This window comes from Mesorhizobium sp. M3A.F.Ca.ET.175.01.1.1, assembly GCF_004791945.1.
GTDB lineage: Bacteria > Pseudomonadota > Alphaproteobacteria > Rhizobiales > Rhizobiaceae > Mesorhizobium.
Map to the genome: position 1 here is coordinate 230686 of NZ_SRTP01000007.1, position 56552 is coordinate 287237.

A 56552-nucleotide genomic window follows, 5' to 3' on the forward strand; every position below is an offset into this window, starting at 1 on the left:
CGCTGGACAAAGTCCTGGACAAGCTGATCGGCAGCGGTGAGGGAGGTCACCCATGAGCGGCGGGATGCAGTCGGCAGCCGATCCGATCCTGAGCGTGCGCGGGCTCTTTAAGCATTTCGGCGGCATCAAGGCCGCCAACGGCGTCGAACTGGCGGTCGGGCGGCACGAGATTGCCGGGCTCATCGGCCCCAATGGCTGCGGAAAATCGACCCTGTTCAGCCTCGTTTCCGGCACGATCATGCCGGACAAGGGCGAGATCTGCTTCGACGGCCATGCCGTCGCCGGAATGAGCGCGCACAGAGTCGCCCGGCTCGGCCTGGCCCGTACCTTCCAGATCCCGGCCCTTTTCGACAATATGACGGTGACCGAGAACCTTCTTGCGGCGGCGGCGGAAGGTCACTGGCAGGGCGCACACGAGCGCGCGGCCGAGACACTTACCCTCCTCAAGCTCGAGCATGTCGCCGACAACCGCGCCTCGGACCTGTCCGGCGGTCAGCAGAAGCTGCTGGAATTTGGTCGCGCCGTCATGCGGCAAGCATCGCTGATCCTGCTCGACGAGGTAACGGCAGGCGTCCACCCCAACATCCGGAAGATCATCCTGGAAGCGATTGCCCGGCTGCGCAAACAGGGCGTGTCCTTCCTCGTCATCGAACATGACATGGAGATGGTTCGCAACGTCTGCGATCGAATCATCGTCATGGATTCGGGACGGGTGGTAACCAGCGGCGCCTTCGAGGACATCGTGCGCAATTCTGAAGTCATGCAGACCTACCTGGGACGCCCGCAATGAGCACGCTGGCCTCCGAGAACATCGTCACCGGCTACGGCAAACAGGAGATCGTTCATGGTATCTCGTTAACGGCCGAGCTCGGAAAAATCACTTGCATCTTCGGGCCGAACGGCTGCGGCAAATCCACCTTGCTGAAGGCCATCGCCGGAGCGCTGCCGGTGTGGAACGGCGCCGCCCGCCTTGGCGAGACCGTGCTGTCCAATCTGCCCGTGCACGAGGTGGTACGGCAGGGGCTGGTGCTGATGCCGCAGGGCGGTGGCGTGTTCCCGCGCCTGACGGTGATGGAGAACCTGCGCATGGGCGGTTACGCTATCGCCGACAAGCGGCTGGTGGAAAGGCGCATTGAGACATTGATCGACCAGTATCCGTCGCTGGCCAGGCGGCGCAAAACGGCGGCGGGCGCGTTGTCGGGCGGCGAGCAGGCGATGCTGTCGCTGGCCCGCGCACTGGTTTCGGAGCCACGCTTTATCCTGCTCGACGAGCCTTCCGCCGGCCTATCACCGGCCATGGTGATCGAGACGCTGGAGCGCATCACGACGCTGACGAAGCAAGGCATCGGCATATTGATGGTCGAGCAGAACATCCGTGAAGCCATGCCGATCGCAGATAAGCTCTACATCTTGGCCGCCGGCTCGAAACGCTTCGAGGGCAGCCCGCAAGACGTCCGCGACGACCGTCAGATCATGGACATTTACATGGGTGGAGTCTGAAGCCTCTAAGCTGACGCCTTCTTGCCAGTCGTCTACGAATGCTGCCGGCTTGCCCGAGCAACACGCACAAGGTCTGTCCGCCCTCGTATTGACCGGCCCCACGCCGCCTCTTGCCTCGTCCGTATTACAGTTCAGATTCTTCCTGTAGGCCGGGACGGGGCGAGGGCAAGGTTGAAGTCGTCGGCAGATGCGGATGGGTGTTGCAGGTCGAGGCAGTCGTATTCTGATCGGCTGGCAAGATCACGACCATTCGCGCGTGGCGCCTCGGGAAGAGCGGCCTTCCGGCTACCAAGAAGATGAGGGCGAGACCGCATATCACCAAGATTGCGGCGAACGTGTTTGCAATTATCTCGCCAAATTGCATTCGCGATCTCTCTCGCTATCGATCCTTGCCGTTCGGGTGAATCCCGGCTCCTTATGATACCCTTGAGCAAGGGACTCTATTCCGCAGTCCTTTGCCGATGAGGCCTGCCCGCCCTCCAAAAAAAGAATTTCGCTGTCGTCTGGAATAGTTTCCGACCGGCCTTGGTAAATGGTGCAAGGAGGGTGAGCCCGACGTGGAAGCGTTTCGAGGCCATGTCGGAACCAGGGAGCGGCGCAAGCAACTGACGATGCATGGCTCTCAGTTCTTGCAGCCGGGAGGAGTACGCTCCCATCCGGCCCAGCGGTTGCCTGTCCCTGTCCTTGACCGCTGGGCCGCGCGCTTTGGCGCGAGCGGGTTGGCTAGGGTGGCCCAAGGAGTAGAAACAGCTCTGGTGATATGAAAACGAAGTTGGACGTCATACCGTACCTGGAGGATCTTTGGCGTTACGGTCGCGTCCTGACCGGCAACGACTCTGAGGCGGATGATTTGGTTCAGGAGGCGCTTGTCCGCGCCCTGTCAATGGCCACCAGCTATGACAGTTCTCGCCCATTGCTGCCCTGGCTCGTTACGATCGTTCGCAACACGTTTCTCACACATGCTAGCCGGGCCCATGCCGAACGGCAGCGCCTAGCAACATTCGCGGATGTGTCCGAGTCAGCATTGCCGCCTGCGCAAGAGCATTCTGCGGAACTCTCCAATGTAAGAAAGGCTCTGGCGCGAATTCCGGCCGATCAAGCCGAGATACTGCATCTGGTCGGGGTACTCGGCTTCACCTATGCGGAAGCGGCCGAGCTGCTGGGCGTGCCGTCAGGAACGGTGATGTCCCGCCTGAGCCGCGCTCGCGCGGCGTTGAAGCAAAACCTGGAAAATACGGACGGCGGGTCTTCCCGTCATTTCAAGATCGTGGGAGGGCGCGATGTGGCCCACTGATAAGATTTCCGAAGAGGATATCGGCCGCCTGCTGGACGGTGAGCTTTCGCAGTCGCAGAGATCCGACCTGCAAGCCCGGCTTGCACGAGAGCCGGAACTGGCGGCGGAGGTCTTTGCTCACGCACAGGCTATGGAGGCGTTGCGCGACTCCCAGCCGCGGCGGCTGTTCCCGCCCAGCGCGAGCGTGGAGAAGGCGAAGCGACTGGAAGGAGCGTTTCGCCGCAGGAAGGTGCTTAGCCTGCTCCGGCTTCAAGTCGCCGCGGTCGCGTTGGTGGCGATCGGCTGGTCGGCCAACTCGTTGACCGTGCCGCTTCGCCAGGGAGGCAAGACGGCTGACGAAACCTTCATCCTGGCCGCGAGGGACGCCTTGCGCGTCGCGCAGCTCAATGCAGGCCCGGAGAAAGGTGCCGAGCCGAAGCAGGACAAGATCGAACGGCTGGTTGGCGCCGTCAACGTCAGCATGCCGGCTCTTCCGTCTGTTTGGGTGGTCAAAGATGTCCAGGTGCAGCCCTGGAATGGTCAACAAAGCCTGGTTGTGACGGCTGACACACCAAGCGTCGGGCGCATCACCCTCGTCGCCGCCCCAATGAACGGCGAAGACGCAGTCCCGCCGACTCCGGCCACTGACGGCCGCGTCCCAACGGTCTACTGGCAATCGGGGGGTACGGCCTACGCCTTGATGGGCTCGGCCGCTCCGGACAGGCTCGAAGTGGAAGCAAAGCAGATCGAAGTCGCTACGCGGAGGAATGTTTCTCACAAGATAAGAGGTTGATCACCGCCCAGGATTGATAGCCGCATTCCGTCCGCGATCCGCCAGAGCCGCCCACCGTTCCGGTCTAGCCGCTTCGCCTTCGGAGAGGATTCTAGAGAGACCTTACGATGAACATTTTGCCTTTTGAGAGGAGATATTTTCCCTCCTCATGCCCGGTCTGCGCTGGAACGGCTTTGGAGGCCGAAATCACGTTCCGCAAGGTAGAGTTTCAGTGTGCTTCTTGCGGTGCCTTTGAAATCACCTCGGCGGCGCGAGCCGCCATGAAGGGACTCTCCCAGGAGAGTCGCGGGGTGTGGCTGGCGCAGGCGCGCCAACACGGTTCAGCGATACCGCTCGTAGCTTGCGCAAACGAGACCTTGTCGCATGGGGCCGCGTTTTGACCCCGCGTCATAACGATCAGGAAGTGCGACCGCGCGGGCGCTTCCTCACGGCCCGGCGTCAGGCTGGGGTGATGCCGGGCCGTTACACCGTGATGCTTGCCGACTTCTTCAACCAAGGAGAGGTAACTTGTTTTGAATAAAACCAACGCGATGCGCAGACTGAACGACTACGAGGAAGTTGGTTTGATTGGGTATCCCTGCGATGGGGAGTACATCGCGGTGGTGGGCACCAACAAACCTCAAGGTTGGCTGCTTGGGGGAGAGTTGTGTGGGCTGAATGGAGCGATCCTCGCCGATCAGGCCGCGGCATTGCCGAGATATTATCCGCAAGGCTGCCGCCTGGTCCTGGCCACGGTAAGGGACGATTGGGTCGTCGCTATCCGGGATTATATCCCGCAGGCGAAGGATCGGCCCGAGTTCCCGTCGTGACGGCCAGATCGGACGACCGAGACATAAGGCTTGCCGATATCCGCGCCGCGACGATGCTGCTAGCGTCGGAAGTGCCATAGCGGGCTATCTTGCGGAGCGGCCGATCTCGGCCACAGGCAAAGATTCAGCAGGCACTTGTTACCGCTACGTCGGGCTTGCGGCACGGCTGCCCGACGGACATTACGATGTTCAATCGCTCTCTCCTGGTGAATGGATCAAATCGGAAGACGCGATTGATGTCCGCCTCGATCCCAGTGCGCAAGCGAGGCGCTTGTTCGATCAGAATCGGCCGGAACCCGGCGGCTGCGAGCCAAAAGGCAAGTGTAGGTCCCGCAATGCCTCCGCCGGAAATCAATACGGTTCGGTCGGTCATATATGGCACCGTTCAAAGCACTTCGCCGGGATATGCGCCCCACAAGTCGGTTTGTCTGACGAAGCCGGTCGTCATCCCTAGGGCAACAGCGCACCATTTCCCGTCACACCCTGTCAGTCTGACCCCGACGCGAGGCTCGAGCCAGGCCGTGATAGGACCATCGATTGTCGGTTTCTTGCGCAGCGCTACTTCATTGTTCGCCCAGGGAGCGACAATACCGGTTCTGCGCCCTGACAACAGCGGACTGTAGATCCATCCGGTGGTCCCCTCCCAATCCCTTACACGGCGCCAATTGTCATACTCTTGGTAGATTTCCAGGGGGATGCCCGGTCGTGTCATGACCCATTCAATGTCGTAGCCTGTGCCCGGCCCGACGCGCAGATTGGCGGGTGAAGCTTTCAGTGAGACGAAGCGGGGCAGCGGAAGAGTCCGGACCTCAGCCCGCAGCCCTGTCGTCGTTGCGGGTATCGAGACCAACGCAGTTGTAAGAATGAGAAGGACGAATACGAAGTGTAACCGTCGTTTGACCTGCCGGCGGACTGTCAAGAAACCGACACCGGAATGCATGGTCGTTCACCTGCGAATGCGAAAGGGATCGATCATCATCGTCAGCCGTGGGAGACGCCGCCCGATGGCGCACTCCGGACGAAAAGTGGCGATCAACCTTTGCTGTTGTCCTGAGCCACGTTGCTGGTCGGGATCGTGTCCATTGCCGCCAATTTTTCCGCGCACAGGTCCGCGGCTCCCGGGGCGTCTTTCTTCATTCCGGCCAGTTTCACCCACCCGCCGTCGCTGATGAAGCTGTCTCTCTGGTAGGAAGACGTTCCCTTGAGCTTGGCCAGGTTATCGCCGGCGTTCGACGCTGTGATAAACTTTTGGACGCAGAGATTGGCGACGAGTTCGGCCCTGGCCTTCATTGCCGAGGTCTTCGCCATTTCAGACGCCGTTCCGGCCGTGGTCCAACCGCCGGCCGTGAAGCCGACGATCATTGTCAGCACCACGGCGCCCGCGACCGACCAAAACCAGAGTGTCTTAGAGGGCTGGTATTCTTCGAAGCGCTGCGAAATCGTTTGATTGCTTGCCATGTGTTCCTCCCGTTCGAAATGCGTTCTTGTTTCGGATTGATTTCCGCCGCCGGGCTATCGGTCGACTTGGCGTTTCTCCGCAGGGGCGACCCAGCTTGGAAGATGGGGCAGGGGGACGCCCGGTCCGATTGGCAGAATCTTCGGTCGTGAGCAGGTCGGCGCAGATACTCGCACACGCGTGCTCATCTCCCGCATTCGGGCGCCTGAGATGCTGTGCTTGAGCACCCGGAAATTTTCAAGAATGGTGAGTGCGGACAAACTTCACCTCGATGCTTCATATACCAAGCTTGCCCGGAAACTATTCCGAGCCAGTCGCAAACATTGTCGTCATTTCGCCGGCTGTACCCAAGGACAAGCTCTCAAGAGCATGTCTTGCCGCGTTGCCTCCGAGCATGGACGAATCCTGGGGCAGGCACTGGCGACACGAGGCCATAGCTGGGCGAAGCAAGTCTGAAGGAGAGATATGGGACGCGGTGATCCGCTCCGTGCCGCTTGGCTCGGCGAACCCTGTTGAGCTATGTGAGGTTCGCTGGACTGAGCGCATACGAGCCCGGCGCTCGAGCATCCGCGATGCGCCTTACGTCAACAACCTGTCTACATGCACAGTTTGCAGAGACTCGAGTGCTTCTTGCAAATGTGTTGAACGTATACTACGTTATGTTCAACGCAGGAGGTTGGCATGGGTGCTCAAATCCATACTGCTGCAGACAGCGAAGCAAAGGTCGCGCTGACCCGTAACAAGCTGGTCCTTGAGCAGGCGAGGGCCGTTGGTCTGCTCGGCTCTGCTAAGAACACGCGTTTGTCGGGGCGTGTATCGTCGGACCTGCTCGCCGCGGCCAAGAAGCGCGCCCACGTCACTTCGGACACCGAGTTGTTGGAGCTTGCGCTGTCGCGCCTGGCGCTGGAGGACGATTTCGGGGCTCGTCTCGTCAAGCGCAAAGGCAGCATCCCCTCGGATATCGACCTTGGGATTTGATCTTTCCGAAACCCTCCGAGCACTCAAGCCCCAGAAACGCCAGGGAACACTCGCGCGCCGGGCCGATGACGATCTGCCATGGAGCGACGACGAACCGATTATCGGCGGTCCATTGTTTCTGGACACCACCGTCTATCTGGATGTTCTGCAGGGTCGATCGCCGGCAGGGGTGGATACGCTCTTAACGTATCGGCTGTGCCACCATTCGGCGGTGAGCCTTTCCGAACTGACACACATGTTCGGCCGACTGGATCCGAAGCATACATCTACGAAGGCTGTTCTGGAAACGATCCAAGCCACGATCGCGGACATACCGCAGCACAGAATTCATGCCCCCGATATTGCAATCTGGGGGCAAGCCGGCATCCTCGCTGGCCTGCTCTTCCGAACGAGCAATTTGCCAAAGGGCGAAGGTTACGAACGCAAGTTCCTCAACGACGCTCTGGTTTTCCTTCAGGCGCGGCAACTGGGTGCAAGCGTGCTCACGGGGAACGTCCGGGACTTCGACTTTCTTTCCCAACTCGTTCCGACAGGGCGCATTGTTCTGTACCGCACGCCAGAAGCGTCGCGATCTGTATGAATTGGGAATGGTTCAGATCGTTCTTGATGACACCAGTACGGCGCATTGCTGCTCAAGTCGAGACCGAGCCAGACGAAAGAGATCTGCGGCGTTGATGACGAAAGCCGCAAACGCGGTCAATTGCCTCCGTACATGACCTTCGGCAGCCAGAGGACGATCGAGGGAAACACGATGCACAGTGCCACTCCGACCGCCTGCAGGCACAGGAAGGGGACCGCGGATCGGAAGATCGTCGCCATCGATATCTCCGGCGGGGCAACACTCTTCAGATAGAACAGCGAATAGCCGAACGGTGGGCTCAGGAACGCCATCTGCATGTTGACCATGAAAATGACGCCGTACCACAGCGGCACGTCTTCAGGAGCCACACCGGCCAGGCCGAACGTGCCGCCGAATTCGAGCGACTTAAGGATGGGCAGAAATATCGGCACGGTGAGAAGGAGAATGCCCACCCAGTCCAGAAACATGCCAAGGACGAACAGGATGATCATCATCAGAACAAGGACGCCGTAAGGCGCCAAGCCTGTTCCGAGTATGGATTCGGCGACGAAGTTCTGCCCGCCCTTGAGGATGAAGAAGCCGACGAACATGGTGGCGCCGAAGAATATCCACATGACCATCGCCGTGGCCTTGAGCGTCGCGACACTGGCTTCCCGGATCGTGTCCCAGGTTAGGCGCCGGTGTGCGGCGCAGACGATGAAAGCACCGAACGTGCCGATGCCGGCGGCCTCGACGGGCGTGGCAATGCCCATGAAGATGACCCCGAGCACAAGCAGGATCAGCAGTATCGGCATGAACGTGCGGCGCAAAAGCTTGAGTTTTTGGGCGAAGGCGATGCGTTCGTTCGGCGGCAACGCTGGGCCGAGCTTGGGGTTGATGTAACAGCGCGCCGTCACGTAAACGACGTACATCCCGGACAGCAGCAGCCCAGGAAACACCGACCCGATCAAGAGTTCGCCCAGCGACTGCTGCGCGACGACGGCATAGACGATCGCCATGACGGAAGGCGGTATGAGAATGCCGAGGGTCCCGCCAGCAAGAAGCGAGCCGCAAGCGAGCTTGGCGTCGTAGTTGCGGCGCAGCATGGCAGGCAGCGCGATCATGCCCATCGTCACTTCCGTCGCCCCGACCACGCCGACCATCGCGGCCAGCAGCGTGCAGGAGATCACCGTGGCCGAAGCGAGCCCGCCCTTCAGTCCGCCCAGCCATTTGTAGACGACATCGAACAACTCCTCGATGATGCCCGCCTTCTCGAGGATCGCGGCCATGAAGATGAAAAGCGGCACCGCCGAGAGCTGATAATCCGTCATGAACGGGAAGACTCGAGACGGCAGCATGTTCAGCATGGCCGAATTGCCGAACAGAAAGAGGAAAAGCACGGCAAGGCTGCCGGTGCAAAAGGCCATCGGCAATCCGAGCAGCAAAAGCACGCCCAGACCACCGAACATCAATATGCTGAGCCAAAGGATCGGAAGCTCGAGACCCATCGCTCAGCTGGTCCTTCCGAATGCAGTGGCGATATCGCGCATCAGCCGGGACAGACCCTGAAGCAACAGGAGCGCCGCCCCGATGGGGATCGCGAGCTTCACCGGCCAGTATTGAATGCCCCATTCCGTGAACGAGCGTTCGCCAACCGCCATGGCGTCACTGGCAAAACGCCAGCCTGTAACCAGCATGGTCCCCGTGAACAGGAAGAAGAAGGCCGAGGTGATAATGTCGCAGATGGCCCGACCGCGCTCGGAGAGGTGGCTGTAGACGATGTCTACCCTGACATGGGTCTCGTCGCGATAGGCATAGGCTCCTGCCAGCATGTACTGGATGCCAAACATAAGAAACATGCTCTCATGCACCCAGTTCGTCGGCGAATTGAAAACGTAACGGGCCACGACCTCGTAATAGTAGGCGATGACCGCGAGGACCGACCAGTAGGCGACCAACTCGCCCGTCACTTTGACCAGCCGGTCGACCGGACGGAAGACGGCGAGCGGAGCTTTGATCGGCGTGGCAGGCACGTCGGTCACCAAAGGATGGGTGCCGGTCGGGGCCACTTGAATCTCGCGTTCGCGAGCGCGGCGAACCAGGCCCGGCATCAGAAAGATGTCGCCTGCGAGAACGATGCCGAGGAGAATTCCGGCAATTCGGGCAACGGTGTTCGAGCGGGCGAGCTCAGCGAGGGCGGCAGCGTTATTGGTACGCGTGGTTGCCGCATCCGCCTCGGCCTTGGGGAGGCGACCGGCAGCACCGCTCTTGCCGGACGTGATGTCGGCTCTGGTTTGCGCCAGGGCTCTTTCGGCGTGTTCGGCCTGGGAGCGGGTCAGAGACAATGTTTCGCGCCCATCCCGCACCTGGGCACTGGTCCAGAGAACAGCGACGAAGAACGGGATGAACAAGAACCCCCAGCGGCTCTTCAGGTAGAAACGGTGCATGCCTAGAAAACCGGCTGTGACCAGGAAGAAATAGGCGAGGAACAGGTTGGCTCGGCCGGCATCGGGTCGAGCACGCTCGCGATAGACGAAGAAGACCGCGGCAATCGGAAAAAGCACGAGGCTCGACCAGTAGAGCCAGTGCGGCAGCACAAATGTGAGTGAGGGCATCGGCGACTGCCTCTTGAAGGAGAGTGCGCCCGCCCGGGCAGGGGCCGGGCGCGGAGAGCCTCAGAGGTTGATCGATAGTCCCTGATACATTTCCGGCGTTACGTAGCCGACAGTCGGATTCTCCATCACCTCAAGCTGCAGCTTGAAAATGCGCGCCGCGTCCTTGTCCTTGTTGGCCCACTCGAACCAGATCGGCACCGCGATTTCCTGGAACTTCTGGAGGTCCTCCGGTCCAAGCCGATTGATTTCAATGCCCGCGTCGGTGAATTTGTGCCAGGCCTCCATGTCGGCCTTCTGGATCGCCCCGAAATGGGTGTTCGAATAGACCTGGATCTCGTCTTCCACGAACTTCTTGAGCTTATCGGGGAGTTGGTTCCAGACATTCATGTTGACGGCGAAATCCATCAGGTCGACGGGCTGATACACCGACATCAGTCCGGGCGGTCCCATGGAAATGTATTTGGTCACCTGCTGGAAGCCGAGCGCCCAGTTTACCGCCGGTCCCGTGTAGTCGGCCGCATCGATCGTGCCTTTCTCCAGCGCTGAGAACACCTCGCCGCCCGGCAGCAGCGTGGTCTTGGCGCCGGCTTTCGCGAATGTCTCTGCGATCATCCCGCCCGGTACACGCAGCTTCAGATCCCTGAAATCCTCGATCGAGCGGATCGGTGTCTTTGAGTGGATGATGTTCGGGCCGTGATGAATGCGGTTGACGTAGTAAAGACCTTGTTTGGCATAAAGGTCGCGCGCGGCCTGCAGGCCGCCTTTCGAATAGAAAAAGATGTCCCATTCGTGCGGATAGCGTAGCCCCATCGTGTAAGAGGACAGGAACGCCGTAGCGGGAAGCTTACCGGCCCAGTACAGTGAAAACGAGTTCATCGCTTCGAGGACGCCGTTCTTCACCCCATCGAGGAGTTCAAAGTCGCCGACGATGTCCTTCGCCTTGAACGGCTGAAATTCGAGCTGGCCGCCGGTCTTTTCCTTGATGGTCCCGCACCAGTTCTGGAAAGTTTCAAGCCCGACACCGGCAGGCCATGAGGTTTGAATTTTCCATGTGATCGTGTCGGCGGCTCCGGCCCTTTGAACCCAAGGAGACGTAACCGCCGTCGCCGTTAGCCCAGCGACAAGTCCACTCGCCTTCAGAAAGCTTCGCCTTGATTTGGAATGCGTTTCCCGATCCATCGTCTTTCCTCCCTGCGCTGCAACGGACATACGATTGAGCCGCTGCCGACCTCAAATGATAGATAATCTCACAAGAGACACCCTTTGCTGGCCAACCTGCCTTCTCGCAATCGTTTCCAGCCGAGCTGCAAGCGCCGTCAAAGATGCGGAAGAAACCCCACAGCCTATAAGGTAACATAGTACGGTGCAGACTTTTTCAAGCACCGCGCGCCAGTAGACATTTCAGACGGCATTTTTGGCGTTGATCTTTCCGGCTGCTCGGCGGATCGGCAACGTTGCCGCGAACCTGTAACGATTGGCCGTGGCGGCACGAATAACGAACTGTGATCTCATGCCCGCGTGTCGGGCCTGTCCGCAACGCCATGGAGTAGGAAAAATGCTCGACCGCCGCAGGTTTCTCATAGCATTGAGCGTCTTATCAAGCCTGGCTTGCGCCCAAACGGCCAAGGCCGGCGATCGCATGGCCTATACACCGCAGGCGTTCGAGGACGCACAGAAAGCGGGCAAGCCGATCCTGGTCGACATCAGCGCCTCGTGGTGTCCAATCTGCAAGGCGCAGAAGCAGGTCCTGGCCAAGCTACTGCCGTCGGCCGCATACGCGGACATAGCCGTCTTCGAGGTCGATTTCGATGCGCAGAAGGATGTCGTCCGCGCCTTTGGTGCCCGGATGCAGAGCACGCTGATCACCTTCAAGGGCAAAAAGGAGGTCGGCCGGCTCGTCGGCGTCACCAAGGCGGACGCCATCAAGCGGTTGCTCGACAGCACAAGCTGACCAACGGGCGATGCCGTTCGGTTTCGGTCTTTCGTTCTTGGCAGGGCTGTTGTCGACGCTGTCGCCCTGCGTGCTGCCGCTTATCCCGGTCGTGCTGGGCGCTGCTGTCGCCCAGCATCGCTACGGGCCCGCCGCGCTGACGGCCGGATTGGCGATATCCTTTTCAGCGATCGGACTTTTCGTCGCCACGATCGGGTTTTCCATAGGAATAGATAGCGGAGTCTTTCGCAGAGCCGCCGCGGTGCTGATGTTTGTTCTCGGCGCGGCGCTGGTCTTGCCGGGATTGCAGGCGCGGGTCGCACTGGCCGCCGGTCCCGCCGGCAACTGGATCGAGCAGCGTTTCGGCAGTTTTTCGGCCACAGGCCCCTGGGGCCAGTTCGGCGTCGGCCTGCTGCTTGGCGCCGTGTGGAGCCCCTGCGTCGGCCCGACGCTCGGCGCGGCTTCCGTTCTAGCCGCTCAGGGCCGGAACCTCGGCCAGGTTGCCGCAACCATGGTTCTGTTCGGGATTGGTGCCGCCCTGCCTCTGTTGATCCTCGGCAAGCTGTCGCGCGAAACCTTGCTGCGCTGGCGTGGCCGCATTGCCGGTGCCGGCGGCGGCCTGAAGGTCGCGCTGGGCGCCGTGCTGATCCTGACTGCCATGGCGATCCTTTCTGGTTATGAGAAGAGGCTGGAGACCGTGCTGGTCGATATCTCTCCCGAATGGCTGACGGCGCTGACAACGCAGCTCTGAATCGCCTAAAGGCTTCCGGCGGCGGCATGCCCCGTCCGTTTTCCTTGCTGGAACACGAATACACGTTCTCGCGATCGCGGGCCGAGCCCATGTGCCCGGCGCAAACTCACGCCGACATGCGCAGCGTAAGAAAACTGTTTGAGTATTGCAAACTCACGTAGTGGAGGTCTCGGCAGCACCTGCTGGCCGTACCCGAAACGCGAGTGCGAGCCAGATCAACGGCGAGATCGCACGGAACTGCGTCAGGAGTATTCCCGCCACCGCGCCTTGCTCCAGGGCGGCGTTGTCCTACCAAAAGGAGTCGCTTTCAAGCCAGCAAAGTAGAGCGTTCACTCTACCGTTGGACGCATGAGCACGACAAAACAGAAGATCGCGAGCGACCTCGACCGGCAGTTTGCCGAACAAGGTTTTGCCGAGCAAGGCGTGGAAGCACTGCGGGCGGGAGCCGACGTGTCCCTGAGGACGCTCTACAAGTATTTTCCAAGCCGGGAAGCCATGGTGGTGGGCGCGCTGGAGCATCGTGACAAGACCTATTTCGATTGGCTTGCGGGTGGCCCTGAAACTGGGATCGATCATGTCCTTTATCCAATCATCCGCCTCGGAGACTGGTTGAATGAAGTGGCCAACACTGGTTGTCTCTTTCTGAATGCCTTGGCCGAGCATCCCGAGAGCGCCGCAATCCGAGAGATCGTCACGGATCACAAGGCTCGGCTCGCCGATGAGTTTCGCATACGTCTACAAACCATCGCGCCCGACAGAGATATCGAGCAAGTCGCCGAAACGCTCTTCCTTCTTCACGAAGGCATGACACAGACAGCCCGCCTGCAGGGGCGGAATCGGGCGACGGCTGCGGCCCTTCGAGCGGCGAAGGCAGCCCTTGCGGCCGAAGGTATCGCATGAATTCCTTTCCACCAGTTCTGAGCGCTTGGGAGCCTGACACATGAAGATCAAGCAAATCGATGTCTATAGTCACGATCTGCCGGTAAAGAACGGCCCCTATACGATGGCGAATGCAAAGGTGTGGTCGTTGAGGACGACACTTGTCCGCCTCGTCGGGGAAGATGGAACCGAGGGATGGGGTGAAACCTGCCCCGTTGGCCCGACTTATGCCGAATCCCATGCCAGTGGTGCGCTCGCCGCGCTCACGGAAATGGCTCCGGGGCTCGTAGGCTCGGAAGTCTGGCCGCTCTCTCTCCAGCGCCAGATGGACAGCCTGCTGAACGGGCACAATTACGCTAAGGCAGCCATCGACATGGCGGCGCACGATCTTATCGGCAAGAAGCTCGGTTTGAGCGTTGCCCAGCTTTTGGGTGGCGCGGCAACCGACAAGGTGCCCTCCTATTACGCGACCGGTGTCGGCACTCCCGATGACATTGCCCGTATCGCCCGCGAGAAGATGGAAGAAGGCTATCCGCGCCTGCAGGTCAAGGTGGGCGGTCGCCCGGTTGAGGTTGACATCGAAGTCGTCCGCAAGGTGTGGGAAGTGATCAAGGGATCGGGCATGCGCCTGGCGGTCGATGCCAATCGCGGCTGGACCACGCGTGACGCGCTTCGGGCAAGCCGTGAATGCCTCGATGTTCCGTTCATCATGGAGCAGCCGTGCAACACGATTGAGGACCTCCAGAAGATCCGGCCGCAGGTGCACCACGGCATCTACATGGACGAAAACAGCGTCAACCTCAGCACCGTGATCACCGCAGTCGGCACCGGCCTCGTCGACGGGTTCGGCATGAAGGTGACCCGCATTGGCGGTCTGCACAACTTCGCGACCTTCCGCGACATCTGCGCCGCGCGCAATCTTCCGCACACCTGCGACGACGCCTGGGGTGGCGATATTCTCGCTGCCGCCTGCGCGCAGGCAGGTGCAACCATTGGCCCCAAGCTGTGCGAGGGTGTGTGGATCGCGGAGCCGTATATCGAGGGCAATTACGACAGCAGGAACGGTGTCCGCATCGAAGGCGGTCACATCGCACTTCCGAAGGGCCCGGGTCTCGGCGTGACGCCTGACGCAGGCATCTTCGGTAGCCCCGTCGCAAGCTTCTGAACCTTGGACAGTAGTATGAGATTTTCTGGAAAACTCGCGCTTGTAACCGGGGCTGCCGGTGGCATCGGCGCCGTCATCGCGAGGCAGCTTCGAGCCGAGGGAGCCCGCGTAGCGGTTGCTGACCGCGACGTGTCCGGTGTCGAGGCCGATGCCCGTTTGCCCGGCAACCTGCTGGAAGCATCCTATGCCGACGGCTTGCCCCAGGCGGCCTTCGAAGCGCTCGGCGGCCTCGACATCGTCATCAACAATGCCGGTGTGATCACGCGCGGCAAGGTGACCGAAACGACCGATGCCGACTGGGATCTGTCGGTGGGCGTCAACGTCCAGGCTCCATTCCGGATCAGCCGCGCCGCAATCCCGCTGCTTGCCGCGCGCGGCGGCGGCGCAATCGTCAACACCGCTTCGTGCTGGGGCCTTCGTCCCGGCCCGAACCATGCGGTCTATTGCATGACCAAGGCGGCGATCGCCTCGCTGACCCAGTGCATGGGCATAGACCACGCGCACCAGAACATTCGCATCAATGCCGTCTGCCCGAATGAGGTCAATACGCCTATGCTGCGCACCGGCTTCATCAAGCGCGGCTTTGATCCGGACACGGCGGTTGCCGAACTCGGAAAAACCGTGCCGCTCGGCCGCATCGCCGAGCCGGAAGATATCGCCGATGTCGTGCTTTTCCTTGCTTCGGATGCGGCGCGCTACATGTGCGGCTCGCTGGTCGAGGTCAACGGCGGAAAGGCGGTGGCGTGATGCGGTTCGAAGGCAAGGCGGCGCTGGTCACGGGCGGCCGGTCCGGCATTGGCCGGGCGATCGCCCTGAGGCTCCGGAACGAGGGTGCACGCGTGTTCACTGCCCAGCGCGGGCAGGACGTGGAATTCGAGGGCATTGCGGCGGATTTCACCGATCCAGGTTCTGCTGGAAAGACCGTGGAGGCTGTAGTGGCCAAGGCCGGCCGGCTTGATGTCCTCGTCAACAATGCGGGCATGATGCAGGAAGCGCTGGTCGAGGACATGTCGCTTGCCGACTGGGAGCGGAATGTTGCCGTCAACCTCACCACTCCGTTCATGCTGATCAAGGCCGCGATGCCGCATCTGAAGGCGTCGAAAGGCGCCATCGTCAATATCGGCTCCATCGAAGGGCTGGGATCGAACCCGAAGCATGCGGCCTATTGTGCGTCGAAGTCGGGCTTGCATGGGTTGACCCGCGCTGTTGCCGTCGATCACGGGACTGAGGGTGTCCGCTGCAATGCGGTTGCGCCGGGCTGGATCGACACGGACCTGAACCAAGATTTCATCGAGAGTATGCCGGACCCAGCTGCCTTCCGCCACGAGATCGGCCGCATCCATCCGGTCGGACGTACCGGCAAGCCGGAAGAGGTCGCCGCGCTTGTCGCCTGGCTCGCCTCGCCGGAAGCAGGCTTCGTCACCGGCCAGGTCTGGACCATCGATGGCGGCCGCATGGCAAAGCTCAGCCTGCCCTGAACGGCTTGGATGACAGCGAAAGCCGCCTTGCAGGAACACCAACCAAGGGTATTGGTGAAATGAACAGGCCTGGCAAAGAGGGTGCCGTCAGCAGCAAAGCCGAAATTCCGACCACCATGATGGGCGTGGTTCTGGTTGGCCATGGCGGATTTGACAAACTGGAATTTCGCACCGACCTCCCGGTTCCGACGCCTGCCGCTGGCGAAGTGCTGATCCGAGTTTCGGCCGCAAGCGTCAACAATACGGACATCAACACGCGGATCGGCTGGTATTCGAAGGCGGTCACGAGCGGCACTGATTCCGGTGCAAGGCAGGGCTTTGCTTCGGCCCAGGATGATGACACAAGCTGGTCTGGCGTTCCGCTTGCGTTTCCGCGTATCCAGGGTGCCGATTGCTGCGGACATATCGCCGCCGTCGGCGAGGGCGTGAGCCGTGACCGCATCGGAGAGCGTGTCATCGTCCGAAATCTTCTCCGCACCTATGTCAATTACCGGCCCTTCGAGTGCTGGACATTCGGCTCGGAATGCGATGGCGGTTTCGCCCAGTACACCAAGGCTCCCTCTCGTGAAACGTTCAAGGTCGATTGCGACTGGAGCGACAATGAACTCGCGGCCATGCCTTGCGCCTATTCCACGGCTGAAGGGATGCTGCATCGGGCCAGCGTAGAGGCTGGAGAGCATGTCGTTATCACCGGCGCTTCCGGCGGTGTCGGCTCCGCGGCCGTTCAACTGGCCAAGCGGCGCGGCGCCTATGTGACTGCAATAGCAGGACGGCAAAAAGCACAGTTGTTGCTGGACCTCGGCGCGGATCAGGTCGTTGCGCGCGGCGAAAACCTGGTCGCCAGGCTTGGCAAGGAGGCGGTGGATGTTGCGATCGATGTTGCGGCTGGCCCCGGTTTTCCGGCTTTGCTGGATGTTCTCAAGAAGGGTGGCCGCTACGCCGTTGCTGGCGCGATTGCCGGCCCACTTGTCGAACTCGACATTCGCACTCTTTATCTGAAGGATCTGACCTTCTTCGGCTGCACCTTCCAGGAAGACATCGTCTTCGACAATCTCGTCTCCTACATCGAGCGTGGAGAGATCCGTCCTGTCGTGGCCAAGACCTATCGGCTGGAGGAGATTGCCAAGGCCCAGCAAGACTTTCTGTCAAAATCCATCGTCGGCAAAATCGTGCTTGAAATCCCTGCTTGATGATTGATTTCGGGCTCGCCGTTCGCGGTGGCATGCCACTGCCGCCGGCCAAAGGCGCTGGAATGACGGGTTCTCAAACGCTATCGGCGTACCAAAGCGCCCATCTCTTGGGATGGCGGTTCACTGCGCCCCATTGGTCTCAGCCCGGACAAGTACCTGTTGCAGGGTCTGCAGGCAGGAAGAAGCTTCGCCGCTCGCAAGGGGTGAGTCGGCGAGGGACGGCACGCCGGGCGAAGTCAATGAGGTCCTTGGGGGTCCGGAAGAGGCGGACGATGCGGACAATTTCTTCGCCGGAAACAATCGCGACCTGGGTGCCGTCGGAGCTGAAAGCTGCACGTGTAAAGCCCGGTCGAACGGCTGCTTCGTCCGGGCCGCCGAGGACGGCAATCTGGCGCGCCGATTGCGTCGACCACAGGCGGACCGTGTGATCTTTCGAGGACGCGGTCACGACGTACAAACCACTGGGGCTGAACCGGGCGCTGTCCACGGCGCCGCTGTGGCCCCTCAGAACGGCCCTTTCCGGTCCTCCTGGGACGCCCCAGATCCGGACGGTTCCATCGCGTGAGCCAGTCAACAGCGACTGACCGTCGGGGCTGAAGGCGACCACCGTGACCGCCCCGGTGTGTCCCTCTAGAATTCCGACGTTTGCTCCGTCCGCGGTCGACCAAATGCGGGCCGTGTGGTCGAGGGAGCCGGTGGCGACCAGTCGGCCATCCGGGTTGAAGGCCGCTGCCGTAATGCGATCCTGATGCCCCACAAGCGCCTTGAGTTCAGTCCCGCCCGTCTTAAGGATGTGGCCGGCATTGTCTTCCCTGGCCGCGAGGATCAGACGTCCGTCGGGGCTAAGGATGGCCTGCGGCAGATTGCTGCTCGTATTGATGGCGGCCAGCTCGGTGCCGGTCGCCGCGTCCCACAGCTGCGCGGTACCGTTGATCGATGCGGTAAGCAGCGATTTGCCATCGCGGCCAAACTGGATCTGGATCAGGCCGCCATGGGACCGGAACTGGGCGGTCTCGGATCCGCTCGCCACATCCCAAATTCGGACCTCGCCCCCAAGGGATGCCGTCGCGACGCGCCTTCCGTCGGGACTGAACGCCGCGTTTTGAACGATCTCATGGGTATCGAGCCGGATTGTCTCGCGCCCGCTGACGACGTTCCACAGATGCGCCGCGCTGTCGCCGCCACCGGTCAGCAGGTGGACATTGTCGGGGCTGAAGACCGCGAAAGTCGGCCGATATTCATGAGAAAGCGTTGTCGTCAGGGCACCGTCGACATCCCACAGCCGGGCGGTGCCATCGTGTGAAGCCGTGAGAAGAATGTTGCCGTCAACCGGACTGAACTCCAGATGCTCAACCAAAGATTCATGACCGGCGATCGTCGTGACCAACGAGGCGCGTTCAACGTCCCAGATGCGGATCGGCCCATTGACCGAGGCGGTCGCCAGGAAGCGGTCGTCCGGGGTGAAAGCACCGTTCATCTCCTGATCGCGTTCATCGGTGTCGGTGTCTGCCTTCAGCCCGGAAACCTCCTGGCCGAGCACATCATCCAGCGTTCCCAACGCTCCGTCCCAAATCCGGGCAGTGCCATCGAGGGATACCGTAGCGATTCGCTGGCCCCCATGACTGAAAATCACGCCGTTCAATTGCGTGTCGCTCTTGCTGCCGGCCAACTTTGCGATCTCCGTTCCTTTCGACAAATCGAAAAGGCTGGAAGTGTCGCGGTGTGAATGCCAACCCCACGGGCCGGCCAGCATTCGGCTTCCGTCCGGGCTGAACGCCAGGGTGTAGGGCCAGTTCCCTGGGATTGACCGCGTCAGTACGCCATCTGCGGTATTCCAGATCGAAACAAGATGCTTGCGTGCCGCCGCGAAGCTGCGGCCGTCTGAACTGAAAGCAGCGCGCGCATATCCGTCGCTGTCTACACTCAGGAGTTTCTTTCCGGTCCGAGCGTCCCAGAGCGTTACATCGCTGTCCTCCCCCGCCGTCAGCACCCGGGTGCCATCCGGGCTAAAGATTGCCGTTGGATAGTTGCCTACCGGCCGCAGGATGAAGAGCTGTTCTCCCGAGACGGCGTCCCAGAGACGTGCAGTGCCGTCCCTCGCGGCCGTCAGGATCCGGCTCCCGTCTGGGCTGAACTCGGCCCTCTCCAAGGCCTCTTCATGACCTTTTAGAACTGCAGTTTCGGCGCCGCTGGAGATGTCCCAGACGGCTGCAGTTTTATCGTAGGATGCGGTGACGATGCGATCGCCGGTCGGATTGAATGCCGCATCCGCCACACCGGCGCCAGGTCGAAGGATTTTGATCTGGTGGTGCGCCAGCAGAGCCTTGTAGAGGGCTGCCTCCGCCTCGAAGAGATATGGCCGCTCGGATTGGTCTTTCGAGGGCAGTGCTTCAAGCGCCAACAGGATCGCAGCCTCGGTGTTGCCTGCCGCGGTGGACTGCTCCGAAAGGAACGAGAGCGAAAGGAACTGATTGCGGATCGCCTGGTCGCGTTGGCCCCTTGCTTCCTCCCGCGCTTTGAAGGCGACCAGTGCGCCTGCGCCCGCCATGAGAGCGAGCGTCAGCGCCACAATCGCGGCATTGCGCGTCCGCCGGGCAAGCCGGTTTGCTGCGGTGGCCGCGAGGCTCCGGCGCTCGGCCTCGCGCTCCAGGCGCTCGCGTTTTGCCTCTTCGGCGGCCTCGATCAGCGCCAGCTCTGCGTGCCGGTCCTCCTCCTCCTTCTGCCGATGGGCACGCAAGGACGCCTCGATGTATTCAAGGACGGCATCGTCGACCTCCTCGCGTCTTGACAGCATCAGTTCCTCGCCCTCCGCCAGGCGTTTGCCGGACGGAAGGAGAAGCTCTCGATTCCTGCTCTCCAGGTGCCAGCGGTGGGCGTCGGCCCTGAGGCGCTCGCGCGTCGCGAGAAAGTTCCGGTTTGCATTCACAATGTCACGGGCGCGCGGCCAACGGCTCAACAGTGCTTCATGCGCAATGCGAACGAAGACGTGCCCTTCGGCGTCCTCATCGCTGACGAGGAGCCGTGCGTCGATCAGGGCGCTGACAAGGGCCGATCGCGTCGAAGTGCTTGCAATTTCGGTGAACAGGGCCGGACGTGCCGTGACCGTTTCATCGCCCAGACTTGCCGTGGTGAGGGCGCGCAGCACCGCGGGCAAGGCCTCCTGGATCTCGGGCGCCAGCAAGTCCACGACTTCGTCGGCGCGGCTCGCGATTGCGCCCTCGAGCCCGCCAAGCGCACGATAATGCGCAAAGGTGAGAACGCGGCGCTCGCGGCCGGCCTCGTACAACGCGTCGAGGACAAACTCGAGCAGCGGCAATGATCCGGGATCGGCAGCTGCCGCCGCCTGCAGCACGTCATCGAGCCGCCCCAACTCGGCACTCTCCTCGAAGCGGAGACCGGCCACGACCGCTGGTTCGCGGATGATCTGCGCGATCTCCGGGCCAGTCGGCGGCAGCAGTTCATAGCTGGCCAAGCCGTCCTTGAGCGCCGAGAAACCCGGGACCTCGCCGCAGCGGTGAAAGAAGTCCGAACGGATCACCGCCACCACCCAGACCAGTCCGCTGGCGGCCAGCACCGCCATGAACCGCACAAGGGCTTCGCGAGTCGCCGGCTGCCTCTCCGTGGTGAACAGCTCCTCCAGCTGATCGATGGCCACCAGCAATCTGATTTGCGGGCGGGCCGGGCCGGCGGCTTTGCGAAGCGCCTGTCGGACCATCGCCAGCGCTTGATCCGGCGCGCTCCTGCAGAGCCGAGCAAACTCTGCGGCTGTTGCTTCGCAGGCGAGTTCCGGCACGGCAGCTTCGTGAAGCAGGGCCGCAGCCAGCACAGCGAATACATCCGGTCCCTCGGAGAGGCGGATCAGGCAGCGGCGCCACAAGGATATGCCTGCCACGGCTCCAGGCCGCGTCAATGACGGCAGCAGGCCAGCGCGCAGGAGGGAAGACTTGCCGCAACCGCTCATCCCGTAGATGAGCAGGAATGCCGTACCGCTTGCTGCCTGCTGCTCCAGCCTGGCAGTGCAGGCAGCAATCGCCCGCGCGCGGCCGAAGAAGAGATCGGCATCTTCGAATTCGAAGGCATCGAGACCACGAAACGGCGACCTGACCGGCTCCTCCGCAGCAAGCGGTACGCGGTAGATGCGCAACGGATGCGCGAGGTCCTTCAGCGTGTGCTCGCCGAGATCGACAAATCCCAGCGGGAGTCGATCGTGAGCCTGGGCGTGGACCGCTTCCGTGACGCAAATTCCGCCCGGTCGGGACAGGCTTTGCAGTTGAGCCGCGACCTCCACGGCCTCGCCCGCGAGGCGGTCGCCATCAGCGATGACATAACCCAGGTGAACGCCGATGCGGAAGCGCAGGCGCTTTGCCTCGGGAACTTCGCAGTTCCGCCTGTCGACCTCATGCTGGATTTCACTCGCACAACGCAACGCCTCGACAGGGCCCGTGAACTCCGCGACGACGCTTTCGTCGGCGCTCGCGAACACACGGCCCGCATGTTGCACCAGCAGGCGATCGAGGATCTGCCTGTGCGCTCGGATAGGTGCCGCAGCGCCCCGCTCCTCCTTGTCTGCCGGGCGGCCCTCAGCGGCCAGTTCTGCTGCCAGGATGGTGGTCATTCTCGGTCCGGCATTTGAGGGAAGGACCAACCTGTAGCCGCGCCTCGGCACTGTCTGCACGATGGCCTGGCAACCGTCGTTGAGCGCCGCACGGATCTCGTGAATGCATTGCACCAAGCTGTCATCGGTGACGGCGATCCCGTTCCAGACCGCCCTCATCAGGTCATCCTTGGTGACGACGCGATCAGCGTTCTCCAAAAGGTGACGAAGCACCGCGAAGGTCTGGTGGCGAAGTGCGATTGTCCTGTTGGACTTGTCGCGCAAGGTCTCGCTGCTCACGTCGGCGGTAATGCCGTTGAGTTCGAACGTCGTGGGCAGCGGGCTGTTCAAGCCGGTTCCCTCAAGCACGAAGCCGCAGTCCAATGCTTCGATCCTAGCACGGTTTGGCGGTTCGGAGAGGCATCATCATCCAAACCGGGTTGGGGAGCGCCGATTTCGGCGAATGATCGGAAGCCGTTCGTGACGTGGGAGACGCCTCGGACCGACAATTCCATTGTCAGCGAGAGGGGTTCGCCATGAACTACTTAGCGTGGATTGCTGGAAGTATGGGTGCAGGACCGTTGCTGCGGCTCACAGGCATCTGCCTGTTCACACTGTTCTTCGCGGTAGCGCCACAGGCTCACTCGACGAACCGTCCTGCGGGCGGCTTGGCCGAAGTCGATCTGCAACTGATCCTTGCCGTGGACGTCTCGCCCTCGATGAGCCGAGTCGAGCAAAGGGTGCAGCGCGATGGCTACGTCGGTGCCCTCCGCCACGCGGACATCGCGAGGGCGATCAAGTCGGGAGAGCGAGGCAGAATCGCAGTGCTCTACCTGGAATGGGCAGGGCCAAGCCAGCAAACCGTCATTGTGCCGTGGACAATTGTCGAAAGCCGCCAGGACGCTCTCACTTTGGCAGACAGGCTCGCGGTTCTGTCGTTGACTGAAGGCCGCGGAACTTCGATCTCCGGCGCATTGTCGGCCGCGAAAGATCTGTTCGCGAAGAGTGGCTTGCGCAGCCCGCGCAGGGTTATCGACGTGTCCGGAGACGGACCCAACAATGCCGGAGCACTCGTTGACCCCATCCGGCAGGTCCTTCTCGCGGAAGGTGTGACCATCAACGGGCTCCCTATCGCACTGCCCCGGATTGGCGGGGCGGACGGGTTTGCAAGGTATGACCCTTCCAACCTGCAATCCTATTTCGAGCGCTGCGTCATCGGCGGACCAGACGCATTTTCAATCGGCGTCACCGAGGCCGCCATGTTCGCCACCGCAGTGCGTCGAAAGCTGGTGCGTGAAATCTCCATGAACATGGGCGAGGTGATCCATGCCAGCTACGCCGCGCGTTCAGACCGTACCGTTGATTGCAACATGATCGCTCAGTCGCCGGGCCGATGACGACAGGCGATGGGGTGGAACGGCGCGGAGGCTACATGCCCCAGCGCAGCGCCGCCGTGTGCACCGGGGCGTCCCACAGTGCCGTCATCTCCTCGTCAAGCATGGTCAGGGTGATCGAGCATCCGGCCATGTCGAGCGAGGTGACATAGGTGCCGACCAGCGAGCGGGTCACGGTGACGCCGGACTTCTCGAAGATTTTGCGGGCGCTGTTGTACATCAGGTAAAGCTCCATCGCCGGCGTGCCGCCGAAGCCGTTGACGAACAGCAGCGCCGGTCCTTTGGCGTGTTCTGCGAGATCGCCGACGATTGCGGCACAAACCTCCTCGGCAATCGCGTCAGCGCTTTTCAGCGCGTCGCGCCGCCGGCCGGGCTCGCCATGGATGCCGACGCCGAACTCCATCTCGCCGTCGCCGATCTCGAAGGTCGGCCTGCCCGCCGCCGGCACAGTGCAACTGGTCAGCGCCACCCCCATCGAGCGCGTCGCGGCGTTGACGCGATCGCCCAGCGCCTTGAGCTCGGGCAGGGCCATGCCTTGCTCGGCGGCGGCGCCGACGATCTTTTCCACCACCAGCGTGCCGGCCACGCCACGCCGTCCGGTCGTATAGGATGAGTTCTCGACCGCGACGTCGTCATTGGTCACCACCTGCAGCACGCCTTCCGACATTTCGGCCGCCATGTCGAAGTTCATCACGTCGCCTTCATAGTTCTTGACGATGAACAGGCAGCCGGCGCCGGTGTCGACGGCCTGTAGGGCTGCCAGCATCTGGTCCGGCGTCGGCGATGTGAACACCTGGCCGGGGCAGGCGGCGTCCAGCATGCCGTGGCCGACCAGCCCGCCATGCAGCGGCTCGTGCCCGGAGCCGCCGCCCGAGATCAGCGCCACCTTGCCTGGCTTGAGCGCTCTGCGGCGGACAAATTTGTGCCCCTCGCCGAGCGCGAGAATGTCGGCATGGGCGGCGACGAAGCCATCGAGGCTTTCGGTGAGCACCGTGTCCACCGAATTGAGAAATTTTTTCACGGCAGTCCTCCCAAGTAATTCCCCGCTCAGCCGCTGCCCTTGCTGGCGATGCTGGTGATCTTCTGGATGAACTCGTTGATCGCCCGATCCAGCGCGGCATTCTGCTTGTCGTCGCCGAAATCCGGCACGATGAGCGAGACGTGGCGTGTCTTGCGCGGACCGGAGGCTGCCGGCAGCTTGCCGGGATGGGCCTGATGATAGGCGGCCAGAAACTGGTCGCGCTCGGCCGGGCTGAAATGGCAGACGGAAAAGATGGAAGGCAAATGCTTTGACGGAATGGGGATCGAATAGGCAGGGCTCGAGATCTGGGTGACGAAGCTGCGATGTTTGCCGAGCGCATCGGCGAGGCGTTGGCGCATGCCTGACGGCCGCTGGTCGATGACCTGCGACAGGATCGTCTTATAGGCGCGGATCGCCTCTTCAGAGCCTGCTTCGGGTGTCTTGTCCATCTCTACCGTGCCGCGCCTAGACCGGGACCTCAGCGATGGCCGCCTTGGCCATCGCAAGTTGCGCGGGCGCGACCGAAAGATCGCGCAGTCCGGCGTCGAGCAGCGCCGGAATGGCGGTCGGGTCGCCGCCCGCGTCGCCGCACAGACTGACGGGAATTGCTCTTGCTTGTCCGAAGGCTGCAACCGAAGCGATCAGCCGCAGCACCGCCGTGTGGCGGACCGAGTTGAGGTTTGCGACGGCGGCATTGTCGCGGGCCGCCGCCATGACATACTGCGTCAGGTCGTTCGAGCCGATCGAGAAAAAGGCGACGTCGGCGAAGGCCTCCGGCGCGATCGCCACCGACGGCACCTCCACCATGATGCCGAGCGGCGGCATCTTCTGCGCTATGCCGAGCGCGGACAGTTCTTGCTGCTCTTCGGCGAACAGCGCGGCAGCCCTCTCATATTCGTCAGCCGTGGCGATCATCGGAAACATGACCTTCAGATTGCCGTGCACGGCGGCGCGCAGCAATGCCCGGATTTGCACCCGGAAGATGTCGAGCCTTGCCAGCGACAGCCTGATCCCGCGCAGGCCGAGAAATGGATTGGCCTCCTCGATGGTGAAGCCGGGCACCGGCTTGTCGCCGCCGGCATCGATAGTGCGGATGGTGACCGGCTTGTTGCCCGCCCATTCCAGCACCTTGCGATAGGCATGATATTGCGTCTCCTCGTCCGGCAGCGTCTTGCCGAACAGGAACTCGGTCCGCATCAGGCCGACGCCATCGCAGGCCGCGATATCGATGCAGTCGACGTCGGAAGGATAGGCGATGTTGACCTGGACGCGCACGGGGGTGCCGGCTTTGGTCACCGCCGGTTGCGTCAGAAAGGTCCGAGCCGTGTCTTGACGGGCCGCGAAGGAGGAGGACGACCGCCGAAAGACTTCGATCTCCCCCGGCGAGGGCGAGAATACGACGCCGCCATGCTCGGCGTCCAGAAGCGCCAACCCCGTGGGCTTGTCCGCCGTAGCACCAAGCCCCACCACCATCGGCACGCCACGCGAGCGCGCCAGCATGGCGACGTGGCTGGCCGTGCTGCCGGCCTTGAGCGCAATGCCGCCGCCTTTGCTCCAATCGGTCTCGATGAAACGTGTCGGCGCGATGTCGACGCCATAGAGAATGGCGCCGGACGGCGCGGTCTTCTCACCGTCCTCGCTCAGTGCCCGCAGCACCTGATCGCGGATGTCCCGCAAATCGGCGGCGCGGGCGCGAAAATAGTCCTGCTCGGATGCTTCGTATCCGGCGATCTCGGCGTCAAGCGCTTGGTTCCAGGCGGCGTCGGCCAACTGTCCTGCACCGATCGATGCGAAGGCTGGATCACTGAGCGAATGGTCCTCGAGCATGGCGACGTGGAATTCAAGAATGCCGGCGGCGTCGCCATCGGCGGTTTCGAGCATCGCGGCAAGCTGGCTCACTGCCTTGGCGATGGCAGCCTCCAACGCGGCCTTCTCCTCGGCCGCGTTCGCCTTGCCTCGATAGGCCGCTGGCGGCCTGTCGAGATCGAATAGCAGTCCTTCGGCGTAGCCGGCCGAGGCAGGAATACCGTCAATCCGCATGGCTCGCGTTCCTAGAGCAATTCCAGGAAACGTGCATAGCGGTTTTCCGTCCGGAATTGCGCAAAAAACAGAGCTTGCAGCACTGTTGCACCGGGTAGCCCGTTTCAAGCGGAGCGGGCATGGTCCGCATCCTCGTCGAAGTCGCGCTGCACCAGAGCGACCAGCGCTTCGACCGCTTTGCCTGCGCCGTCGCCCCTGGCGCGGATGTGCAGCATCGTTCCCTTCGGCGCCTTGGCTGCCATCACCTTGACGATGCTCTTGGCGTCGAACCAGGGACCGTTCGCCGCCACCGCCACTTCCACCTCGGCCGCGAACGACTTGGCGAGCTTGGTGAACTTAACCGAAGGACGTGCGTGCAGGCCAACGGCATGGGTGATGAGAACGGTGGCTTCGGCAGATGCGGACATCGTCAGTTCCCGTTCATCACGACGGCGACAATTCATGCGCCGTCGCCACGACTTCCTTGAGCGAGGCGCCGCCGGAGGCTTCCGTCGCGGCCATCACCGCGCCCTCGACGATCGGAGCGTTGCAGACAACGATTTTGTGCGCGCGCGGTTCGCCGATCATCTCGACTGCCATCTCGCTGTTGGTTTCGGCGCCGCCAAGATCGACCAGGATCGCGACGCCCGCATCCGACCAGGCCTTGTCGATCGCGCTTATGATCGCCTCGACGCTGGTGCCAAGCCCGCCATGACCATTTCCGCCGCACCAGGCAAGCGGCACTTCGTCGCCCACCATCTGGCGCACCATGTCGGCCGTGCCTTCGGCGACCAGCGGCGAATGCGATACGATGACGATGCCGACATTGCTCATCAAGAACCCTCGATCACTTCAGCGACTGCCCGCACCAGCAGCGCGGTCGAGCGCGCTCCGGCGTCCATATGCCCGATCGAGCGCTCTCCCAGGAAGGAAGCCCGCCCGCGCAGGGCCTTCATCGGCACGGTGGCGTTCGCCGCCTGGTCGGCGGCGTCGGCGATTTCCGTAGCCGTCTTGCCCTGCGCCAGCGCCTCATACACCGGTTGCAGCACATCGAGCATGGTTTTTTGTCCAGGCTGCGATTTGCCGCGCGCCGCGACTGCCTCGATCGCCTTGTTCAGCCCGGCGCTCAGCGCGGCGCGGTCGGGGGCGGCGGGCAGTTCCTTGCCGAGCGTCATGAACAGCGTGCCGAACAGCGGGCCGGAGGCGCCGCCCACCGTCATGACCAGCTTGGTGCCGATTGCTTTCAGCGCGTCGGGCAGGGGCTTGGCAGCCAATGCGTCCGCTTCGGCGCGCACCGCCTCGAAGCCGCGCTTCATGTTCAGCCCATGATCGCCGTCGCCGATCGCCTGGTCGAGCGCGGTCAATTCATCGGCATGCGCCGTGATGGTATTCGCCGCCGACGCGATCAATCTGGAGAAATCGGATGCGGCCATACCGGCTGTGCTCCTGGTTGCCCTTCTTGCGCGCTATGGGACGATTCCCGGAGAGGCAATTGGAACATAGCTATCCGCCTTAGGCCGTCGCGTGCAACTCCGCCAGGGCGGCGAAGACCTCGGCAACGGCGAAAGCGCCAGGGTCGACTACGCCATCGAGATGACCGCCAATATAGGCGGACCGGCCGGCTTTCGCTCTGTGCATCGCGGCGGTGGCCTCGGCTCCTCGCCGCGCTTGCTTTGCGGCCTCTTCCAAGCTGCCGGCGTCGAGCGCCTTCAGGGCAGGCTCCAGGGCGTCGATCATCGTGCGGTCGCCGACCCTGGCTCCGCCATAGAAAGACATCCGGCCGAGGCCGGCCAGCAACGCCTTGGGCAGAGTCGCGCCAAAACCCAGAGTCTGTGCGGCAGCGGTGAAAAAGATCGACAGCAGCACGCCGCTGGACCCGCCCATTGCCGAACTCAGAGTGTCGCCAACAGCAGCAAGAGTGGAGGCGCGATCGGCAAGCGGCAGCGTCGGGAGACGGCCAAGCACGCTGCGCGCGCCGGCCGCGACCGTTGACCCGGTGTCGCCGTCGCCGGTTCTGGCATCCAGTCCGTTCAACCTATCTTCCAACGAGGTCAACCGCTCGCAGATCACGGCTATGATCCGCTCGGCGCGTGCGTCGCGGCTGGCTGTCGGCGCGACGCCCGGGTCGGAAGTTTCGGCCAACGGCACGATGGTTGCCGGACCAACGGGTCTTGCCGGCAGCCAGGCATGCGGGCCGACCGGCGCAAGCAGCGCTGCCTCGCGAGCCGCATCCAGCCTGATCAGCGACAGGGAGAAGCCGTTCATGTTGAGCGCTGTCATCAGATGCCCGGGCCCGATCGTCAAGGTCACTGCCTGTGCCAGCGGCGAGGTCAGCACCGCATTGGCGATCAGCGACATTTCGAGCGGCGGCACCGATCCGAGATTGTTGATCAGCAAGGCATAACGGCTTGCAGTGTCGACTCGCGCGGCGAGACGCTCGGCCATGATGGCGACCAGCTTGCCGGCGCTCTGCAGCGCGATGCGTTCGACGCCCGGCTCACCATGGATGCCGAGGCCAAGCTCGCCGTCCTCGGCACCGAAGCGGTCTTCGTGGGCCTGACCGGGGATCGAGCAGGAGGAAAGCGAGATGCCGAGCGAAACGATGTCCTTTGCGGCCGCGCGCGCCGCAGCCGCCACCGACGCCAGATCATGGCCGGTTTCGGCAAGATGCCCGGCGATCTTATGCACGAACAGCGTGCCGGCGACACCGCGCGGTTGCGCGATGTCGGGCAGTGCGATGTCGTCGGCGACGATCACCATTTCGACGGAGAAACCCTCGACGCGCGCCTTCTCGGCGGCGAGACCGAAATTGAGGCGGTCGCCAGTGTAGTTCTTCACGATCAGCAGACACCCTGCCGCGCCGGTCGTCGCCCGGATCGCCTGCAGCACCGCCTCGACGCTGGGCGAAGCGAAGATCTCGCCCGAGACCGCGGCGGTCAGCATGCCGGCGCCGACAAAGCCCGCATGCGAGGGCTCGTGCCCGGCACCGCCGCCCGAAACGACGCTGACCTTCGTCTTGTCCCAGTCGGGGCGGAGCACGACCTTGACCTCCGGATATCCGTCGAGCCGCGCCAGAGTGCCCGAGCCTGCGGTGGCGAGAAAGCCGTCGAGCGCTTCGGTTACGATCGAGTCCTTGCGGTTGAAAAAGTGCTTCATGGATTTCGTCCAGTCCGTATCTGCGGTCGTCAATCGGTGTGCGGGATGGGAGTGCGGATCGGCTACATCAGTCTTTGCCCGTCAGACCCGAAATAAAGCGGCGAGCGATAGCGGATCGTCACCCTGTCACCCTTTGCCAGCGGCGTGTCGGGATCGGTGAGCGTCACCAGTTTCTTTGCTCCGATCATCACATGCAGATGGTTCTGATCGCCGAGATGCTCGATCCAGTCGACGATGCCGTCAGCATGGCCGTTCGCTGCCTTCTCGATCGACAGATGCTCGGTGCGGGCGCCCACCGTCGTTGTTCCGGAGGGCGCGCCGCCGTCCGGAAGCAGCCCGGCCGGCAACAGGTTGATCGCAGGCTGACCGAGGCGGGCCGCGACGTGAAGATTTGCCGGTTCAGAATAGATCGCTCGCGGCGTGCCGATCTGCACCAGAACGCCGTCGGAGAGGATGCCGATGCGGTCGGCCATGGTCATCGCCTCGATCTGGTCGTGCGTGACATAGAGCATGGTGGCGCCGAGCTCGGACTGGATGCGCTTCAGCTCGAGCCTGAGGTCAGCGCGCAGCTTGGCGTCCAGCGACGACAGCGGCTCGTCCATCAGGTAGATAGCAGGCTTGCGCACCAGCGCACGGCCGATGGCGACGCGCTGCATTTCGCCGCCGGACAGTTTTGTCGAGCGATTTTCGAGCTTGTGGTCGATGCGCACCAGCCGCGCGACTTCCTGGACGCGGCGACGGATCGCTTCCTCAGGGAAGCGCCGCGCCGGCGAGCGCAGCGGGAAGGCGAGGTTGTCGTACACCGACAGATGCGGGTAAAGCGAATATTGCTGGAAGACGAAAGCCGTGTCCCGCTCGGCCGGCGACAGCGCGGTCGCATCGCGACCGCCGATGCGGATCGCGCCGCTGTCCGGCCTGTCCAGCCCGGCGACCAGCCGCAACGTCGTCGTCTTGCCGGCGCCCGTGGGGCCGAGCAGCACCACGAACTCGCCGTCCTTGATCTGCAGATCGAGGTCGCGGATGGCGACAGTGTCACCGAAACTCTTGGTCACACCCTGCATATGGACGTCAGCCATGGCGTGCCTCCGCTGTCTTGTCATGTATGGCGGTCTTCACCGCGCGGCCGGAGCCTTTGTCGAACAGCGACAATCGTGCGCTGCTCAGCGCCAGCCCGACCGGTGAGCCAGGGCTTAGCCGGATTTCGGCCGGCACCCGCGCCTTGATAATGCCCTCCGCGGTCTCCACCGCGACGATCTGCGTGGTGCCGAGATACTCGGTGCCGTAGATCGCGCCGCGCAGCTTCGAAGCATCGTCGAACCGGATGTGCTCGGGACGGACCCCGAGCGCCATGTCGGTAGGTGCTACGTCTTCGCGCACCTCCGGTACCGCCACCTTGGCGCCCTGGACGACGATTTCCTTCGCGCCCTTGGCGAGCCCGCCGCCGAAGCCCAAGAAATTCATCGGCGGCGAGCCTATGAACTCGGCGACGAACATGGTCGCCGGACGATCGTAAATTTCGCGCGGCGTGCCGAATTGCTCGATGACGCCGTGGTTCATCACGGCGATCTTGTCGGCCATCGACATCGCTTCCATCTGGTCATGCGTGACATAGACCGTGGTGGCGCGGATGCGGGTGTGCAACTCGCGCAGCTCGTGCACCATCAGATCCCGGAACTCGGTGTCCAAGGTGCCGAGCGGCTCGTCCATCAGGAAGCATTTTGGACGCCGCACGATGGCGCGGCCGAGCGCCACGCGCTGGCGATCGCCGCCGGCAAGGCCGGAAACCGACTTGTCGAGCAGATGATCGATGCGCAGCAGCTTCGCCGTTTCCTCCACCCGCCGACGAATCTCTGCCGAGGCGATGCCTTGCGCCAGCAGGGGGAAGCCGACGTTCTTGCGCACGTTCATATGCGGATAGAGCGCGAAGAGCTGGAACACGAAGGCGATGTCGCGCTCGCGGGCGCGGCGCATGGTGACGTCCTCGCCGCCGAGCAGGATCTTGCCGCCGGTCGGCAGTTCGAGGCCGGCGATCATTCGAAGCGTCGTCGTCTTGCCGCAGCCCGAAGGCCCGAGCATGACGAAGAACTCGCCGTCCTCGACGACGAAGTTGGAATCCTGCACGGCGACAAAGGCGCCGAAGGCTTTCCTCAGGTTTTGAACACGGATCTCGGCCATGACTATTCCGGGAACTTCGAGACAACGATGAACATCACGGTGCCGGTGAGCATGGTGATGAAGGAGTAGCTGTAAAGCGACAGCGCGAAGGGCTGGAACAGCATCAGGAAACCGATGGCGATCAGCGCCGTGGCGATGTTTTCCATCAGGCCGCGCCTTGCCCAGACGGGCCAGCGCGATTTGCGTTTTACAGGCTGGATCGTGCTCATTTGCGCACCGCTCCGAAGGTGATGCCGCGCAAGAGCTGCTTGCGGAGCAGGATGGTGAAGACGAGGATCGGCACCAGGAAGATCGTCGTGCCGGCGGCCACGGCCGGCCAGTCCTGGCCGCCTTCGCCGATGATGGTCGGGATGAAGGGCGGCGCGGTTTGCGCCGTGCCGGAAGTCAGCAGCGCCGCGAACGCATATTCGTTCCAAGCAAAGATCAGGCAGAAGATGGCGGTTGCGGCAATGCCGGTCGTCGCCTGCGGCAGAACGGTGCGCCAGAAGGCCTGGAGCCGCGTGTAGCCGTCGATCATCGCCGCCTCCTCGTACTCGCGCGGTATCTCGTCGATGAAACCCTTGAGCAGCCAGACCGCGAGCGAGACGTTGACGGCGGTGTAGAGCAGGATCATGCCGAGCGCGGTGTCGGAGAGGCCGATCTCGCGGTACATCAGATAGATGGGAATGGCGACCGCGATCGGCGGCATGAAGCGGGTCGACAGGATGAAGAATAAAAGGTCGTCGGCGAGCGGGACCTTGAAACGCGAGAAACCATAGGCAGACAGCGTGCCGAGGAACACCGCGCAGAAGGTCGAGCCGAAGGCGATGATCAGCGAGTTGACGAAGCGCGGCAGGAAGTTGGAAGGGCCGGCGATCACCATGTTGCGCTTGCGCACCGTCTCGTCGCAGAGCCCCGTCGCCGGTCCGAGCGAGTTGATGTATTCCGGCGTCTGCCTGGTGCGGGTGGTGAACAGGTTGCAGTAGCCTTCGACGCTCGGCTGGAAGACGACCTTCGGCGGGTAGGCGATCGAATCCGGCGGCGTCTTGAAGCTGGTGGCGAAGATCCACAGCAGCGGCACGATCGAGATCAGCGCATAGGCGACGACGAGCGCGCCAGAGATTCGCTTTGCGTTCGACGACGGCGCGACGACGGAATGGGCAGTGGTCAGACTCATCTCTGCTTCACCTTGTTGAGCGCCTTGACGTAGATGTTGGCGAGACCGAACACCGCGACGAACAGGATGATGGCGAAGGCCGAGGAATAGCCGGTGCGCCAGCTCTCGAAGGCCTGCCGTTTCAGCGTGATCGAGGCGACCTCGGTGGTCGAGCCGGGGCCGCCGCCGGTCAACAGGTTGACCATGTCGAACATCTTGAAGTTCTCGATGCCGCGGAACAGCACCGCCAGCATGATGAAGGGCAGCGCCATCGGCAGCGTGATCGACCAGAACTGGCGCCAGTTGGAGGCGCGGTCGACCTCTGCCGCCTCGTAGATGTATTCGGGGATCGAGCGCAGGCCGGCCAGGCAGATCAGCATCACGTAGGGCGTCCACATCCAGGTGTCGACGATGACGATCGCCCAGGGCGCCAACTCGACGTTGGAGAGCATCTGCACATTCGTCGGCGCGATGCCGGTGAAGAACGACACCACATAAGCGAAGAGTCCGATCTGCGGCTCGTAGAGGAAGCGCCAGAAATTGCCGACCACTGCCGGCGACAGCATCATCGGCACCAGGATGATCGTCGTCCAGAAGGCGTGACCGCGGAACTTGCGGTCGATGAGCCAGGCCAGCGTGAAGCCGATCACCGTCTGCAAGAGGATGGTCCAGAAGACGAAGTGCGCCGTCGTCTGCATGGCGATCCAGATGTCCTGGTCGCCGAGGATGCGCCGGTAGTTGGCGAGTCCCAGATTCTTCACCACCTCACCGGGGCGATTGGCGCGGTAGTTGGTGAAGGACAGATAGATCGCCCAGAACAGCGGAAAGATGTTGATGGCGAGCAGCAGCAGGATCGTCGGCGAGATGAACAGCCAGGCGAGTCCCTTGTCGCTGATGCCACGGACCTTGCGGGCCAGCGGTTCCGGTGTCGACCGGGCAACGCTGTCCGCAGTCCGATTGAGCATGGTGAGTCCTGCTTCGGTCACGGGTCGGTCTCGATGATGGAATTTGTCTGAACTCGTCCCGTGCCAGGGCGGCACGGGACGCTGCGGTCTGGCTCGGGAGGAGCCTTACATCTTGCCCCGACTACATCTTGCCGTCGTCCTGGAAGACCTGCGTCCAGTCCTTGACCAGTCCGTCGAGCGCGTCCTTGGCTGAGCCCTGGCCGGCGACGACATAGTCATGGAAGCGCTTCTGCGAGGCCTGCAGCAATGGCGCGTAGCTGGGTTCGGCCCAGAAGTCCTTCACGACCGCCATCGAGTCGAGAAAGGCCTGTGCATAGGGCTGGCTGGACGGAAACTTCGTGTCCTTGACGACGGCGTTCAGGCAAGAATAGCCGCCGAGCGACCACCATTTCGCCTGCACATCCTTGTTGGCGAACCACTTGATGTATTTCAGCGCCGCTTCCTGCTTGTCGGAGTAGGAGACCACCGAAATGCCCTGGCCGCCGAGCTGGGCGAACTGGTCGCCGTCAGGACCCTTCGGGTTGACGAAGTAGCCGATCTTGTCGCCGCCGACATTCTCGTCCTTCTGCAGGCCGGGCCAGGTGAATGCGAAGTTCATGTGCATCGCAACCTGTCCGGATTTGAAGGCATCGACGCCTTCGCCCATATAGCTGTTGGAGGCGCCGGGCGGCGTGCAGCAGTCATAGAGAGCCTTGTAGAATTCCAGCCCCTTCACCGATTTCTCGGAGTTGACGAAGCCTTCCATCTCGTAGGCCTTCTTCGGATTCTCGTACTGGAAGCCATAGCTGTAGAGCACGTCCATGGCACCCATGGTGATGCCTTCCGAGCCGCGCTCGGTGTAGATCGACGCGCCATAGACGGTCTTGCCGTCGATCTGCCGCTTCTGGAAGAACTCGGCGATCTGCTTCAACTGGTCGAAGGTGGTCGGCGGCGCGAGGTCCCAACCGTATTTTTCCTTGAATTCCTTCTGCAACTCGGGCCGTGAGAACCAATCCTTGCGATAGGTCCAGCCGACGACGTCGCCCATGGCCGGCAGCGCCCAGTAGTTCGGCGTGTTCTTCGGCCATTCGGAATAGCCGACGACCGTCGCCGGCACGAAGTCGTCCATGCTGATCTTCTCCTTGTCGAAGAATTCGTTCAGCTTGACGTAATGGCCGTTCTCTGCGGCGCCGCCGATCCATTGGCTGTCGCCGATGATGAGGTCGCAGAGCTTGCCGTGTGAGTTCAGCTCGTTGAGGAAACGGTCGGCATAGTTCGTCCACGGGACGAACTCGAATTTCATGCCGATGCCGGTTTCCTTTGTGAAGTCCTTGGACAGTTCCACAAGGGCGTTGGCGGGGTCCCAGGCGGCCCAGCACAGTGTGAGATCCTCCGCATGCGCGGCGCTCGAGACGGCTGTCGACGCAGTAACGGCCGAGGCCAGTCCCAACGCCAGTTTCAATGTCGATTTCATGCCTTACCTCCCATTTGCGAAACGCGTCCGGATGACGGTCTCAAAAAGCCCCTCGACCCTCGCTCCTCCGAGGGCCTGACGTGGCGTGCGGTGCCTCGCCGATGTTTAGTGATTTGTTTAGTAATGGCACTTTCACTAAACAACGCAAGCAAATTCGTTGCTGCACTGCAGCATTGCAAGATCGGTGTTTGAAATCGTTGAGAAATGGCTGCCTAGCGATCCGGCAGCCGCGGAACCATGTCCGGTTCGTGGCGATCGAAGCCGGTGGGATCGCTCCCCCCGGGCAGCAAGCGGGGGTTATTCAATGGAGTAATGAGGCCGCCCTGACAATGAAATTGGACGGGCTTATCCGTTTCGAGAACGGTGACGCGCCAGGAACGCAGACGGAGATTCGAAAATGGTCGCCCCACGGAAAACACTTGATCGTTTGTTCACGGACTCCGAAGGCTTCGCCCATCCTGCCGGCGGCGATGCCGTCAATCCTACCCGTCGCGGTTTCTTGGCGGTTGGCTGTCTGTGCCTGGCCTGCAGCTTTGCCGGGCCCGTGTTCGCGGATGCGCCCATGGCGAAAAGCCGGGCGCCGAAGTTTTACCGCCTGATGGTCGGCGACTTCGAGGTGACGGCGCTGTCCGATGGCACCAATATGCTGCCCGCGACGAAGTTGCTGCAGGGCGACCCGGCAAGGATCGAAGACGCTTTGAAGCGCGACTATCTCGGCGATGTCGTCGAGACCTCGCACAATTCCTTCCTTGTGAACACCGGAGCCAAGCTGGTCCTGATCGACGCCGGCGCGGGGTCGCTGCTGGGGCCGACCACAGGTCAGCTGTTGAGCAATCTGCGTGCATCGGGGTATCGCCCGGAGCAGGTAGACGAGCTCTACCTCACGCATCTGCATACGGATCACGTCGGTGGTCTTATGGCCGGCGGCGATAGAGTGTTTCCCAATGCAATCGTGCGCGCCGACAAGCGAGACACCGACTACTGGCTTAGCGAGGCCAATATGCGCGCTGCTCCGGCTGAGGCGAAGCGGTTCTTTGAAGCCGCGGCCGCATCGATCACGCCTTACATGCGAGCCGGCAAGCTCGCCGTCTTCGAAGGCGACACCGACCTCGTCCCCGGCGTACGCGCGCAAGCGGCCTACGGGCACACGCCGGGGCACACCATGTACGTGGTCGAGAGCAAGGGCGAGAAGGTTGTGCTATGGGGCGACGTCGTGCATGTCGCCGCAGTGCAGTTCAAAGATCCTTCCGTAACCATCGGCTATGATGGGAACGCTTCGGAGGCGGCCAACGTGCACAGGCTGGCATTCGCCGATGCGGCAAAGAACGGCTATATTGTGGGTGGCGCGCACATATCGTTTCCCGGATTGGGCCGCGTGCGCCGCGACGCCGAGAATGTCTACACCTATGTGCCCTTGAGCCATGACTAGGCGTTTGCGCAAGTAAGCCGTTCCGCTTCGCAAGGCACACTATGCCAAGCCGGCGGAAGCTGCGTCTCCACTCGGCTGCTCATCCAAAGGTGATCCGCACACGTCTGCCACCAGTGCCCGAAACCATTGGTGGGCGGGATTGGTATGCAGTCGTTCGTGCCAGATCAGCTTGTAGAGCAGTTTCTCCGTCTCGAACGGCAGGTCGCACACGACGAGCCCACTTTCACCTGCGATGGTGCGCCATGGTCCCAAGTAGAAGCCAAGCGGCACGCATGTGAGAAGGTCGCTGCCAGAGACAATTCTCAGCGCGTCGGCAAAGTGATTGACCACGACGGCGATCGTCCGCGTCCGCCCGGTCAGGCTGAGCCAGCCATCCACCAACCCCAGTCCCAGACCGGATGGGGTCACCAAGACATGCGACGCGGCGGTGAACTGGTCCAGGGTCAGGCCTTGGGCCAGTTCGTGCCCGCTGCGCATGACGCAGACATAGCGGTCGGTCCGCAGACTTTGCACGTGCACTTCCCGCGGCAGCGAGGCAAACATGCCGACCGCACAGTCGAGCGTGCCGCGATCGATTGCGTCCAGCGAGGCCTCATGGGTATGGACGGCAAAAGAGACGCGGGCGCGTGGGGATGCAGCCTCTAACTTCAGCGCGATCGCGCTGACCGCTTCCATCGCAAGGCTGTCGGTAATCGCGATCCGGAAACTGGTCGAGCCCGATGCGGGATCAAAGTCGTCAGGTGCGAAGGAGGCGCGGATGGCCGTCAGCGAGCGGTGAAGTTCGGGCCACATCGCGAGCATGCGTGAAGTGGGTTCGACCCCGGTCGCCGTCTTGAGAAAGAGCTGGTCTTTCGTCAGCTTGCGAGCGCGCCGCAAGGCGTTGCTGACCGCGGGCTGACTCATCGCCAGGCTGGAGGCCGCGCGCGTCACATTTCGTTCCAGCATGATGGCTTCGAGGACTGCGATCAGGTTCAGATCGAGGCGCACGTTATTCACCTGGGAAATGATGCTCGTGTCTGAATCTAAATTGGACGCACTGAACCGGGCAGGCAATCCTGTTTCGAACGAGCAGCCGAACACATGCGAGTGAATACGCGCATCTCGCAGCCGGTGGTAAAAGCTCCGTACAAAAACAGAGGATACGCCATGAATGATCCCGCCTACGCGGACGTGCTGCCGAAGCTCACCGGCAAGATCAGTCCTGAGCGCATCCGACTGATGCGAGCGCCGCGGCCGCCCAAAGAGTTGATCGACGGCTTCCAGCGGATCGGCGACGCCACGAGCGTTATTTCCGATATTATGGATGAGCTGGGCATCACTGGCGCCATCAGCGCATCAATTCTGAAGCCGACCTTGCCTTCGACGTCCATCGTCGGTCCGGCGCTAACGGTGCGCAACATCCTGCAGCGCGAGCATGTCTACGAGACGGCGAGAAATCAGGTCAATCGAATGGCGGAATTCGAGGCTCACAACCTGGCGCTGCCGGGCGACGTGATCGTCATAGACGGCGTCGCCGGCATTTCGAACATGGGCGGAATTTCGGCCCAGACGGGAAGCAGGCAAGGGGAAGCTGGAGCAATCGTCTCTGGAGGAATCCGCGACCTCGGGCATTCGCGGCGTGTCGGATATCCGATTTGGGCCACCGAGATCACGCCTGTCACCGGCAAATGGCGGATCGAGACCGTGGAGATCAATGGCGACGTCGAGATAGCCGGCATAAGGGTGAGCCCGGGCGACATCGTGGTCGCCGATGAAACCGGCGTCTGCTTCATCCCGATCGCCCGAGCCGCCGAGGTTCTCGCGAAAGCTTTGAAAAAGTCGGCGTTCGAAGAGGCGAAGTGCGAGGCGATCGATGCCGGCGTCGCAGTAGCGGACCTGCCCAGCAATGCGTAGCGCGGCAAAACTTTCATCGCGAAAACTGCGCGTCGCCATCATCAACGATTACCAGGACGTGGTCCGCACACTGGATTGCTTCGCCAAGCTGGAGGGCCATGAGATCAGCATCTGGACCGATATCGTCGATGACGCCGAGGTATTGGCCCGTCGGCTTTACGATGCCGATGTGCTGGTGCTGATGCGCGAGCGGACCCGGGTCGATGAAGTCCTGCTCAGTCGTCTGCCCAACCTGAAGCTCATCAGCCAGAACGGCCACATTCCCCACATCGATCTGGAGGCCTGCGACAGACATGGCGTCATCGTTTCGTCCGCCGTCACATCGCGTCCGTCCTATTCCACGGTTGAGCTGACCTGGGGATTGATCATTGCAGCGATGCGCAACATCCCATTCGAGTCCGCGGCACTGCGCCAAGGCCATTGGCAGACGACCATCGGGTTGGGCCTGAGGGGCCGTGTTCTCGGCATCTACGGTTTCGGCCGATTGGGCGCGATGGTCGCTCAGATCGGCAAGGCCTTCGGCATGGAGGTGCTGGTTTGGGGCCGCCAAGGCTCGCTAGCTCGCGCGCAGTCCGAGGGCTTTGAGACCGCTTCGGACAGGGATGCGCTGTTCAGGCTGTCGGACGTTCTCAGTTTGCATCTGCGGCTGAATGCCGAGACCGCCGGTGTGATCGGACCTGATGATCTGGCCCTGATGAAGCCGACCGCCTTGCTGGTCAACACCAGCCGCGCCGAATTGATTCAGCCGGGAGCGCTGGTGACGGCGCTAAAGAGTGGCCGCCCCGGAAAGGCTGCCATCGACGTATTCGAATGCGAGCCTCTCACAGATGCGAACGATGCCCTGCTCGGGCTTCCCAACGCGCTGTGCACACCGCATCTCGGCTATGTTGAACGGGACAACTACGAGTTCGCTTACGGCAACGCGTTCGACCAGATCATCGCATTCACCAAGGGCAGCCCGATCAACGTCCATAGCGCCCATGGCCCTAAGACAGGATCACTGACATGAACCTCGAACTCGACGACAAGGTCGTCCTGATAACTGGCGGCAGCAAGGGAATAGGGCTGGCTTGCGCGCGGGCTTTCGCGAGAGAAGGTGCCCGCGTGGTGATCGTATCGCGCAGCCAGCAGAACCTGGACGCCGCAAAGGCAAAGCTCGCCGCCGATGGCCTGCCGGCTGCGAGCTTCGCCGCCGACCTCTCGGACGGACTTTCCGCAAAGCAAATGGTCGCCATGGTCGAGGAACGGGTGGGTCCGATTGCATCATTGGTCAATTCGGCCGGAGGCGCCAGGAGAGTTCCTCCGGACGAGTTGACGCCGGACAAATGGCGCATTGCGATGGATGCCAAATTCTTCACCTACATGAACGTGATGGACTATGTCCTGCCGCTGATGGTCAAAAGGCGCGCCGGCACAATCGTCAACATCGTCGGCACGGGCGGCAAAATCGCCTCGCCCATGCATCTGCCGGGCGGAGCCGCCAACGCGGCGCTGATGCTCGCTTCCGCGGGGCTTGCGGCTGCATGGGGACCCGCGGGCGTGAGGGTCAACGTGCTCAATCCCGCCGCCACCATGACCGAACGTCTGCAATTGTCGCTCGAGGTGGAATCCAAGATGACCGGCAAGACGCCGGAAGAGCTGCTGCGGCTGAACGAGCAGCGGATCCCGCTGCGGCGCTACGCCAGGCCCGAGGAAGTGGCCGACGCCGTGCTTTTTCTCGCCAGCGCAAGGTCCTCATACGTGACGGGCGCTTCGCTGACCATGGACGGAGGTCTCACACCATTGGTCGTTTAGCAGGCTGCCGCGACGACACTACGGGAGGAAGAAATGTTCACTTGGTACAAGCAGTTGACGAACCGCGAGCGGGACACCTTCTGGGGCTGCTTCGCCGGCTGGGCAGTCGATGCGATGGATGCACAGCTCTTCAGCTTCGCGCTGCCGGTTCTCATTGCGGCCTGGGGAATGTCGACGGCACAGGCGGGCTATCTGGCGACGGCAACGCTGCTTTCCGCGGCGATCGGAGGATGGGCCTGCGGGTACCTGGCTGACCGCTTTGGCCGGGCCCGCATCATGCAGGTCACGATCCTGTGGTTCTGCAGTTTCACCTTCCTCGCCGGTTTTGCGCAGGATTTTCAGCAGCTGATGTTCCTGCGTATCATGCAAGGGCTGGGCTTCGGCGGCGAGTGGGCCGCCGGCGCGGTTCTCATGGGCGAGATCATCCGCGCCGAGCATCGCGGCAAGGCCGTCGGCACCGTCCAGAGCGGATTCGGCGTCGGATGGAGCGCGGCCGCTATACTGGCAGGATTGGTCCTGGCGTATTTGCCCCAGGACTATGGCTGGCGTGTTCTGTTGATGATCGGCGTCCTTCCTGGCCTTCTCGTTCTCTACCTGCGCCGCAAGATCGAGGAGCCGGAGATCTTCATCAAAACGCGCGAGTCCGTCGAGAAAGCCGGAAATCGTCCGGGATTGGGCGCGATCTTCCAGCCGGAAACACTGCCGATAACGGTGCTGTCGTCGCTGCTTGCATTCGGCGTGATTGGTGTTGGTGGTGCGATCGTCAACTGGCTGCCGACCTTCATGAAGACGGTGCGGGAGCTGTCGCCTGGCGCTTCGGGATATTACGTTTTCGTGGTGACGGGCGGCTCGTTCTTCGGATTTTTGGCGAGCGCATATCTGGCCGATCGCCTGGGCCGGCGGCGGACGTTCCAGCTGTTTCTGTTGTGCTCGTGGTCAATCACCATCGCCTACATGTTCCTGCCCCTCTCGGGCTGGCCGCTGATTGTCCTGGGCGCGCCGTTCGGCTTTTTCACGATCGGAAACTATGCGGCGCTAGGACCATTCTTCACCGAGCTTTTCCCTTCCGCCATTCGCGCAAGCGGCCAGAGCTTCGCCTATAATTTCGGCAAAGCGGCCGGCGCGGCGGCTGTATCGGCGATCGGGATATTGGCGCAGCATATCAGCCTGGCAGAGGCCATCGGCCTGGTTGCGCTGCTGGGCTACAGCATTGCGTTTGCTGCGACGCTCATGCTGCCAGAGACGCGCGGAATTCAACTGACGTCCGGCTATGAGCCTTCCACGTCACGTCCCGACATTGGGGCCACTTCGCGGCTGGGTCAGGACGCGGCCCTGCGCGCGAGACGGTAGCCCGCCCGAGTGCGCCCCAGGCCCTCTTCACGTTGCACGGCACCGCCGGTCGCCGACCATTTCCTGGAAATAAGTCCGCAAGGGATCAGCAGACGCGATGCGCAAAAGCATTTCGGTGGAAGGATTGAACCACAGACATCCAATCCCCAATGCCTGCCGGATCGGCAGCATGGTCTTTTCGGGAGCAATTCACGCTGCCAGCCCGACGACGCGCGCGGTGCCGGATGAGCTAGCGGGTCAAGCAGCCAATGTGTTCGCCAATATGCGGGCCATCATCGAAGCCGCAGGCGGCAGCGTGGAGGACATCATCAAGGTGGATGTCTATCTCCGCGACAGCACCGACAGAACTGCCGTGAATGAGGAATGGCTGCGGATGTTCCCCGATCCGGACTCGCGGCCGGCTCGCCATGTTCGACCGCTAACGGCAGACGGCCCGTCACTCGTTCAATGCGAGTTCGTTGCGGTTGTCTCTTGATTTCGGCGCAAGGTACTCGCGCCAGATTTCTTGCCGCCGGGCGGGACCTCACGCCCATCGCCGTCTTTTGGCCGCGTCGACGTTAAACCGGATTCCTCAGCAAGGCGACCGCGGCGCCGAGAGTCGCCGGCGTGCAGCTCAGGATCGTTCTGCTGGTTCGGGCAATGGATTGCTGGCCTGTTTCACGAAACAAACCGGGCAGGCTGGAAGGTGGCGAGCATTGGATGAGGTTCGCCGGTCAGGATCTCCTGGCCGAGCAGTTCTCCCACGATAAGGCCGAGTGTCGCCCCGCTGTGGCTGAACGCGACATGGTAGCCTGGGATAGAGTCCAACTGGCCGAGCACAGGCTCGCCGTCTGCAGGGATGGGTTTCGGTCCGACCCCATACCCATCGAGTCCGAGTTCAGGATTGCCTTCAAGGACGTGGCTGGCCGCATGCAACAGGCCTTTCACCGTCTCTTCCCGGACGCCGTAGGTCCCATCCGGGTTGATTTCGACCTCCTCTTCCGACCATGCCGAGTCCAGCACCAGGGCGCCGTCGAGGGTGGGTCGAACGGCGACGCGGGGTGTGTTCAAGACCGCCTTCAGAGGTGAGTTGAGGGGTTTGGTCCTCACCAGCAGCGAGATCGGCGTTGCGTCCGGGATCCGGACGCCGGACTCGGCGACAAGGGCCGGCACCGCGGCGCCCGTCGCGACCAGAACCGAGTCCGCTTCGATGGGGTCGCCGAGCGCACTTCTTACGCCGCGCGCGCGACCGTTGGCGACGTTCACCGATGCCTGGCCGGCGTTCTCCAGGAGCGTTCCTCCACGGGCCTTGAACTCACCGAGCAGCAGCCCGATGAGCGAGGGGAGATCCACCCATCCTTCTGCTGGATTGAAAATCGCTCCCTGCGGTGTAACGGCCGATGTGTCGATGCCCGGCGTCACAGCCGCGATCTCCTCCGGGCGCAGCAATCTCGCATCGTAGCCGATCGCCTTCTCGTGCTTGAAGACGGCTGCGATTTCGTTGCGTTCGTCGTCTGCATCCCACGTCAGTCCGCCATCGAACCGCAGCCAGTTGGCATCAGGCTGCTGCTGAGCCAGCGTGCGGTACCGGTCCAACCCGGCCATGCGCAGGGCATGGTACGCGGCCGAGCGTATGCGGGCCGAGTTCAGCCACGACAGGGAGCGTCCGGAAGCACCGCTGGCGACGGTACTTTCGGTGATGAGTGTGACCTGCGCACCAGCGCGCGCAAGATGCAGCGCGGTTGACACCCCGAAGATGCCGGCGCCCACCACGGCGACACGGTGCGATTGGACTGATGAGTTCATGGCTCTCTCTTTGTTTTGCGAGGCGTTAGACCGGCCAAGAAGGCTAGAGTGCAACGGACGTCAGGCGGTTCGAGGAGGGGACCTCCGATTGCTTGGCAATCTTCAATAGTTGACGAGCTTCTTCATGTAGCGGCGCCCCTCCAGCATTGGGTGCCGGCGCAGGTCGGCCAGCCTGTAGGCGAAGCGCCACAACGCGTCGAACAGCACCAGCGGCACCAGGTAAGGCTTGAAGCGCGCGTCCATGCCGGACAAATCGAGCTCGGCCGCGTCCATCAGCAGGATCCTGTCGGGATTGCCGTATTTCAGCAGGAAGTCGCGCGCGCGCTCGGCAAGCGGGCGCGTCTCGTCGAGGCCGAGCATGACGACGAAATTGGCGTCCCTGTCGACCACCTCGAATGGTCCGTGGAAGAACTCGTTGGCATGGATCGCCTGAGAGTCGTACCACTGCATCTCCATCAGCACGCAGATCGAAAAGGAATAGGCTGCGCCGTAGGCCGCGCCGCTCGCCACGGTATATATCGCCTGCTGATCGGCAAACCGCGGGGCGAAATCCTCGAAAAGTCCGGCGTAGCGGCGGTGCGCACGTTCAATTGCCGGCTGGAGTTGTGCCAGGCTGTCAAGCAGCGGCGGCAACAGGGCCGATCCGTCGGTCTGGTCGAGCAAGCCGGCGAGCAGCATGTAGAGCACGCCGTAGTTGCTGCAGGCGGAATCGATCGGCGCTCCCGTTGTGTAGGACGCCTGGTAGCCGACGACGTGGTCGACCGCTTCCGCCAATGGCGACTTCGGATCGAGCGTCATGCCGATGGTGACGGCGCCGCGCGCGCTGGCGTGTCGAGCCGCGCGTACGGTTTCCTTCGTGGTGCCGGTCTGCGAACACAAGATGACGACAGCGGCAGGTCCGAGCCTTCGCGGGTCGCGGCCGATGAACTCCTCGGCATTGTAGGCGTCCGAAGCCAGCGAAGCCGCATGCCTGTCCAGGAAATATTTGCCGGCCATCATGACTGAGAGCGATCCGCCACAGCCGACCAGAAAGACATGCGAGACGCGCCTGGCGTGCAGCGATGCCAGGGCCTGACCGACGTCCGGGTTGAGTCTCACTTCCGCTTGCTCCTCGTATGGCTTATCGATCGCACCCCATTTGACATCGCGTCGAGCAGTGTGCGAACGTTCTCACAAATCCAATAGTCCGAAAGTGACAAGATGGTCAAGATCGCCGCCATGGGCGACAATGTGGTCGACTGCTATGTCTCGCGCTCGCAGATGTATCCGGGCGGCAACTGCCTCAATGTGGCCGTCCATGTCCGCCGCTTCGGCGGACACTCGGCCTATATCGGCGCCATCGGCAAGGATCCGGCCGGCGATCTCATCCACGCGGCGTTGAGTGCGGAACAGGTCGACATCAGCCATTTGCGGCGGCTCGACGGACCGACCGCCTATTGCCTGATCGGCCATCGCGGGAACGACCGGGTGTTTCTCAGCTTCGATCTCGGCGTCTCCATGTTTGCGCCTTCATCAGGGGACCAGATGTTCCTTCGCGACTTTTCGGCCGTCCATGTCGGTCAGTCGAGCGGGCTCGATGCCTATGTCCAGAAGGCCGCTGCAATGACGCGCCTTTCCTATGACTTCTCGACCCGCAGAGATCACGAACACTTTGGAAAGATTGGGCCGCACTGTTTCCTCGCCTCGGTCTCCGCGGGTGATCTTTCGCAAGCTCAGGCCGCCGCCATCACAACGGATCTGCTCGCGGTTGGGGCGAAATGGGTGCTCCTCACGCGCGGCACGCAGGGGGCCACGCTGGCCGGCAGCGAAGGCCGATTCTCGGTGCCGGCAATGCCAACCGATGCAGTCGACACACTCGGTGCCGGCGACACCTTCATTGCGCGCACGCTGTTTGGCCTGTTGAAAGAGGAGCATCCGCAGGATGTCCTCGCCCAGGCGGCGATCGCAGCCGCCGCCACCTGCGGCCACTATGGCGCATTCGGCTATGCCGCAAAGCTCAACATCGGCTGCAGAGATGTCGGTGCTCACTCGGGGCCGGAGTCGACCAAGCGGTGAGCCGCGATATTGCAATGTCCAGTGACGTGTTGACGAAGCCACGCTTCGCTGATATCAAAATGAGAACGTTCTCATATCGATGGGGCTGATGGAGCGCCTTTTCGATCGGATGTGCGTTGGTTTGGCCGGGAGAATCCACGTTTGAGGGACGAGGGATCGCGGCGTCAAATCTCATGTGTGACCATTTTCCGCGGAGGAGTTGAATGCAGAAAATCTTGAACAGACGTGCGGTGGCGGGCTGCGGCCTTGCGCTGGCAGTCGCGGCGCTTACGGCGTTCGGGGCTGTGACCGGTTCGCCGCAGGCCCAGGCGGCCGACAATCCCTACAACCTCATCGATCCGAACGTCATCAGCGTCGGCACCATGGGCGACGCCAAGCCTTACGTCTTCACCGAGGCCGACGGGACTTTCAGCGGCTTCGACGCGGAACTTTTCCGCGACGTCGCGCACCGTCTCGGCTTCAAGGAGGACCAGGTCGTCTTCACCGGCATGGATTTCGCAGCCCTACTGCCTTCGGTAGCCAACGGCCGTTTCGATGTCGGCGTCGCCGCGATCGGAACCACGGACGAGCGCAAGAAGACGGTGGATTTCAGCGACGGCTATCTGGCCGGCTACCTCTCCATCATCTCCGCCGACCCCGCCCTCAGCAGCAACGAGAGCACCGCCGGAAAGCGCATCGGCGTCATCCAGGGGACGTTGCAGGAGATCTATGCGGAGAAGAATCTGAAGGGTGACATCGTCAAGTTTCCCGACAACAACTCCGCGGTCGCCGCGCTCAACAACGGCACGATCGATGGTCACTTCACCGATTATGAATCGGCAAAGCAGTATGTCGAGCGCTACCCCAGCCTGAAGATCACCATGAACGTGCCTTCTTTCGATGCGCCGGCCGGATTCGTCGTGAAGAAGGGCAACGATGCCTTCCGCGAAGCGTTGAACAAGGCGCTTCATGAAGCCATGCAGGACGGCACCTGGAAGCGGCTGCACGAGAAGTGGTTCCCGGGCACACCGATGCCGGATGAGTACCTTCCGAAGTCCTGAGGTTCTGGCCTGTTACGAGCCACACCGGCGCAAAGGATTGACACCGGGCCGGGCCTGCCACAGCGGCCCGGCTCTTTCCGCATATGGAGTTTGAATGGGCTGGTTCGAGCATTTTAGCCGCAGCTTCCTTGACTGGGAGGCGATGGCCGCCGTCCTGCCGACGATGGTCGCAGTCGGCCTCAAGAACACGCTCATCCTTGCCGCGGCCTCGACGCTGCTCGGCATCGTGATCGGCATCGTCCTGGCCGTGATGGGAATTTCCGACAACCGGGCCCTCAAGCTCGTCGCCCGCATCTACACCGATATATTCCGCGGCCTGCCGGCGATCGTCACCATCCTCATCATCGGCCAGGGCTTCGCGCGAATGGGCCGTGATCTCTTCGGGCCTTCGCCCTATCCCCTCGGCATTCTGGCGCTCAGCTTGATCGCCGGCGCCTATATCGGCGAGATTTTCCGCGCCGGGATCCAGAGCGTGGAGCGCGGCCAGCTCGATGCCACGCGCACGCTCGGGATGACCTATGGCCAGGGCATGCGGCTGGTGGTGATTCCGCAGGGCATCCGGCGCGTCCTGCCGGCGCTGGTCAACCAGTTCATCGGCAATGTGAAGGATTCGAGCCTTGTCTACTTCCTCGGCCTGCTGGCGTCGGAGCGCGAGCTGTTCCGGGTCGGCCAGGACCAGGCGGTGGTCACCGGCAATCTCTCGCCGCTGCTGCTTGCCGGCATCTTCTATCTCGTCATCACCGTGCCGCTCACGCACCTCGTCAACTACATCGATGCAAGGATGCGGACAGGGCGGCGCCTCACCGAGGTGCACAGCGGCCTTAAGGAGGTCGCGGAGCTCGCGGATGCCGAGGTCTCGGGCGAGGCTGGCGCGCCGGCCGGACCGGGCAGCGAGAAAGCCGCGAGTTTTAGGGGAGGGGGCATCGATGTGAGAAACATCGACATGGCATATGGCGCCGTCCAGGTGCTGCACGATGTCAGCCTGACCGTGCAGCCGGGCACGGTGACCTGCCTGATCGGGCCGTCCGGGTCGGGCAAGTCGACCTTGTTGCGCTGCCTGAACCGGCTGGTGGAATGCCGGTCCGGCGACATCCTGCTCGATGGCGAAAGCATCTACCGTCAGACGCCCGACCAGCTCAGGCGCCGCGTCGGCATGGTCTTCCAGCAATTCAACCTGTTTCCGGATCGGACTGCGCTCGCCAACGTGACGCTCGCCCTGCGCAAAGTGAAAGGACTGGCCAAGGACAAGGCGGAGCGCATCGCAGAGATGCGGCTGCGCGATGTGGGCCTGCTGGAGCGCAAGCACCATCGGCCGGCGAATCTCTCCGGAGGCCAGCAGCAGCGTGTCGCCATCGCCAGGGCCCTGGCGCTCGATCCCGAGGTGATGCTCTTCGACGAAGTCACCAGCGCGCTCGACCCCGAGCTCGTCAAGGGCGTGCTCAACCTGATGGCCGATCTCGGGCGGCGCGGCATGACGATGGTGGTCGTCACGCACGAGATGAACTTCGCCCGCAAGGTCGCGGACCAGGTCGTGTTCATGGATGAAGGACGCATCGTGGAAGCCGGGCGCCCCTCGGATCTGTTCGACAACCCGCAAAGCCCGCGGCTGCGCCGGTTCCTTTCCGAGGTGCTCTGAGCGTCCGGCGGGCAGGCCCGGCCCGGCCGTCTGAGCCGCTTGCCACCTGGGAGGCGAAGCTTGTACCAGCGGGCAGGATCCGAGGGCGCATGTTCGTTGCGACTCGGCGGGTAAGAGGGCGGAACGGTGGCTGACAGATCATCGAGCAAGGTCACCATCATCGAGGTGGCACGAAAGGCAGGCGTGAGCCCGGCCACGGCGGGCAGGGTGCTTGGCTCCTATGGATACGCCAGCGATGCCATCCAGCAGAAGGTGCGCGAAGCAGCCGAGGCGCTCGGCTATCGTCCGAACCGCCTGGCGCGTGGCCTGATCACCGGCAAGACGCAAACCATCGGCGTCGTCGCCGGCGACATGGAAAGCCCGTTCTACGCCAGCGTGCTGCGAGGCATCAGCGACGTCGCGCGCAAGCGCGGCTTCGGAGTGATCATCACCAACAGCGACGAGAATGAGCAGCTCGAGCAGGAGGCTGTCCAGTTGCTGCTGGAGAAGCAGGTGGACGGGCTTTTGGTGTCCTCGGCTGCGCTGGACGGTGCCGGCCATTTGCGCACCGCGCTCTCCTCGAGCTGTCCGATCGTGCAGTTCGACCGCATCGTGCGGGGCCTCGACACCGATGCGGTCGTTCTCGACAATGTGGCGGCGGCGCGCGATTGCGTGACGCGGCTGTTCGAAGCGGGCCACCGCCGGATCGGCATCATCGCCGAGCTGTGGTCGACGCCCTCGGTCGATTTCGAGATGGTTCTCGCCGACGTGCCTTTGTCAGGCGCCAATGTCCACTACCTCTATCCGAGCTGGCAGCGTTTCCTGGGCTACCTCGAGGCGCATCGGACATTCGCCGTTCAGCCCGATCCGGCGCTGATCAGGCGTGTGAGCGCCTACTCCACTGCCAGTGCTCGCAAAGAAGCTATCGATGTCCTTCAGCTGAGCGATCCGCCTTCGGCTCTTTTCGCGGCCGACGGCGTGATGTCGACCGGGACAATGGAAGCGATTTCTTCATTGAGTCTGGCCCTGCCTGGCGAACTCTCACTGGTGTGCTTCGACGATCTGGATTGGATGAGCTTCCTGAAGCCTGGCATCGCAACCATTGCCCAGCCGGCTCATCAGATCGGCGTTGCCGCGACGGAAATGCTGCTTGACCGGATTGAGGGACAATCAGGACCGGTCAAGCATGTGATCCTGCCCGGGCGCTTTCTGGAACGACAGTCGATTGCTCCGTTGAAACCATAGAGCACGTTGTCTCAGAACCGCTGCACACTTCTAAGCGCATGCATTGGAGCGGTTCATCGTTGCGCAGAACGTTGAACCGCTCCAACTCCTTGTTTGCGTTTGTAGCCGGGGCGGCTCCCGATCAGTCCTCGTCGCCGCCGAATTGCGACAGCGCCCGGCTGCCGCGCCAGCGTAGGTACATCGGCAGGAGCAGCGCGGTCATCGCCAGGCTCCACAGGATCACCGCGATCCAGGAGTGGAACAGGAACATCGGATCGCCCTGGCTGATCTGCAGCCCCTGGCGGAGACTCTTTTCCGACATCGGCCCGAGGATCATGCCGACCACCACCGGCGCGATCGGATAGCCGAAACGCCGGAGCAGGTAGCCGAGAATGCCGAACAGCATCAACAGACCCAGGCCGAACGAGATCGGGATCGGGCCGAGGAAGTAGGTCGAGCCGTCGGCGCCGATCGTGCCGAGCGTCGCGAACACCAGGATGCCGGCATAGAGCCACGGCCGGGGGATGGCGAGCAGCTTCACCCACAGGCCGATCAGCGGCAGGTTGAGGACCAGCAGCATGAAGTTCGCCACCAGCAGGCTGGCGATCAGCCCCCAGACCAGCGGCGCATTGGTGGCGAAGAGCAACGGGCCGGGCTGAAGACCGAACTGCTGAAAGCCGGCCAGCATGATCGCCGCGGTTGCCGTGGTGGGCAGGCCGAGTGTCAAGAGCGGCACCAGTGTGCCGGCTGCCGAGGCGTTGTTGGCGGCCTCGGGACCGGCGACGCCCTCGATCGCGCCCTTGCCGAACTCCTCCGGGTGTTTCGCAAAGCTCCGCTCCGCGGAATAGGAGAGAAAGCTCGAAATGTCGGCGCCGCCGGCCGGCATGGCGCCGATCGGGAAGCCGATTGCGGTGCCGCGCAGCCACGGCTTCCAGGAGCGCTTCCAGTCCTCGCGGGTCATCCAGACCGAGCCTTTGACGCGTTCGATCTTCTCCTCGCCGAAGGCATGGGTCGAGACGACCGCAAGGGTCTCGCCTATGGCGAACAGCGCGACGGCCAAGGTGGTGACCGAAATGCCGTCCAACAAGTTCGGGAACCCCATCGAAAGACGCGCCTGGCCGGTCAGCTGGTCGATGCCGATGAGCCCCAGCGCCAGGCCGATGAAAAGGGCGGTCAGTCCGCGCAGGGTTGAGTCGCCGAAGGCAGCCGAGACGGTCATGAAGGCGAGCAGCATCAGCGCGAAATATTCCGCCGGCCCGAAGGACAGCGCGAACTTGACCACGCTCGGCGCGATGAAGGCGAGGCCCAGCGTCGCCAGCAGTCCGGCGACGAACGAGCCGATGGCAGCGGTGGCCAGCGCCGGGCCGCCGCGGCCCGAACGGGCCATCTTGTTGCCCTCCAGCGCGGTCACGATCGAGGCGCTTTCGCCGGGCGTGTTGAGCAGGATCGAGGTGGTCGAGCCGCCATACATGCCGCCGTAGTAGATGCCGGCGAACATGATCAGCGATCCCGCCGGATCGAGCTTGTAGGTTACGGGCAGCAGCAGCGCGACGGTAAGCGCCGGACCGATGCCGGGCATGACGCCGACCGCGGTGCCGAGCGTGACGCCGATCAGCGCGTAGAAAAGTTTCGCCGGTTCGAGGGCGGTCAGCAGCCCCTGTCCCAGCAGGGCAAACGTATCCATGAACGTGCCTCCGGGCCTAGAAAACTTGTTCCAGCGGACCCGCTGGCAGCGAGAGCTGCAGGCCCTTGGCGAAAACGAACCAGACGACAAAGGAGAACGCGATTCCGATCGGCACCGTCCGCCACAGCGGCCCCTTGCCGAAACCCTTGGCGGCGGCAGCGAACAGCAGACCGGTCGCGATGGAGAAGCCCAACGTCTTCATGGTCAGCAGTTGCGCCGCGAGTCCGCCAACGATCCAGATCATCGGCGGCAGGTCCTGAGCACCGCGCTCGGGGAAGTCGCCTCGCCAGGCCTCTACCGCGGTCAGCACGCCGAGCACGAAAAGGCCGGTGGCGACAACATAGGGGAACGTCTTTGGCCCGACTGGGGCGGATATGGCCACGCCGCCACTGTTCAGCGTGCTCCACGCAATGCCGACGGCGACCAGCAGGAGGGCCGCGGCGATGGCGAACGCCGCCCCGTCGGGGCGGCGTTCGTTCTTGGTCGGGTGCGGATCGCTCATTTCACCAGACCGATCTGCTTCAGGATTTCCGAGGTGGACTCGCTGTCCTTCTTGAGCTGCGCGGCGAAATCGTCACCGGCCAGGTAGGTGTTGGCCCAGCCCTTGTCCGCAAGCACCTTCTGCCAGGAAGGCGACTGCACCATCTTGTCGATGTCACCGAGGATGGCAGTCTTCTGTTCCGCCGAGATGCCGGGGGCGGCCGCGACCATTCGCCAATTCTGGATCGACACGTCGATTCCAGCCTCCTTGAAGGTCGGGGCGTCGATGCCCTCGATCTTGGCGTCCGAGGAGATGCCGATAATGCGCAAGGTGCCGGACTTGATCTGTTCCTTGAACTCACCGTAGCCGGAAAGGCCGACGGTGACCTGGTTGCCAAGGATCGCCGCGAGAGCCTCGCCGCCGCCGGCGAAGGCGATGTAGTTGACCTTGGTCGGATCGACACCCGCGGCCTTGGCGATCAGGCCGGCCGTGATGTGATCCGTGCCGCCGGCAGAGCCGCCGCCCCAGGAGACGGAGCCCGGGTCGGCCTTCAGCTTCGCCACCAGACCGGCCATGTCCTTGATGTCGGACGCGGCGGGCACGACGAGGGCTTCATACTCGCCGGTCAGGCGGGCAATCGGCGTCACCTCGGCGAGCGTCACAGGCGAACTGTTGGTGAGGATCGCGCCGACCATGACGTAGCCGCCCACGATCAGCTGGCTGGCGTCGCCTTTGGCCTGGTTGACGAATTGGGCGAGCCCGATCGTGCCGCCGGCGCCCGGAACGTTGGTCACCTGCACGCTGCCGGAAATCTTCTCGTCCTGCAGGGCCGATTGCATCGAGCGCGCGGTCTGGTCCCAGCCGCCTCCCGGCGCAGCCGGCGCCAGGATTTTATAGTCCTCCGCCATGGCGGGCACAGCCATCGCGCCAGCCAGAAGCGCAGCCAAAATGTAATGTTTCATCAAACTTCCTCCCTTGTGACCTGCCAATGACCCGCCACCCTGCGCGCAAGGCTCATGCAAGCCGTGCCAGCCGGACAGGTCCTGTTTTGATGCGTCATGATCCACTGCATTCGCGGTCGGTCGCGACGAGAATACGAATGGCGTACTGATTTCGAGCGCAGCCCTTGCCGCCTCGAGGTCTCCTCCCTCCCGACAGCGTCGGTCGCCTGTCGCGACCGTTAGTAGTTGGGGATGCTAGCCGTCAAAGCTGTCAAAAGCCTGACGTTCCAAACCCGATCGACGTCCGCCGCGGAAGCATGCTGCCGCTGACAGCGATGGCTCTTTGCCGGCAATGCCTGCGGCGACGTTACCCCTCCGGCGACGGCCGTGCGCCTTTCTCGACCATGGCAGTGACGCGGCATTGCAGCCAGGAGCAGAGCGCTTCAATGCCGCGTCGAATGGATAAGGGCCTGCCAGGCTTTGATGAACCTTGCCCGCTTGATGGGATCGAGAAAGACCAGCAGCGAAGCGTCCAGGGCAATCGGCTGCGATGGTATCGAATCCGCCGGGCGATAACTCTCCAAGCTCGCGAAGCGCGCCTGAATCTTCGGCGCCAACAGGAAATCCAGAAAGGCTCCACCCAGATCCGGACGCTTGGCCTCGCGCGGAATCATCGCCACGCGCGAGAGCACCAGCGTATAGTCCGCCGGGAGGACGATCTCGATGGGCGCACCACGCTGCTTGCGGGCGAGCGCATAGGAGCCCAGAACATTGTAGGCGATGAGGACATCTCCCTTCTCGACCTTGTCCAGCATCTCGCCGCTGCAGCAATGAAGTGCCACGTCCGCGCGGCCGAGGCTCTGCACCAGCGCGGTGTATGTGTTGGAGTGGATCGAGTCCTGAGTGGCGAACAAATAGCCAAGGCCGCTCAGCCCGATGTCGTATGTGGCAACCCGGCCGCGCAGCTTCTCCCTGTTTCGGTCGATGAACTGGGCAAGTTGCTCGCGCGACTGAGGGGGTGGGCCAAGCGCCGACAGGCCAACGTTGTAGACAGTGACTGCCGGCTCGGCCGAGATGGCGAAGGCCGCGTTGCGCCAGGAGGGCCAACGGGGGGAGGCTGCGGACGACAGGAAGTGTTCGTGCGCGAATCCGTCGTTGACGAGCTTGATCTGGAGGTCGGCGGCCGTGCTGATGGTCAGGTCCGGCGAGGTGGGCCGGCCGGCCCTGATGCGGTTGTAAAGGTCCGCCGACTGGAGATCGGAATAGGTGATGGACATGTTGGGATGGAGATTCAGGAAGCTTTCGATGACGGGCTTCAGCTCCTGCAGATCGGTCGATCCCCAGATCACAAGGTGCGAGCTGGCGTCTTGCGGCCCGAAACGGGTCACCACGTCGGCGGCCGACGCGGTCGCCCAGAAAATCAACGCCAATCCCATCGCCAACGGAAGCCGGCACCTCATTGGCTGAACTCTTCCGGAGGCTGATAGGGGGGGAAGACCATTTTCACGACCAAACCTCCGCCTTCGCGATCATGGAAGGACAGGATCGCATCGTGGCGCCGCATGACGTTGGCGACGATGGCAAGACCAAGACCGCTCCCCGCTGTGTTGTGGGAGCGTGAGCCGCGTACGAAACGCTCGGTTATGTGCTGACGGTCCTCGCGCGTATGCCGGGGCCGCGATCCTCTATCCTGAGGACAGCGCGGCCGTTCTCCAGACTGAGCTGCACCGTTATGGGCTCTGCCGCGCCGGCGTATTTCAGGGCGTTGTCGAGCAGGTTCTTGACCGCTTCGGTCAGCATCAAGGCGTCGCCCTCGACATACGGCGCGGTTTCGAGGGTTTCGATGCGCAGGTTGACCTTCGTTCCCGTCCGCGACTCGAACTCGTCCGTGGCGAGTTCGACCAGCTCCAGCAGGTCGATCGGCACCAGCGACGCGATCTCGCCGCGGTGCGCGACCATCGTGTCGGCCAGCAACTGATCGGCGAGGCGGCTGACGACGATCGCATTCCAGTGGATGGTGCGCAGATGCTGGCGCACGCTGCTTCCGTCAGGTTCATCCATCGCCGATTCGACCTGCACGCTGAGATTGGACAGCGGCGTACGAAGCTGGTGCGCGGACTCGGCGATGAAGTTCTGCATGCGCGCATGCAGGGCGGTCAACCGCCCGATCAAGAAGTTCAGTGCCGCGACCAGATGGCGGATTTCCCGGGGAACCGGGATGTCGAGCGCTTTGAGGCTCGACGGGTCGTTGGCGACAATCGCCCGCTCGATCGTATCCAGCGGCTGCAGCGCGCCGCGGACTGCCAGCCAGACCAATCCGATCGCCAGCAGCATCAGGCCGGCCGCGGGCCCGAACGATCGCCGCAGGAGATCCGACGCAAAGTGCTGCTGCTCCTCATCCGTCTCCGCGACGACGATGGTCACCCAGCCCGATTGACTGCCGCCCGAGATGAAGCGGCCGAGCTTGCAGATGCGCACCGATACGCCGAGAAAGACCCCGTTGCTGAACTCGGGATTCGGGGAGTTTGCGGGTGGAAGATCGGCGGCGAGATCTCCATAGCCTGTGATCAGCGAACCATCCGGAGCGGTGACCCGGTAGAAGATCCGGCTCGAGGTGCGGCTTGCGAGGATTGCATGGGACGAATAGGGCAGGTCGACCGTCGGCGCGCCATCGTCATACTGGACAGCGTCAGCGATGGACAGCGCCGAAGCGGCGATCAGATGGTCGAAGGATCGCTCCGCCGCCCGCTGCGCGTGGAAATGCATGTAAGAAAACAGGATGAGCCCGAGCACGATGAAGACCGGCACCAGCCGGCCGAACAATCGAGCGCGGATGGAATGCGTTTCATTGCCGCTTTTTGTGTTCGGCGACGTAGCCTTCCCCCCAAACCGTCCTGATGTCGACCTGTGTGCCGGCGAGCTTTTTCCTCAGGCGTGAAACATAAAGTTCGACGGCATTCGGCGCCGCCGGTTCATCGAAGGCGAAGAGGTGATCCAGAATGGCATCCTTGGTCAACAGGTGATCGAGCTTTCCAAGGAACAGTTCGAGCAGCCGGAACTCCCGCTGCCCGAGGGGAACGTGATGACCGTCGATTTCCACCCGCCGGCGAGCCAGGTCGAACGTGAGATTTGCAATCGTAATCGTGCTGCTCGCATGGCCGTGCGGGCGCCGGAGCAGCGCGCGAATCCGCGCTTCGATCTCGGTGAGCTCGAAAGGTTTGACGACATAGTCGTCCGCGCCGACGTCGAGCACCCGCACCTTTTCCTCAAGCCCGCCACGTGCGGTCATGACCAGAACCGGCACAGTTGCCTTCCTGGCTCGCAAACGACCGAGGAAAATCTCGCCATCCACTTTTGGCAAGATCAGGTCGAGCAGGACCAGGTCGTATACGCCCTCCTGGAAAAGCTGATTGGCGCTCTCGCCGTCCTTCGCCCAGTCGACGGCATAGCCCGAACGTCGCAAGCGCCCGATCACAGCCGTGGCCTGATCGACGCTGTCCTCCACAAACAGAATACGCATGGCTGCCGAACAACCCTCCCTGTCGCAGGCACCTCACCCCGGGCTTCCCGTACCTCCTTCAGTTCGTTCGGGGCGCTTCAGTGACAGGTTACTGACAGCTTTGCGGGTCAATATCAAGCAAATATCCGGCCGAGACTCATACTTCGTTGAGGCTGACAAAAATCTGGGAGGAATTTTGTTGGTTTGTGCTCCAGCGCGGGCCGAACCAGGATATATTCTTATGAATTTTATAAGAATGTCCTGTGGTATCGGCATACAACTGCAAAGATATATTTCAACAACACAAGCGTTAGGTGCAGCTATCTCTGGTTTGCGCCTATATTCCAGGTGGCGCACCTTTCGTGGTTTATTGTGCAATGGTCCCAAAGCATCCTCCGGCTTCAGCGGCATAAGGCCGTTCTGGCCTGCGGGCTTGGCAAGGCGGATTCTCGCCCGGAGAGGAGTGCGGAAATG

54 protein-coding genes (1 of these 54 running past the window's edge) are annotated in these 56552 nt (G+C 62.6%); 26 read left to right on the top strand and 28 right to left on the bottom strand.

What is annotated here, in order from left to right:
• The 6 genes from EN818_RS18445 to EN818_RS18475 all read left to right on the top strand — a co-directional run.
• Positions 1-56, top strand: partial view of a branched-chain amino acid ABC transporter permease gene (locus tag EN818_RS18445; protein ID WP_095806852.1) — the final stretch only. 937 nt of this gene lie to the left of the window's left edge; 56 of the gene's 993 nt are visible here — the last part of the coding sequence; its start codon lies beyond the left edge, outside the window; its stop codon occupies positions 54-56.
• Positions 53-790, top strand: a complete 738-nt coding sequence (locus EN818_RS18450; protein WP_095806851.1) for an ABC transporter ATP-binding protein — start codon at positions 53-55, stop codon at positions 788-790. The genes EN818_RS18445 and EN818_RS18450 overlap by 4 nt, the downstream gene beginning before the upstream one ends.
• Positions 787-1500 carry an ABC transporter ATP-binding protein gene (locus EN818_RS18455; RefSeq protein WP_040973253.1) on the top strand — a complete coding sequence of 238 codons (714 nt, stop codon included), beginning with the start codon at positions 787-789 and terminating at the stop codon, positions 1498-1500. Before EN818_RS18450 ends, EN818_RS18455 begins: the two co-directional genes overlap by 4 nt.
• 772 nt (positions 1501-2272) lie before the next feature.
• Positions 2273-2794 (top strand): sigma-70 family RNA polymerase sigma factor, encoded by a 522-nt coding sequence (locus tag EN818_RS18465; protein WP_245420386.1) that lies wholly within the window; start codon positions 2273-2275, stop codon positions 2792-2794.
• Positions 2795-2924: 130 nt separating this feature from the next.
• The gene (locus EN818_RS18470) at positions 2925-3566 is read left to right on the top strand and encodes a hypothetical protein (protein WP_245420385.1); all 642 of its coding nucleotides are present in this window, start codon (positions 2925-2927) and stop codon (positions 3564-3566) included.
• 512 nt (positions 3567-4078) lie between these two features.
• Positions 4079-4375, top strand: coding sequence for a hypothetical protein (locus tag EN818_RS18475; protein WP_129553846.1), 297 nt, complete (start codon positions 4079-4081; stop codon positions 4373-4375).
• A 385-nt stretch (positions 4376-4760) separates the two neighbouring features.
• Here EN818_RS18475 and EN818_RS34320 read toward each other — a convergent pair whose 3' ends face one another.
• Both EN818_RS34320 and EN818_RS18490 read right to left on the bottom strand, forming a co-directional pair.
• Positions 4761-5315, bottom strand: a complete 555-nt coding sequence (locus EN818_RS34320) for an SH3 domain-containing protein (protein ID WP_095806845.1) — start codon at positions 5313-5315, stop codon at positions 4761-4763.
• 92 nt (positions 5316-5407) lie between these two features.
• Positions 5408-5833, bottom strand: a complete 426-nt coding sequence (locus EN818_RS18490; protein ID WP_095806844.1) for a hypothetical protein — start codon at positions 5831-5833, stop codon at positions 5408-5410.
• Between the two features lie 679 nt (positions 5834-6512).
• Here EN818_RS18490 and EN818_RS18495 point away from each other — a divergent pair.
• Positions 6513-6809, top strand: coding sequence for a hypothetical protein (locus EN818_RS18495; protein WP_095806843.1), 297 nt, complete (start codon positions 6513-6515; stop codon positions 6807-6809).
• On the top strand, positions 6799-7389 hold the full coding sequence (locus tag EN818_RS18500) for a hypothetical protein (protein WP_095806842.1): 591 nt from the start codon (positions 6799-6801) through the stop codon (positions 7387-7389). Before EN818_RS18495 ends, EN818_RS18500 begins: the two co-directional genes overlap by 11 nt.
• 116 nt (positions 7390-7505) lie before the next feature.
• Here the strand turns inward: EN818_RS18500 and EN818_RS18505 are convergent, their stop codons facing one another.
• The 3 genes from EN818_RS18505 to dctP all read right to left on the bottom strand — a co-directional run bounded on the left by EN818_RS18505 (position 7506) and on the right by dctP (position 11162).
• Positions 7506-8876 (bottom strand): TRAP transporter large permease subunit, encoded by a 1371-nt coding sequence (locus EN818_RS18505; protein ID WP_095806841.1) that lies wholly within the window; start codon positions 8874-8876, stop codon positions 7506-7508.
• A gap of 3 nt (positions 8877-8879) precedes the next feature.
• Positions 8880-9965, bottom strand: a complete 1086-nt coding sequence (locus EN818_RS18510) for a TRAP transporter small permease subunit (RefSeq protein WP_245521425.1) — start codon at positions 9963-9965, stop codon at positions 8880-8882.
• Between the two features lie 78 nt (positions 9966-10043).
• Complete coding sequence (gene dctP, locus EN818_RS18515) at positions 10044-11162, bottom strand: TRAP transporter substrate-binding protein DctP (RefSeq protein ID WP_095807028.1); 1119 nt, start codon at positions 11160-11162, stop codon at positions 10044-10046.
• Positions 11163-11622: 460 nt separating this feature from the next.
• Here dctP and EN818_RS18520 point away from each other — a divergent pair, with 460 nt between their 5' ends.
• From EN818_RS18520 to EN818_RS18550, 7 genes are all read left to right on the top strand, one after another.
• On the top strand, positions 11623-11934 hold the full coding sequence (locus EN818_RS18520) for a thioredoxin family protein (RefSeq protein ID WP_348626974.1): 312 nt from the start codon (positions 11623-11625) through the stop codon (positions 11932-11934).
• A gap of 10 nt (positions 11935-11944) precedes the next feature.
• Positions 11945-12664: a cytochrome c biogenesis CcdA family protein gene (locus EN818_RS18525; protein WP_135904825.1), complete on the top strand. Its 720-nt coding sequence runs from the start codon at positions 11945-11947 to the stop codon at positions 12662-12664.
• A 348-nt stretch (positions 12665-13012) separates the two neighbouring features.
• Positions 13013-13564 (top strand): TetR/AcrR family transcriptional regulator, encoded by a 552-nt coding sequence (locus tag EN818_RS18530; protein WP_095806837.1) that lies wholly within the window; start codon positions 13013-13015, stop codon positions 13562-13564.
• A 40-nt stretch (positions 13565-13604) separates the two neighbouring features.
• Positions 13605-14708 carry a mandelate racemase/muconate lactonizing enzyme family protein gene (locus EN818_RS18535; RefSeq protein WP_095806836.1) on the top strand — a complete coding sequence of 368 codons (1104 nt, stop codon included), beginning with the start codon at positions 13605-13607 and terminating at the stop codon, positions 14706-14708.
• Between the two features lie 15 nt (positions 14709-14723).
• Complete coding sequence (locus EN818_RS18540) at positions 14724-15455, top strand: SDR family oxidoreductase (protein WP_095806835.1); 732 nt, start codon at positions 14724-14726, stop codon at positions 15453-15455.
• Positions 15455-16186, top strand: a complete 732-nt coding sequence (locus EN818_RS18545) for an SDR family oxidoreductase (protein ID WP_129554091.1) — start codon at positions 15455-15457, stop codon at positions 16184-16186. The genes EN818_RS18540 and EN818_RS18545 overlap by 1 nt, the downstream gene beginning before the upstream one ends.
• A gap of 59 nt (positions 16187-16245) precedes the next feature.
• Positions 16246-17376, top strand: a complete 1131-nt coding sequence (locus EN818_RS18550) for an alcohol dehydrogenase family protein (protein ID WP_245420396.1) — start codon at positions 16246-16248, stop codon at positions 17374-17376.
• Between the two features lie 139 nt (positions 17377-17515).
• On the opposite strand, the gene EN818_RS18555 is transcribed toward EN818_RS18550, so the two are convergent.
• Positions 17516-22321, bottom strand: coding sequence for a winged helix-turn-helix domain-containing protein (locus EN818_RS18555; RefSeq protein WP_129553847.1), 4806 nt, complete (start codon positions 22319-22321; stop codon positions 17516-17518).
• A gap of 185 nt (positions 22322-22506) precedes the next feature.
• Here EN818_RS18555 and EN818_RS18560 point away from each other — a divergent pair, with 185 nt between their 5' ends.
• Positions 22507-23367, top strand: coding sequence for a DUF1194 domain-containing protein (locus tag EN818_RS18560; protein WP_129553848.1), 861 nt, complete (start codon positions 22507-22509; stop codon positions 23365-23367).
• Positions 23368-23398: 31 nt separating this feature from the next.
• Here the strand turns inward: EN818_RS18560 and dhaK are convergent, their stop codons facing one another.
• From dhaK to EN818_RS18625, 13 genes are all read right to left on the bottom strand, one after another.
• Complete coding sequence (gene dhaK / locus EN818_RS18565; RefSeq protein ID WP_095806831.1) at positions 23399-24385, bottom strand: dihydroxyacetone kinase subunit DhaK; 987 nt, start codon at positions 24383-24385, stop codon at positions 23399-23401.
• Between the two features lie 26 nt (positions 24386-24411).
• On the bottom strand, positions 24412-24834 hold the full coding sequence (locus EN818_RS18570; RefSeq protein WP_095806830.1) for a hypothetical protein: 423 nt from the start codon (positions 24832-24834) through the stop codon (positions 24412-24414).
• A 16-nt stretch (positions 24835-24850) separates the two neighbouring features.
• Complete coding sequence (gene ptsP / locus EN818_RS18575) at positions 24851-26425, bottom strand: phosphoenolpyruvate--protein phosphotransferase (protein WP_095806829.1); 1575 nt, start codon at positions 26423-26425, stop codon at positions 24851-24853.
• A 104-nt stretch (positions 26426-26529) separates the two neighbouring features.
• Positions 26530-26832 (bottom strand): HPr family phosphocarrier protein, encoded by a 303-nt coding sequence (locus tag EN818_RS18580; RefSeq protein WP_095806828.1) that lies wholly within the window; start codon positions 26830-26832, stop codon positions 26530-26532.
• A gap of 16 nt (positions 26833-26848) precedes the next feature.
• The gene (dhaM, locus tag EN818_RS18585; protein WP_095806827.1) at positions 26849-27238 is read right to left on the bottom strand and encodes a dihydroxyacetone kinase phosphoryl donor subunit DhaM; all 390 of its coding nucleotides are present in this window, start codon (positions 27236-27238) and stop codon (positions 26849-26851) included.
• Positions 27238-27837 carry a dihydroxyacetone kinase subunit DhaL gene (gene dhaL, locus EN818_RS18590; RefSeq protein WP_095806826.1) on the bottom strand — a complete coding sequence of 200 codons (600 nt, stop codon included), beginning with the start codon at positions 27835-27837 and terminating at the stop codon, positions 27238-27240. The genes dhaM and dhaL overlap by 1 nt, the downstream gene beginning before the upstream one ends.
• Positions 27838-27916: 79 nt before the next feature.
• Positions 27917-29560 carry a dihydroxyacetone kinase subunit DhaK gene (locus EN818_RS18595; protein WP_095806825.1) on the bottom strand — a complete coding sequence of 548 codons (1644 nt, stop codon included), beginning with the start codon at positions 29558-29560 and terminating at the stop codon, positions 27917-27919.
• A gap of 62 nt (positions 29561-29622) precedes the next feature.
• Entirely contained in the window at positions 29623-30636 is a 1014-nt protein-coding gene (locus tag EN818_RS18600; RefSeq protein ID WP_095806824.1) for an ABC transporter ATP-binding protein, read from the bottom strand.
• Positions 30629-31735, bottom strand: a complete 1107-nt coding sequence (locus EN818_RS18605) for an ABC transporter ATP-binding protein (protein ID WP_095806823.1) — start codon at positions 31733-31735, stop codon at positions 30629-30631. The genes EN818_RS18600 and EN818_RS18605 overlap by 8 nt, the downstream gene beginning before the upstream one ends.
• A gap of 2 nt (positions 31736-31737) precedes the next feature.
• Positions 31738-31944 (bottom strand): hypothetical protein, encoded by a 207-nt coding sequence (locus tag EN818_RS18610; protein ID WP_095806822.1) that lies wholly within the window; start codon positions 31942-31944, stop codon positions 31738-31740.
• Positions 31941-32891, bottom strand: a complete 951-nt coding sequence (locus EN818_RS18615) for a carbohydrate ABC transporter permease (protein ID WP_095806821.1) — start codon at positions 32889-32891, stop codon at positions 31941-31943. Before EN818_RS18615 ends, EN818_RS18610 begins: the two co-directional genes overlap by 4 nt.
• Complete coding sequence (locus EN818_RS18620; protein WP_245420383.1) at positions 32888-33856, bottom strand: sugar ABC transporter permease; 969 nt, start codon at positions 33854-33856, stop codon at positions 32888-32890. The genes EN818_RS18615 and EN818_RS18620 overlap by 4 nt, the downstream gene beginning before the upstream one ends.
• A 100-nt stretch (positions 33857-33956) precedes the next feature.
• Positions 33957-35288 carry an ABC transporter substrate-binding protein gene (locus tag EN818_RS18625; RefSeq protein ID WP_095806820.1) on the bottom strand — a complete coding sequence of 444 codons (1332 nt, stop codon included), beginning with the start codon at positions 35286-35288 and terminating at the stop codon, positions 33957-33959.
• A 562-nt stretch (positions 35289-35850) separates the two neighbouring features.
• Between EN818_RS18625 and EN818_RS18630 the strand changes: the two genes are divergently transcribed.
• Positions 35851-36717: an MBL fold metallo-hydrolase gene (locus EN818_RS18630; protein ID WP_245420382.1), complete on the top strand. Its 867-nt coding sequence runs from the start codon at positions 35851-35853 to the stop codon at positions 36715-36717.
• A 39-nt stretch (positions 36718-36756) separates the two neighbouring features.
• Here EN818_RS18630 and EN818_RS18635 read toward each other — a convergent pair whose 3' ends face one another.
• Positions 36757-37704, bottom strand: a complete 948-nt coding sequence (locus EN818_RS18635) for a LysR family transcriptional regulator (protein WP_245420381.1) — start codon at positions 37702-37704, stop codon at positions 36757-36759.
• Positions 37705-37863: 159 nt separating this feature from the next.
• Between EN818_RS18635 and EN818_RS18640 the strand changes: the two genes are divergently transcribed.
• From EN818_RS18640 to EN818_RS18660, 5 genes are all read left to right on the top strand, one after another.
• Positions 37864-38610 carry an RraA family protein gene (locus tag EN818_RS18640; protein ID WP_095806818.1) on the top strand — a complete coding sequence of 249 codons (747 nt, stop codon included), beginning with the start codon at positions 37864-37866 and terminating at the stop codon, positions 38608-38610.
• Positions 38603-39619 carry a D-2-hydroxyacid dehydrogenase family protein gene (locus EN818_RS18645; protein WP_210199698.1) on the top strand — a complete coding sequence of 339 codons (1017 nt, stop codon included), beginning with the start codon at positions 38603-38605 and terminating at the stop codon, positions 39617-39619. The genes EN818_RS18640 and EN818_RS18645 overlap by 8 nt, the downstream gene beginning before the upstream one ends.
• Positions 39616-40404, top strand: coding sequence for an SDR family oxidoreductase (locus EN818_RS18650; RefSeq protein WP_095806817.1), 789 nt, complete (start codon positions 39616-39618; stop codon positions 40402-40404). The genes EN818_RS18645 and EN818_RS18650 overlap by 4 nt, the downstream gene beginning before the upstream one ends.
• Before the next feature lie 33 nt (positions 40405-40437).
• Complete coding sequence (locus tag EN818_RS18655) at positions 40438-41754, top strand: MFS transporter (RefSeq protein WP_095806816.1); 1317 nt, start codon at positions 40438-40440, stop codon at positions 41752-41754.
• A 97-nt stretch (positions 41755-41851) separates the two neighbouring features.
• Entirely contained in the window at positions 41852-42229 is a 378-nt protein-coding gene (locus EN818_RS18660; RefSeq protein ID WP_095806815.1) for a RidA family protein, read from the top strand.
• Between the two features lie 182 nt (positions 42230-42411).
• Here the strand turns inward: EN818_RS18660 and EN818_RS18665 are convergent, their stop codons facing one another.
• Positions 42412-43539 (bottom strand): FAD-binding oxidoreductase, encoded by a 1128-nt coding sequence (locus EN818_RS18665; protein WP_095806814.1) that lies wholly within the window; start codon positions 43537-43539, stop codon positions 42412-42414.
• A 102-nt stretch (positions 43540-43641) separates the two neighbouring features.
• Entirely contained in the window at positions 43642-44637 is a 996-nt protein-coding gene (locus EN818_RS18670) for an SIS domain-containing protein (protein ID WP_095806813.1), read from the bottom strand.
• Between the two features lie 102 nt (positions 44638-44739).
• Here EN818_RS18670 and EN818_RS18675 point away from each other — a divergent pair, with 102 nt between their 5' ends.
• The 4 genes from EN818_RS18675 (at position 44740) to EN818_RS18690 (ending at position 49494) form a co-directional block, all read left to right on the top strand.
• Entirely contained in the window at positions 44740-45594 is an 855-nt protein-coding gene (locus EN818_RS18675; RefSeq protein WP_095806812.1) for a PfkB family carbohydrate kinase, read from the top strand.
• Between the two features lie 203 nt (positions 45595-45797).
• Entirely contained in the window at positions 45798-46634 is an 837-nt protein-coding gene (locus EN818_RS18680) for an ABC transporter substrate-binding protein (RefSeq protein WP_095806811.1), read from the top strand.
• Between the two features lie 94 nt (positions 46635-46728).
• Complete coding sequence (locus EN818_RS34325) at positions 46729-48270, top strand: amino acid ABC transporter permease/ATP-binding protein (RefSeq protein ID WP_095806810.1); 1542 nt, start codon at positions 46729-46731, stop codon at positions 48268-48270.
• Positions 48271-48396: 126 nt separating this feature from the next.
• Positions 48397-49494, top strand: coding sequence for a LacI family DNA-binding transcriptional regulator (locus EN818_RS18690; protein WP_095806809.1), 1098 nt, complete (start codon positions 48397-48399; stop codon positions 49492-49494).
• A 121-nt stretch (positions 49495-49615) separates the two neighbouring features.
• Here the strand turns inward: EN818_RS18690 and EN818_RS18695 are convergent, their stop codons facing one another.
• From EN818_RS18695 to EN818_RS18725, 6 genes are all read right to left on the bottom strand, one after another.
• Positions 49616-51157, bottom strand: a complete 1542-nt coding sequence (locus EN818_RS18695) for a tripartite tricarboxylate transporter permease (protein WP_095806808.1) — start codon at positions 51155-51157, stop codon at positions 49616-49618.
• A gap of 16 nt (positions 51158-51173) precedes the next feature.
• The gene (locus tag EN818_RS18700) at positions 51174-51659 is read right to left on the bottom strand and encodes a tripartite tricarboxylate transporter TctB family protein (protein WP_095806807.1); all 486 of its coding nucleotides are present in this window, start codon (positions 51657-51659) and stop codon (positions 51174-51176) included.
• On the bottom strand, positions 51656-52600 hold the full coding sequence (locus EN818_RS18705) for a tripartite tricarboxylate transporter substrate binding protein (RefSeq protein ID WP_095806806.1): 945 nt from the start codon (positions 52598-52600) through the stop codon (positions 51656-51658). Before EN818_RS18705 ends, EN818_RS18700 begins: the two co-directional genes overlap by 4 nt.
• Positions 52601-53022: 422 nt before the next feature.
• Positions 53023-54009 carry an ABC transporter substrate-binding protein gene (locus EN818_RS18710; RefSeq protein ID WP_165350006.1) on the bottom strand — a complete coding sequence of 329 codons (987 nt, stop codon included), beginning with the start codon at positions 54007-54009 and terminating at the stop codon, positions 53023-53025.
• A 211-nt stretch (positions 54010-54220) separates the two neighbouring features.
• Entirely contained in the window at positions 54221-55387 is a 1167-nt protein-coding gene (locus EN818_RS18720; protein ID WP_129553850.1) for a sensor histidine kinase, read from the bottom strand.
• A gap of 37 nt (positions 55388-55424) precedes the next feature.
• Positions 55425-56099 carry a response regulator transcription factor gene (locus EN818_RS18725; protein WP_135904823.1) on the bottom strand — a complete coding sequence of 225 codons (675 nt, stop codon included), beginning with the start codon at positions 56097-56099 and terminating at the stop codon, positions 55425-55427.
• Positions 56100-56552: the final 453 nt, after the last annotated feature.

What these genes read in the sequence shown, in the direction of transcription:
- EN818_RS18655 (WP_095806816.1), top strand. Translation starts at nt 40,438, where the DNA reads ATGTTCACTTGGTACAAGCAGTTGACGAACCGCGAGCGGGACACCTTC.
- EN818_RS18700 (WP_095806807.1), bottom strand. Translation starts at nt 51,659, where the DNA reads ATGAGCGATCCGCACCCGACCAAGAACGAACGCCGCCCCGACGGGGCG.
- EN818_RS18505 (WP_095806841.1), bottom strand. Translation starts at nt 8,876, where the DNA reads ATGGGTCTCGAGCTTCCGATCCTTTGGCTCAGCATATTGATGTTCGGT.
- dhaL (WP_095806826.1), bottom strand. Translation starts at nt 27,837, where the DNA reads ATGGCCGCATCCGATTTCTCCAGATTGATCGCGTCGGCGGCGAATACC.
- EN818_RS18520 (WP_348626974.1), top strand. Translation starts at nt 11,623, where the DNA reads ATGGCCTATACACCGCAGGCGTTCGAGGACGCACAGAAAGCGGGCAAG.
- dhaM (WP_095806827.1), bottom strand. Translation starts at nt 27,238, where the DNA reads ATGAGCAATGTCGGCATCGTCATCGTATCGCATTCGCCGCTGGTCGCC.
- EN818_RS18580 (WP_095806828.1), bottom strand. Translation starts at nt 26,832, where the DNA reads ATGTCCGCATCTGCCGAAGCCACCGTTCTCATCACCCATGCCGTTGGC.
- EN818_RS34320 (WP_095806845.1), bottom strand. Translation starts at nt 5,315, where the DNA reads ATGCATTCCGGTGTCGGTTTCTTGACAGTCCGCCGGCAGGTCAAACGA.
- EN818_RS18495 (WP_095806843.1), top strand. Translation starts at nt 6,513, where the DNA reads ATGGGTGCTCAAATCCATACTGCTGCAGACAGCGAAGCAAAGGTCGCG.
- EN818_RS18630 (WP_245420382.1), top strand. Translation starts at nt 35,851, where the DNA reads ATGGCGAAAAGCCGGGCGCCGAAGTTTTACCGCCTGATGGTCGGCGAC.
- EN818_RS18530 (WP_095806837.1), top strand. Translation starts at nt 13,013, where the DNA reads ATGAGCACGACAAAACAGAAGATCGCGAGCGACCTCGACCGGCAGTTT.
- EN818_RS18695 (WP_095806808.1), bottom strand. Translation starts at nt 51,157, where the DNA reads ATGGATACGTTTGCCCTGCTGGGACAGGGGCTGCTGACCGCCCTCGAA.
- EN818_RS18535 (WP_095806836.1), top strand. Translation starts at nt 13,605, where the DNA reads ATGAAGATCAAGCAAATCGATGTCTATAGTCACGATCTGCCGGTAAAG.
- EN818_RS18705 (WP_095806806.1), bottom strand. Translation starts at nt 52,600, where the DNA reads ATGAAACATTACATTTTGGCTGCGCTTCTGGCTGGCGCGATGGCTGTG.
- EN818_RS18605 (WP_095806823.1), bottom strand. Translation starts at nt 31,735, where the DNA reads ATGGCCGAGATCCGTGTTCAAAACCTGAGGAAAGCCTTCGGCGCCTTT.
- EN818_RS18560 (WP_129553848.1), top strand. Translation starts at nt 22,507, where the DNA reads ATGAACTACTTAGCGTGGATTGCTGGAAGTATGGGTGCAGGACCGTTG.
- EN818_RS18540 (WP_095806835.1), top strand. Translation starts at nt 14,724, where the DNA reads ATGAGATTTTCTGGAAAACTCGCGCTTGTAACCGGGGCTGCCGGTGGC.
- EN818_RS18550 (WP_245420396.1), top strand. Translation starts at nt 16,246, where the DNA reads ATGAACAGGCCTGGCAAAGAGGGTGCCGTCAGCAGCAAAGCCGAAATT.
- EN818_RS18725 (WP_135904823.1), bottom strand. Translation starts at nt 56,099, where the DNA reads ATGCGTATTCTGTTTGTGGAGGACAGCGTCGATCAGGCCACGGCTGTG.
- EN818_RS34325 (WP_095806810.1), top strand. Translation starts at nt 46,729, where the DNA reads ATGGGCTGGTTCGAGCATTTTAGCCGCAGCTTCCTTGACTGGGAGGCG.
- ptsP (WP_095806829.1), bottom strand. Translation starts at nt 26,425, where the DNA reads ATGCGGATTGACGGTATTCCTGCCTCGGCCGGCTACGCCGAAGGACTG.
- EN818_RS18525 (WP_135904825.1), top strand. Translation starts at nt 11,945, where the DNA reads ATGCCGTTCGGTTTCGGTCTTTCGTTCTTGGCAGGGCTGTTGTCGACG.
- EN818_RS18650 (WP_095806817.1), top strand. Translation starts at nt 39,616, where the DNA reads ATGAACCTCGAACTCGACGACAAGGTCGTCCTGATAACTGGCGGCAGC.
- EN818_RS18570 (WP_095806830.1), bottom strand. Translation starts at nt 24,834, where the DNA reads ATGGACAAGACACCCGAAGCAGGCTCTGAAGAGGCGATCCGCGCCTAT.
- EN818_RS18595 (WP_095806825.1), bottom strand. Translation starts at nt 29,560, where the DNA reads ATGAAGCACTTTTTCAACCGCAAGGACTCGATCGTAACCGAAGCGCTC.
- EN818_RS18455 (WP_040973253.1), top strand. Translation starts at nt 787, where the DNA reads ATGAGCACGCTGGCCTCCGAGAACATCGTCACCGGCTACGGCAAACAG.
- EN818_RS18600 (WP_095806824.1), bottom strand. Translation starts at nt 30,636, where the DNA reads ATGGCTGACGTCCATATGCAGGGTGTGACCAAGAGTTTCGGTGACACT.
- EN818_RS18660 (WP_095806815.1), top strand. Translation starts at nt 41,852, where the DNA reads ATGCGCAAAAGCATTTCGGTGGAAGGATTGAACCACAGACATCCAATC.
- EN818_RS18675 (WP_095806812.1), top strand. Translation starts at nt 44,740, where the DNA reads ATGGTCAAGATCGCCGCCATGGGCGACAATGTGGTCGACTGCTATGTC.
- EN818_RS18665 (WP_095806814.1), bottom strand. Translation starts at nt 43,539, where the DNA reads ATGAACTCATCAGTCCAATCGCACCGTGTCGCCGTGGTGGGCGCCGGC.
- EN818_RS18450 (WP_095806851.1), top strand. Translation starts at nt 53, where the DNA reads ATGAGCGGCGGGATGCAGTCGGCAGCCGATCCGATCCTGAGCGTGCGC.
- EN818_RS18610 (WP_095806822.1), bottom strand. Translation starts at nt 31,944, where the DNA reads ATGAGCACGATCCAGCCTGTAAAACGCAAATCGCGCTGGCCCGTCTGG.
- EN818_RS18625 (WP_095806820.1), bottom strand. Translation starts at nt 35,288, where the DNA reads ATGAAATCGACATTGAAACTGGCGTTGGGACTGGCCTCGGCCGTTACT.
- EN818_RS18680 (WP_095806811.1), top strand. Translation starts at nt 45,798, where the DNA reads ATGCAGAAAATCTTGAACAGACGTGCGGTGGCGGGCTGCGGCCTTGCG.
- dctP (WP_095807028.1), bottom strand. Translation starts at nt 11,162, where the DNA reads ATGGATCGGGAAACGCATTCCAAATCAAGGCGAAGCTTTCTGAAGGCG.
- EN818_RS18615 (WP_095806821.1), bottom strand. Translation starts at nt 32,891, where the DNA reads ATGAGTCTGACCACTGCCCATTCCGTCGTCGCGCCGTCGTCGAACGCA.
- EN818_RS18645 (WP_210199698.1), top strand. Translation starts at nt 38,603, where the DNA reads ATGCGTAGCGCGGCAAAACTTTCATCGCGAAAACTGCGCGTCGCCATC.
- EN818_RS18545 (WP_129554091.1), top strand. Translation starts at nt 15,455, where the DNA reads ATGCGGTTCGAAGGCAAGGCGGCGCTGGTCACGGGCGGCCGGTCCGGC.
- EN818_RS18490 (WP_095806844.1), bottom strand. Translation starts at nt 5,833, where the DNA reads ATGGCAAGCAATCAAACGATTTCGCAGCGCTTCGAAGAATACCAGCCC.
- EN818_RS18640 (WP_095806818.1), top strand. Translation starts at nt 37,864, where the DNA reads ATGAATGATCCCGCCTACGCGGACGTGCTGCCGAAGCTCACCGGCAAG.
- EN818_RS18470 (WP_245420385.1), top strand. Translation starts at nt 2,925, where the DNA reads ATGGAGGCGTTGCGCGACTCCCAGCCGCGGCGGCTGTTCCCGCCCAGC.